Source organism: Amycolatopsis sp. NPDC003676 (genome assembly GCF_053587275.1).
The window spans coordinates 113,757-170,858 of record NZ_JBSFNS010000001.1 but is presented as its reverse complement, the minus strand read 5'-3'; the positions used below and the strand labels follow the sequence as shown (position 1 = coordinate 170,858).

The following is a 57,102-nucleotide window of genomic DNA, read 5'->3' as shown; positions in this document are numbered from 1 at the left end:
CGGCCGACCGGCAGCAGCCGGTCGAGCACGGCGCTGGCGTCGAGTCCCAGCTCGCGGACCTGATCGGCCAGATCGGCGCTCAGCCGGACGCTGTCGAGCCGCGGAAAGCCGGTCGCGTTCATGGGCAGCTCCCTTGCGGAAATTCCGAACATTATATATCCGCGACGGGGCTGGGGCCAGTCGCCGCATCGGCCGTACGGGGTAACGGAATACGACCGGCGGCAGATGCGGCGACCCGGTGACGGCCGACACACTGGCCGCGCTGTCCCACCCATCGAACCGGGAATCCCATGACTACCGCATCAGTGGCAACGAAGCCACGCGTGTCGCTGCGGGCACGCCTCGGCGGCTTCGACCAGACCTATCTGGTACTCGGCATCACCGTGCTGCTCGCCCTCGTGGCGGGAGCGACCACGACGAATTTCCTCACCGCAGGCAATTTCGGCAGCATCCTGAACCTGTCCGCCGCGTTCGGCATCCTCGCGATCGGCGAGGCGATCGTCGTCCTCGGCAAGGGGCTGGACCTTTCGGTGGCCGGGATCGGGCTCGGCTGTGCGCAGGCGACGCTCGCGTTCATCAGCGAGGGCATGCCGGAATGGCAGGCGATCGCGCTGATGGCCGGTCTCGCGCTGGCGATCGGGCTGGTCAACGGCATCCTCGTCGCCGTCTTCGAGGTGCCCGCGCTGTTCGTGACGCTGGCGACCGGCATGCTCGCGATCGGCGGGATCGACATCCTGTTCCTCAGCCAGAACGTCTACGGGGTGCCCGCCGGGTCGTTCCTGTCGCACCTGAGCGGCGGCGGGGTGCTCGGCGTGCCGAGGCCGGTGCTCATCGCCGGCGGAGCGTTCCTGCTCGCCTGGCTGTTCGTCGCCTACACCTCGCCCGGGCGGCTGATCCGCGCGATGGGCGACAACTTCGAGACCGCCCGCTCGACCGGCGCGCCGGTGCGGCCGCTGCAGATCCTCACCTACGTGCTGTCCGCGCTGCTCGCCGCGGTCGCCGGGTTCGTGACGGTGTCGATCCAGGGCAGCGTGCAGACGACGGTGACGTCGTTCGACCCGATCCTGTTCACCGCGCTGACGGTGGTGGTGATCGGCGGGGTCTCGCTGTCCGGCGGGCGGGGCACGATCCTGGGCGTCCTCGCCGGCGCGCTGTTCGTGGGCGTGCTCAACAACCTGCTGGTGCTGCACGGGCTGAGCACCGCCGTGCAGGACCTCATCCGCGGCGCGGTGCTGGCCGCCGCGATCGCGTTCGACGCGTGGCTGCATCCGCGCAACGAGGAAACCGAGAAATCCGGGGAACTGTGACCGGCAACGACGCCGGGGAACGGAAGTAGAAGCACATGAAGATCACCAGGAAGCTGTCCGTGCTCGCCGCGACCGCGGCGCTGGGCACCGCGGGGCTGTCCGCGTGCTCGGTCGGCGGCGGGTCCTCGGACTCGGCCGCGGCCGCGACGAACGCGGTGTTCAGCGGCAACGAGCAGCTGATGCCGATGCGGCAGAAGTCGCACGACGCGTTGAAGGGCAAGAAGATCGCCTTCGTCCCGATTCTCTACAAGGGCTACAAGCTCACCGAGAACTGGGGCACCACGATGCAGCGCACCTTCGACGACGCGGGCGCGGAATTCAAGGTCTACGACTCGAACTTCAGCAGCGACCGCATGATCAACACGATCAACGACCTCATCGCGCGCAAGGCCGCCGACGTGCTCGTGCTGCAGAACCAGGACCTCGGGCTGCTCGACAACGCGGTGGACCGCGCGCAGAAGGCCGGGATCTACACGGTCATGCTGAACATGCCCTCCACCCGGCTCGGCGACGCGTTCGTCGGCGTCGACGTCTACGGCGCGGCCCAGTCGATCGCCAAGCGCGCGGTCTCGGACTGCAACTCCCGCAACGCCCCCAAGACCATCTCCATCATCGACGGACCCGGCAACGACCCGGCTTCGATCCTGTGGGACCAGGGCGTCAAGGACGTCGTGGAGAAAGAGGGCTACAAGACCCTCGTCGCGCACTCGCAGTTCCAGAACGCGCAGGCACAGGCCGCCGCCGAGTCGGTGCTGCAACAGCAGCAGGGCAAGGTGTGCGGCTTCATGGTCACCTTCGACCTGAACTCGGTCACCGTCGGGCAGACCGTCAAGGCCGCCGAAGGGCGCGGCCAGATCGCTCCGGGTTCGGTCGGCGTCTACACGCTCGACGCGGACAAGGACTGGTGCAACGCGCTCAAGCAGGGCGTGGTGACCGCTTCGGCGGCCTACGACGTGCAGGGCATCGGTGCCGCCGGTGCGGTCGCGGTGCAGAACCTGCTCACCAACGGGGTCAAGCCGGGCGCCTCGCATTCGGTCGCGTACGTGTCGAGCACGGTCGTGGACAAGTCGAACATCGACCAGACCACCATCGCCTGCTATCAGAGCAAGTGAGCGAGGACGAGGCCTGATGACAACGTCGTCTCCGATGCGCCGCAGCGGTTTCCGTCCGCTGCGGCGCGGGCTGGACGCCTTCGGCATGACCGGAGGCCGTCCTTCGGAAAGAATCGCCCGCTACCGCACCGTCTCGGATCTGTTCGAGAAGCGGTGGATGGAAGGCGCGGTGCCGCTGGTGCTGGCGCTCGCGCTGTGCGTGTACGTGATCGCCACGACCAACGTCGGGCCCGCCAACGCGCCGCTGGTGCTCGACGAGGTGTCCGAGTACGGGCTGCTCGCGATCGGGCTGACCGTGGTGCTGGTGGGCGGCGGCATCGACCTGTCGGTGGGGTCGATCGTCGGCTTCTGCGGGCTCGGCGCGATGGTCGCCGACCGCGTGTGGCTGTGGCCGACGGCCCTGGTCGTTCCGGCCGCGATCGTCGCGGGCGCGGTGCTCGGGGCGGTGAACGGGTACCTCATCGCGATCCTGCGGATGCGCCCGTTCATCACCACCCTCGTCACATTGATCGCCTTCGGCGGCGCGGCTTCGGTGCTGCAGAACGCGAACAGCACGCAGATCGGCGTCACGAAGCCGTCGCTCGTCTGGGACTTCTTCAACGACGGCCGGATTCTGGGCATCCCGACCGCGTGGTTCCTCTTCGCGGTGGTGCTGATCGTGGTGCATCTGGCGCTCACCCGGTCCCGCTGGGGCTGGTGGGTCACCGCGACCGGCTCGGACCGCCGCTCGGCGCGGCGCAACGGCATTCCGGTCACCGCCGTCACGTTCTGGACCTACGTGCTGTCCGGCGCGCTTTCCGGAACAGCCGCGATTCTCACGTCGGCGCGGCTGGCCCGGACCGACCCGAACGTCGGCAACAGCTGGGAAATCATCGCGCTGACCGCGGTGGTGCTCGGCGGCGTCAGCATCAAGGGCGGCCGCGGTTCCGTGCTCCGCGCGGCGGTCGGTGTGGCGGTGGTGACGATCATCGAGCAGGCGACCGTCTCGGACGGCGCGCAGGGCTCGTACTACACCGTCATCCTCGCCGCGGTGCTGCTCGTGTTCACCGTGCTGGACCTCAAATGGGGCAAGTACCGGCAGCGCGCGGTGGAGAAGCTGAAGATCGACCCGGCGCGGCTGCGGCTCGGCCCGCTGGTCGACGTCACGAAGCCGGGCACGGTCTGGTCGCTCAATCGCCGGCTCACCGACGCGCCTCCGGTCGGGCTCGGCAAGATCCGCGGCGCGGAGGACTGCGCGGTGGACGCCGAGGGGAACGTCTACTGCGGCGATCAGCGCGGCTGGGTGTGGCGGTTCCGCGGCCTGGAGGACACCGAGGGCGAGATCTTCTCGCGCACCGGCGGATTCCCGTGCGGACACGCGTGGGATCCCGACGGACGGCTGGTCGTCGCGGTCGGCGGCATGGGCATCTACCGCATCGGCGCCGACGGCGAACCCGAACTGGTCGCGAACAAGGTCAAGCGCAGTCCGCTGTCGCTGATCGACGATTCGGGGCTGCGCGCGATCGACGACCTGGACATCGCCCCGGACGGCTCGATCTACGCCTCGGACTTCTCCACCCGCACGAACACCGCGGACTTCCTGCTGGAACTGGTGGAATTCCGCCCGAACGGCCGGGTGATCCGGGTGACGCCGGACGGCAAGACCGAGGTCGTGGTGTCGAACTACGTGTTCCCCAACGGCATCTGCACCGCGCACGACGGCGAGTCGATCCTGATCTCCAGCACCGGGCTGTGCCGCGTCGACCGGCTCTGGATCGCCGGGCCGAAGAAGGGACAGCTCGAACCGGTGCTGGAGAACCTGCCCGGCTATCCGGACAACATCAACCGGTCCTCCGACGGCAACTACTGGATGCCGTTGTGCGCCATGCGGACCCAGATGTCCGACCTGCTCGGCCGCTACCCGGCGGTGCGGCGGCGGATGACCCGCGAGGCGGCGGTGGACAACTGGGTGGTGCCGCAGCTGAACACGTCGTGCGCGATCAAGTTCAGCGACCGCGGCGAGATCCTCGCCGTGCTGTGGGACGAGACGATGGAGAACTATCCGATGGTGACCGCGGCGAAGGAACGCGACGGGCACCTGTACCTGTGCGGCGTCAGCAACAACCGGATCGGCAGGCTCGAACTGGACCCGAGCGAGATCGGCGAGATCGACCCGGCCGCCGTTCCGGGGACGGCCAGTGTCCGCGAAGCAGCGGAGGCGGTGCGATGAGCCCGGTACTGGACACCGTGAAGGAATGGATCAACCCGAACTGGGGCCGTGCGCGCACGGTGCCCCCGATGGACACCGGACTGCGGCCGAACCTCCGGCTCGACGGAGCGGCGGAACTGCTGCCCGCGGGCGAGTACGAGCCGGACGACGTGGTCGTGACCGCCACGGGGTTGGTGTTCAGCAGCGGCAATCAGGTCTTCTCGGTGCGCGACGACGAGGTGACGCGGCTGGCTTCGTTCGGCGGCCCGGTGACGGCGCTGACCGTGCGAGACGAGCAGATCGTCGTGGCAATCGAAGGACGTGGCCTGGTCTCGGTGTCGGGCTCCGGCGAAACCGAGGATCTGTGTACGGACGCACCGGTCACCGCCTGCGTGACTGCGCTCGCGACGGACGGGTCCACGTTGCTGGCGACTGTCGGCTCGACAAAGATCGCGGAGTGGCCCCGTGCACTGGTCACCGGCGACCGGTCCGGGCTGCTCGTCCGGGTCGACGGCGCGCAGGCCGAAGTGGTCGCGGAGCGCCTCGCGTGGCCGTCGGGCGTCGGCATCGCCGGGGATGAAGTGCTCCTGTCGCTGAGCCTGGACCATCGCGTGGAAGCCCGGTCCGCACCAGGCAAGCGAGGCCGGGTGCTGAGCGCGAACCTGCCCGTCTATCCGGGGCGGGTGCACGTCGGCGGGGACGGCTGGTGGTTCGCCGCGCCCTACATCCGCAACCGGGTCACCGAATTGCTGCTGGACGAACCCGCGCTGCTGGCGGAGATGACGGAGACGATCAGCCCGGACGAATGGTTCGTCCCGCGCCTGCGCGCGGGCGACCCCTTCACTGACACGATGCAAATGGGGCAGCTGCGCGTGCTCGGCGTGGTCAAGAGCTGGGCCCCGGCGCGGTCGTGCGGCCTGGTGTTCCGGATGGATCCCACCGGACGCGTCGCGGAGAGCGCGCACGCGCGGGTCGACAGCCCGCGGCACGGCGTCACCGGGCTGACCGTCCACAACGGACACATGGTCGCGGCGGTGCGCGGCGGCCAGAACCTGCTGCGGCTGGAGGACGCATGAGCACGGTGCTGCGGCTGACGAACATCAGCAAGCGCTACAGCGGAACGTACGCGTTGGACGGAGTCGACTTCGACGTGCGGCCGGGCGAAATCCACGCGCTGCTCGGCGAAAACGGCGCCGGGAAGTCCACGATGGTCAAGATCGTCTCCGGCGCGGTCGCGCACGATTCGGGCACTCTGGAGGTCGACGGCGCCGCCCGGGCGTTCACGACTCCGCGCGAATCGGTCGAGGCCGGGGTGGCGATGGTCTACCAGGAAGGCTCGCTGGTCGAGTCGATGACCGTCGCCCAGAACCTGTTCATGGGCGACGAGAAGGTGTTCAACAACCTCGGCCACCTGAACGTCGTGGCACGCGAGCTGCTGGAATCGCACAACTTCCACATCCGCCCGGACGTCCCGGCCGGCGCACTCGGCGTCGGGCAGAAGCAGATGGTGGAGATCGCCCGCGCGGTGCACCGCAACGCGAAGCTGGTGATCCTCGACGAGCCGACGTCGTCGGTGACTCCGGAGGAGCGGCTGCAGCTGTTCCTGTCTATGCAGCAGCTCAAGAAGCGCGGAATCGGCGTCATCTTCATCACGCACATGCTCGACGAAGCGTTCGAACAGGCGGACCGGATCACCGTGCTGCGCGACGGCGTGGTCCAGGGGACGCTGGAGCGGCCGGAGTTCAGCCGCGATCGCGTGGTGAAGATGATGGTCGGCCGCACGGTCGAGATGGGGCGGGTGGAGCCGAACCGGGCACCCGAGCCGACGCCGACGCTGCAGGTCGAGGACGTGACGTTGCTGCCGGTGGTGCGGAACATGGCGTTTTCCGCCTACGCCGGGGAGATCGTCGGCATCTACGGCCTGGTCGGCGCGGGGCGCAGCGAGACCGCGATGATCGTCAGCGGGATCCTGAAACGGCGGCGGCTGCGCGGCGGCCGAGTGCGGCTCAACGGCGAGCCGGTGCGGTTCCGCACGCCCCGGCAGGCGCGCAAAGCCGGGATCGTCTACATCACCGAGGACCGGAAAGCCTCCGGGTTCTTCAGCCACCTGACGATCGCCGACAACATCTACCTCGGGCACCTCTGCGGTGCGCGGCGCTTGCCGTTCCTCTTCCGGCCCGGTTCGCGCACATCGGTCGCGAAACGGTTCGTCGAACAGTTCCAGGTCCGCACGCTGCGGCCGACGAAGGCGACCGTCGAGGAGCTGAGCGGCGGAAACCAGCAGAAGATCGTGCTGGCCAAGGGCCTGACGCGGAAACCGCTCGTCGCGATCATCGACGAGCCGACCCGCGGCGTGGACCTCGGCACGATCCCCGAAATCCACGCGATGATCCGGGCGCTGGCCGACGACGGGGTCGCGGTCGTGGTCATCTCCTCGTACCTGCCGGAGATCCAGGCGCTGTCCGACCGCGTGCTCGTGGCGCGCGCGGGCAGCATCGCCGCGGAGTTCTCCCCGGAGGAAGCCGACGAGGAAAGCCTCATGTTCGCCGCAGTGCACTGACAAGGACGGAAATCTCATGCGCGGAGTCATTTTCCAGGGAGATCGGGTCCTCGAGATCCAGACCTTCGCCGATCCCGAACCCGGCCCGGACGAAGTGGTGCTGGAGATGAAAGCGTCCGGGATGTGCGGCAGCGATCTGCACTTCTACCGGGCTCCGGCCGGGCAAGCGCTGGCCGCGTTCGGGATGACCGGCGACGACGCCGGATTCATCGGCGGGCACGAGCCGTGCGGCGTCGTCGCCGCGATCGGCTCGGCGGTCGACCCGCGCGCGGTGAAGGTGGGGGACCGGATGATGGTCCACCACTACGACGGCTGCGGATTCTGCGACCTGTGCCGGACCGGCTGGCCGCAGATGTGCGAACGCGGCAACGTCATCTACGGCGCGACCGCGCACGGCGGGCACGCCGACTACCTCAAGGTGCCCGCACGGACGCTCGTGCCGCTGCCGGACGAGCTGAGTTTCGCCGCCGGCGCCGCGATTTCGTGCGGCACTGGCACCGCCCACGGAGCGCTGACCCGGCTCGACGTCAACGCACGCGACACGCTGGCGGTCTTCGGCCAAGGCCCAGTCGGTCAGGCCGCAGTGCAGCTCGCCGCGGCAATGGGCGCGGAGGTCGTCGCGGTCGACATCGCGGCGGAACGTGTGGCGCGGGCGAAGGACTTCGGCGCGGCGCACGCGATCGACTCCACCGCCGTCGACCCGGTCGAGGCGATCCGGGAGCTGACCGGAGGCAAGGGCGTGACCAAGGCGCTCGACTGCTCCGGAGCACCACCGGCGCGGGCCGCGGCGGTGAAGTCCGCGGCGAAATGGGGCACTGTCGCGTTCGTCGGCGAAGGCTCGACGGTGACGCTCGACGTCAGCCCGGACCTGATCCGCAAACAGCTGACAGTGGTCGGCTCGTACACCTTCTCGCCGGTGGGCCAGGCGGACTGCGCCCGGTTCATCGCCCGGCACGGGGTTCAGGCGGACCTGGTCTTCACCGACCGCTGGCGGCTGGACGACGCGGTGGCGGCCTATGCCGCCTTCGACAAGCAGACCGGCGGCAAGGCGGTCATCGAGTTCTGAGGCCGAGAAGCGCCGGTGGATCTGAGACCCACCGGCGCTGCACCCGGAACGAGACGACCAGTTCGCTAGGCTTGAGCCCGGCGGTCGTCGTCCGCTGTCTCGTGCCCCGCGAAGGGCACCTCCGGTCCGGCTGCCTCGCTCGCCGTCCAACTGGACAGCAACTGCAGCGCCTCGGCTGAAGGGGAGCCGGGTTCGGCGGTGTAGCCGATCAGGGTGAGGCCGGGCGCGGAGGCGACCTGCAGGCCTTCGAACCGCAGCGTCAGCTCGCCGACGACCGGGTGGCGGAACAGTTTCGTCCCCCGCCGGTGCGCCTTCACGTCGTGCGCCGCCCACCGGGTGCGGAACGCTTCGCTACGGGTCGCGAGATCCCCGATGAGCCCGGTGACCGCTTTCGAATACGGTGCGCGGGCCGCTTCGACGTGCAGCAGGGCCACCGCGTCGTCGGCGGCCTTCTTCCAGTCCGGGAAGACTTCTTCGGCGCGGTCGTCGAGGAAAATGAACCGGGCGAGGTTCGGCGGGTGCGGGGTGCGCTCGTAGACGACGCCGTAGAGGGCGCGGCCGAGCGCGTTTGCCGCGACCACGTCGAGGTGTCCGTTCTGGACGATCGCGGGGGCGTTGACCATCGTGTCGATCAGCGCTTGCACCCCCTCCGGCACCGGCTGCCGGACGGTGCGGCCGGGGCCGGACCGTTTCCCGGCGGCGCGGGCGAGGTCGAACAGGTGCGTGGTTTCGGTGTCGTCCAGCTGCAGCGCCGTGGCGATCGCGTGCAGCACCTCGTCGGAAACGCCGGACACGCGGCCGCGTTCGATCTGCACGTAGTACTCAGTGCTGACTCCGGCGAGCCGGGCGACTTCCTCGCGGCGCAGCCCGCTGACCCGCCGCCGCCCGCCCGCGATGATTCCCGCCTGCTCAGGCGTGATTTTCGCGCGGCGGGTCATCAGGAATTCCCTGAGGTCGTTGGCGATCTCCATGCTTCGAGGGTAAACGCGGAACGCCTGCGGAAGGAGGGGCTGCCGGTACCCCCGACAAGCGGCATCTGCCACGCCCGCGCGAACCGCCGCAGAGTGGGTATCAGCAGCCCGGGCCGCCTGGTTCGGGACACCGAAGACGTGCAAGGAGTGAGTGCAGTGACGTCTGTGGAGGCAGTTACCTTCCCGAACGACTCGATCACCATGGCGGGAAACCTGTACCTGCCGGACGGGTTCGACCTCAAGGGCAGCTACCCGGCGGTCGTGGCCGTGCACCCGGGCGGCGGCGTGAAGGAGCAGACCGCGGGCCTGTATGCGGAGAAGCTGGCCGGGCAGGGCTTCGTCACGCTCGCGTTCGACGCCTCGTTCCAGGGCGACAGCGGCGGCGAGCCGCACCACCTGGAGGACCCGGCCGCGCGCGTGGACGACGTCCGGGCGGCGGTGGACTACCTGCAGACCCTCGGCTATGTCGACGCCGAGCAGATCGGCGGCCTCGGCGTCTGCGCCGGTGGCGGCTACCTGGTCAACGCCGCGTTGACGGACTACCGGATCAAGGCCCTCACCACGGTCAGCGCGGTGAACATCGGCACCTCGTTCCGCCGCAACTGGTACGGCACCGACTCCGACGCGGCCGCAGTCCCCACGCTGCAGGCCGTGGCGCAGCAGCGCACGGCCGAAGCGAAGGGTGCGGAGGCGGCTTACTTGCCCTATGTGCCTGCCGAGCCGGACGAGAACACCCCGCGCGACATGGTCGAGGCGAGCGAGTACTACCTGACCCCGCGCGCTCAGCACCCGAACGCGAAGAACAAGTTCCTGTTCACCAAGAGCGTGTCAAGGATCTTCACCTTCGACGCGTTCCACATGGTCGAGGACCTGCTGCAGCAGCCGCTCCTGGTGGTCGCGGGCAGCGACGCCGGTTCGCTGTGGATGTCCGCCGAGCTGTACGGCCGCGCCCGCAGCCCGAAGAAGCTCGTCGTGGTCGAGGGCGGCGCGCACATGGACTTCTACGACGTGCCGAAGTACGTCGACCGCGCGGTCGCCGAAGCGGTCCCGTTCTTCCGGGAAAACCTCGCCGCCACCCGCGGCGAGTAAACCGGTAGAGGCGGTCCTGCCGGACACACCGGCGGGACCGCCGTCCGCGGCGTTCGGAAGTGAAGTCCCGGCGGAGCCGAGCTCCGCCGGGACTTCGGTTTCTCCGCGGGAGAATCACTTTCCCACGGCGGAAAGGTCCTGCTTGTCGATCGTGGCGAACGGGGTGTGGGTGGCGGGGTCGAGGATCTCGTCGATGTGCTGCTGCACCAGTTCCGGCGTCAGGTCCTTGCTCGCGAACCCCTGGTTGAAGCCGAGCACGAGGCGTTGTACCTCGCCGCCCTGCGCCTGCAGCACTTCGCCGTTGATCGCGCAGTCCTCGTGGGCGAGGTAGGCGACGACCGGGCTCACCAGCGAGGCGGGCAGGTTGTCGCGCATGAACTGCTTGAAGTCGTCGGGCAGGTCCGCCTCGTCCGACATGCGGGTCGCGGCGGTCGGCGCGATGGCGTTCACCTTGATCCCTGCTTCCTGGGCCTCGAAGGCCAGCGTCCGGGTGAATCCGAAGATCGCGCCCTTCGCCGAGACGTACGGGGTCTGTTGCGGGAACCCGATGAGGGTGGGGGAGGTGGTGTTGACGACGCGGCCCGATCCGCTCTGGATCAGATGAGGCCACGCCGCGGCGGTCACCCCTGCCATGCCGAAGAAGTGGACCTCCATGTGCCGGCGGAGCGATTCCATGACGTCAGTGCCGAACTGGTGCACCTGATTGATGCCGGCGTTGTTGACCACGATGTCGAGGCGGCCGAACGCCTCGATCGCGGAGGCGACGATCCGCTCGGGATTCTCGGAGACGGAATCGAAGTTCGCCACCGCGCGGCCGCCCGCCGCCGCGATCTCCGCGACGACTTCCTCGGCGGGCGCCGCGCTCGAACCCGGGCCCGCCGCCGATCCTCCGAGGTCGTTGACGACGACGGCGGCGCCTCGCGCCGCGAGCAGTTTGGCGTGCGAAGCCCCGAGACCGCGGCCAGCACCGGTGACGATCGCGACCCGATCGGTGAAATTCAACATGACGATTCCCCTCGTGCAGGCTACTGGCGGCCCGGGTACATGACGGCCACCATGGTGACCGGCTTGTCGGTCTTGTTGCTCCACGCGTGCTTGATTCCCCGGTTGATCACCGTGTCGCCCGCTCGCAGGAGCACCTCGCCGGTTTCGTAGACGGCGTGGATCTCGCCGTCGAGGATCGTCGCGACATCGATCGTCGGGGTTTCGTGCAGGCCGGCCACCACTCGGCGAGCCGTCTTGTCCGGATGGTTGCCGCTCATCACGATCTCCCGGCCTGTCGTTCTGTGCGCGACAGCTATCGCGCCGTGTTGCATTATATATTATATGAGTTGTCAACTGATCGGTGACGGCGGCGATGCGGTCGTTGATCGTGGGCGGGCCGATCACCGTGGCGACGGCGGAGTCGTCGCGGGCCGCGGGCATGGACGGCGTCCGCGGCTTCGTCCGGCGAGACCGTGCGGGCTGCTCGCCGGGCAATCCACGATGCGGGCCGGCCCTCGGCGGAAATCCTCGGCGCGCCGTGGATCGGCACGAGTCTCGCCGCGCCCTGCCTCGGCGAGGAGCGGTCCGTCACTCCCGGCACCGCATCAGCGACACCATCTCCCCGGCCTGGACCACCGTGTCCTCTTGGTTCACCACTTCCACGCGCTGGACCACGACGCCTCGGCTCGGGTTGGAAGTCCGGCGGGCCTCGGTGACTTCGTTGCGGACCCGGATGGTGTCGCCGATGCGGACCGGGGCCAGGAACTGCCACGAGCGGATCTCGAGGAAGGCCAGCAGGGTGTCGTCGAAGTACCCGGTCCGGGCGCGCAGTCCGACGGCCATCGACAGCACCAGCGCGCCATGGGCGATGCGCTCGCCGAACGGTGTCGCGCGGGCGTGTTCGGCGTCGGTGTGCAAGGCGTGCACATCCCAGGACAAGCCGGAGAACGCGACCAGATCAGTCTCGGTGACGGTGCGGGCCGGGGTCTCGAACGCGTGTCCGACAGGGAGGTCTTCGAACCATTTTCCCATGCGGTGCCTGCTCCTTCGGTCGACTGCGGGGACCCGTGCTATGTTCATACTAACCGGTCGGTACTTGAAGGCAAGCGGGAACGGAGGCACGGCATGGTGGACGCAGTCGCACCCGAGCGCGGCGAGATCGCGTTCGACACGGTGGCCGCGGCGGTCGCCGCCGTTCGCGCGGGGCGGCCGGTGGTGGTCCTCGACGACGAGAACCGGGAGAACGAGGGCGATCTCGTCTTCGCCGCCGAACTGGCGACGCCGGAGTTGCTGCACTTCATCGTCCGTTACACGTCGGGGTTCGTCTGCGCCGCGTTGCCGGGTGCCGACTTGGATCGGCTCGACTTGCCGCCGATGACTCCCGTCAACCAGGATCCTCGTGGCACGGCGTACGCCGTGACGGTCGATGCGAAGAACGGCGTGTCCACCGGAATTTCGGCGCGGGACCGGGCGCGCACGATCCGGTTGCTCGCGGATCCGGAGACCGTTCCGGCCGACCTGTCGCGGCCGGGGCACGTCGTCCCGCTGCGCGCCGTCGCCGGGGGAGTGCTGCGGCGCTGCGGGCACACCGAGGCATCGGTGGACCTGGCCAGGCTCGCCGGGCTGGCGCCTGCCGGGGCGTTGTGCGAGCTGGTCAACGACGACGGGACCATGATGCGCGCGCCGGAATGCCGCCGGTTCGCCGACGAACACGGGCTCGCGATGATCTCGATCGCCGACCTGGTGGCGTACCGGCGCCGGACGGAAACGCAGGTCGAGCGAGTCGCGGACACGCGCATGCCGACCGCGTCCGGGATGTTCCGGGCGGTCGGGTACCGATCGGCCCTCGATGGCCGGGAGCACGTCGCGTTGGTGTTCGGGGACCTCGGCGACGGCGAGGACGTGCTGGTCCGGGTGCATTCGGAATGCCTGACCGGGGACGTCTTCACGTCGCTGCGCTGCGATTGCGGGACGCAGTTGCAGGCGGCATTGCAGACCGTCGCGCGGGCGGGCCGGGGAGTGGTGGTGTATGTCCGCGGGCACGAGGGCCGCGGAATCGGCCTCCTCGACAAGCTGCGCGCGTACGAACTGCAGGACGCCGGAGCGGACACAGTGGACGCGAATCTCCAGTTGGGTTTCCCGGCCGACGCCCGCGACTACTCCGCCTGCGCGCACATCCTGGCCGATCTCGGCGTGCGGTCGATGCGGCTGCTCACCAACAACCCGGCCAAGCTCGCCGGGCTCGCGGGCTGCGGGCTGTCCGTGCTCGACCGGGTTCCGCTGGAAATTCCGGCCACCGCCGACAACGTCGCGTACCTCCGGACCAAGCGCGATCGGATGGGACACACGCTGCGGCTTGGCGAAATGTGCGTCTGACCCCGCGGGAGGAGCGGCCGTGCCGGACGAATGGTTCGTGGCCGCGGACGGACGGCGCCGCTGGGGCAGGCACGGCGCGGCGGGCATCCTGGTCGTGACCCGGCCGCCGCGCCGGATGCTGCTCGTGCGCCGGGCCGGCTGGGTGCACGGCGGCCGCGGCCAGTGGTCGATCCCGGGCGGGGCGCTGCTGGCGGGGGAGACGGCGGACGAGGCCGCGGTGCGGGAATTCGCCGAGGAGATGGGCGGACTTCCGGGCGGATGGCGGCCGCTCGCGCGGTACGTGGACGAAGTTGTGCCCGGAGAATGGAGCTACACCACCATTCTCGCCGAGGCGTCCGAAGCGCCGGACTACTCGGCGACGCTGTCCGACGAGCACGACGCGCACGTGTGGGCCGCGGTCGAGGACGCGCGCCGGATGGACCTGTTCGCCCCGTTCGCCCGGGTTCTCCCGCGTCTGCTCGAAGCGCTGGAATAGCAGGTCAGCGGACTCTTCCGCGCTACGTACGCAGGGCAGGATACGTAGCGGTTGGGTAGTCGCACGAAGGCGCGGCGGCCCGGTCTCGTGAGTGAATCCACGGTGACGCCGATCACCGACCGTCGTAAGTACCGACTAGTCGGAATTATCAGGCGCCCGCTGGACACGGAGAACGGGAGCGAGCATGGAACTGGATCTGCTCTACGCGCTGACGAACCGCTCGGGCACGCAGGACTGGCACGACATCATGCGCGAAACGCGCCGGCACGCGCGGATGGCCGACGAACTGGGCTACGACCGGATCTGGCTCGGCGAGCACCACTTCGACACCGACGGCAGCGACGCGAGCCCGAACCCGGTCATGCTGGCGACGGACCTGGCCGCGCGGACCGAGCGGATCCGGCTCGGCATGGCGGCGGTCTCGCTCACGCTCTGGCATCCGCTGCGCCTGGCCGAGGACCTCGCCGTCCTCGACCACTTCAGCGAGGGCCGCCTCGACGTCGCGTTCGGCCGCGGCATCCTGCCGATCGAGGTGATGAACCTCAACCCGCAGGCGAACCGGTGGAACGGCTCGGACAACAGCCGCGAGATCTTCGACGAGAACCTCGCGATCGTCCGCGGCATCTGGACCGAGGACCCGTTCAGCTGGAAGGGCAAGCGCTACACGTTCCCGGAGCCGGGCACGAAGTTCATCCACTCGCCGGGCGCGCCCATGCCGCGGGGCTGGGTCGGCGAGAACGACGAACTCGTCGCGTTCGGCATGACGCCGCAGCCGTTCCAGCGGCCGACGCCGCCGCAGTTCGCCGTCACCGAGTCGATGACCGGTTTCGCGCACGCCGCGCGAAACGGCCTGCGGCCGATCACCTGGTACCCCAGCGGCCAGGTGCTGAAGAACCTCTTCGAGACCTACCGCGCCGAGACCGCGGCAACGACCGGGCGGACGCCCGCGCTCGGCGAGGGCTGCGGCGTGCTGCGGCTGTGCTGCATCGCCGAAACCGACGAGGAGGCGCGGCGCATCGCCGAACCGGGCATCGTCGAGTTCTTCGAGTTCCTGTGCCGGGTCCGCGGCATCGGCGTGTGGCTCGACGCCGACGAAGACCCGGAAGATCCGCGTTACCGCGAAATGGATCCGTGGGAGCTGCTGATGGAGCGCGACCACCTGATGATCGGCTCGCCGGACAGCGTCCTGGAGCGGATGACCCGGCTCACCACGTCGCATGGCATCCAGAACTGGCTGCTGCAGATGGGTTTCCCGGGCATCCCGGCTCCGGACGTGGACCGTTCGCTGCAGCTGTTCGCCCGCGAGGTGATGCCGGAGATCCGCAAGCTCGACACCTCGCTGACCACTGCCAGCTGACCGCGCCGAGGAAAGGAAGAACCCGTGCCGGAATACCTCAACCCGGAAAACCTGCCCTACCCGCGCTACGGCATGAACCCCGGCGTCGCGACGCGCGATCTCGTCTTCGCGGGCGGAATGGCGCTCGACCTCGAAACGCTGCGGCGCAAGGACGAGGCGAAGTCGATCGCCGACGAGACCAGGATCGCGCTCGACGAGATCAAGGGCGTACTGGAAGCCGCCGGGTGCGGCCTGTCCGACATCGTGAAGACCACCTGCTACCTCGCGGACGACTCCTGTCGCAAGGAGTTCTGGGAGGCCTACACCGAAGTGTTCGCCCCGGGCCCGTTCCCGGCGCGCGCGACGTTCGTGGTCGGGATCGCGGGCGGCTGCCGGGTGGAGATCGAGGCGATCGCCGTCCGCCCGGGCGACGAGGCGGCCTGACATGCCGGATCGTCCGTTCACCGACTGGCACACGCACGTCTACCGGCCCGAGCACCTCGGTCCGGTGTGGACGGAGCGGGGCGTGGAACTGGTGGGACGGCCCGGGTTCGGCGAGGCCGACCTCGACGAGCACAGCCGGGTCATGCGGGCCAGCGGCGCCGACCGGTTCCTCGTGCTGGGTCTCCAGGTCGCCCGGATGGGCATGCACGTGCCGAACGACTACGTGGGCGAGTACTTCGCGGCCAACCGCGACCGGGCGATCGGCGTCGGCAGCGTCGACCCGACCCAGCCTGGCGCGGCCGCCGAACTGCGCCGCGCGGTGGAGACGCACGGACTGCAGGGAGTGAAGCTTTCCCCGCCGTACCAAGGCTTCCACCCGCACTGCGCCGAAGCGTTCGAGGTCTACCGGACGGCCGCGGACCTGGGGATCTTCCTGATGTTCCACCAGGCGAGCGTGTTCGCCCCGGACGGCTGCAACGAATTCGCCTATCCGATGCTGCTGGACAAGGTCGCACGGGAGTTCCGCGGGACGAAGATCCTGCTCGCCCACTTCGGCAAGCCGTGGACCCACGAAGCGGTCGAGCTGATGATGAAGAACCCCAACGTGTACGCGGACGTTTCGACGCTGCCGGTCAAGACCTGGCAGCTGTACAACGGCCTGCGGCTGGCGATCGAGGGCCACGTGACCGACCGGCTCCTCTTCGGCTCGGACTTCCCCTCGTTCGACCCCCGCGAGGCGGCCGACCAGTTCCTCGCCGTCGCCGACCTGGACCTGCCGTTGCCGATCCCGCGGGAGGTGGTGGAAGCAGTCCTGTACGACCGGCCGTTCGACCTGTTGCTCTCTTCCTGAGCGGAGAACCAAGCCATGTACGACAACCAAGTGTCGCTGAACGCGCAGGTGCCCACGATCCTCTACGTCGTCGGCCTGATCGCGATCATGCTCGCCGTCGGCGGGGTGTTCCTGTTCGACGCCGGCCTCAGCCGGGCGGGCAACGTCCTGCACACGACCGTCCAGAAACTGGTCGCCGCGTTCGTCGCGGCGGCGGGGATGTCGATCGCCGGGTTCGCGATCTGGGACACCCAATTCGCCCAGGCGTTCGGCGTCCCGAATCCGTTGGGGGAGGCGCTGAAATCCTGGTGGCTCGGCGGACCCGGCATCAACACCTATCCGCAGCACCTCGATCCGGCGACGACGCCGGGCGCGGACTCGTTCCAGGCGTTCTTCGCGGTGTTCATCCTGTTCGCCGCGTTCTTCGCGGCCCTGCTCGCGGGCTCGGTGATCGAGCGGGTCAAGACGGCCGGGCTGTCGGCGGTCACGCTGGTGTTCGGCGCGCTCGTGATCCCGTTCGCCGGTTACCTCGTCTACGGTTCGGTCGGACCGCTGTCGAACGCGGGAACGCACGACTTCGGCGGTGCCTTCTTCTACATCCTGCTCGGGTGCTGGGCGCTCGTGCTGGTGTGGCGGGCGAAGCCGAGGGCCGGCGTGTTCGGCGGCCGGGCCAGCGAGCCGCCGATGCCGCACAACCTGGTCTTCACCGTGGCCGGGCTGTTCCTGTTCCTCGCCGGGCTGTGCGGATACGCGCTGCTCAACGGGTACCTGGTGCCGGGTTCCGGGTATTTCGGCATCACGCTGAACGAGACCGGCATGGGCGTGATCGTCACGAACCTGATGATGGCGTTCGCCTTCGCCGTGCTCGGCGGCCTGCTCGCGTGGAAGGTCGGAAAGAGCCCGTACTTCCTGCTGGTGTCGCCGGTCGCGGGCTGGATCGCGGTGTCCGCGCTGCTCGACGTCGCCAAGCCGTGGCAGGCCGGGCTCACCGCGTTCTTCGCGCCGCTGATCGTGGTCGGCGGGTACCGGCTGATGAACGGCTGGCGCCTCGACGACATCAAGGTGGTCCCGCTGACCCTAGGCCCCGGTGTCTACAGCGCGCTGATGACGGCGGTGTTCGCCTCCGGCGTCAAACAGGGCGGGTACTTCGGCCTCGCCGGGGAGTACGCGCCGCAGCACGCGTCGGTCGGCATCGGGCACCAGGCGCTCGGTGTGCTCGTGTTCCTGGTGCTCGGACTGGCCAGCGCGTTCGTTGTGGTCCTCGCCGTGGAGAAGACGATCGGTTTGCGGGACGAGCGGGTCGACCAGGGGCTGGACAGCGCGCTCGACCACGCCGTCCTCGGCGAAGCCGCCTATCCGGCCTCAGCACCGTCCGAAGTGGAGCAAGCGGCCGGCGCACGGCCGTAACGACCCCGCGATCAACAAGAGAGGAATCCCTGACATGGAATTCGGCATCTTCATCCCCAGCGCCCGCAACGGCTACATCATGTCCGAGACCGCACCCCAGTACTCGCCGACGTACGACCACATGCGGGAGATCATCACCACCGGCGAGGACAACGGTTTCTCCTTCGCGCTGTCGCTTTCGGCGCTGCGCGGGCACGGCGGCACCACCGGATTCTGGGACGACGCACTGGAATCGATGACCCAGATGGCCGCACTCGCCCGGGACACCACCGACATGAAGCTCGTCGGCTCGGTGAACATCCTCGCGATCCACCCGGCGATCGCGGCCCGGATGGCGATGACCATCGACTCGATCTCGGGCGGCCGGTTTTCGCTCAACATCGTCCCCGGCGGCTGGCACCCGCGCGAACTGGAGACGATGAAGGTCTGGCCGGGCTACGAGTACAACTCCTACCGCTGGCAGTACGCGGGCGAGTACTGCCAGGTCGTGCGCGAGCTGTGGGAGAAGGGCGTCTCGAACTTCCAGGGCGAGTACTTCCAGTACGAGGACCTGCGGATGGGCCCGAAACCGGACCACCCCATGAACATCGTGTGCGCGGGGACCTCCGACGACGCGATCAAGTTCACCACCCGCTACGCGGACTACTCTTTCCGGCTGGCCTGGGGCGGGCAGGACGCGCTGCGCGAGGTCGTGGACCGGTTCAACGGCCAGATGGACGAGGCGGGGCGCACCATCCGCCCGTACGTGGCGCTCGGCGTCGTCATGGCCGACACCGACGAGGAGGCCGAGGCGAAACTGCAGAACTACGTCGACAACGCCGACATGAAGGCGATCGAGTACATGATCGGCGGCGCGCTCACCGACTCCGCGGAGGGCGGCACCTCGGAGATCCTGGCCAGCATGGACCGCAAGGGTTCGGTGCAGATGTCGACGGACTTCATCACCGGTTCGCCGGAGAGCATTGCCCGCCAGCTGGACGAATGGGCCGAGATCGACGTCGCGGGCTACATGCTGATCTTCCCGGACTACGTCGAGGACATCAAGCGCATGGGCCGCGAGGTGTTCCCGCGGATGAAGAACTTCACCGCGCCGCGCAAGAGCACGCAGCCCGCCTGATCCGCCGGGGGCGCGGCAGTTGCCGCGCCCCCGGTTCCCACTGCCGAGAAGGACGGAAACCATGGCGACAACGACTGAAACCCTGCCCGCGTCCCTTCGCGCGAATGTCGAAAAGGCTCGCCGGATGCTCATCGGCGGCGACTGGGCCGAGGCGAGTTCCGGGCAAAGCCTCGCGGTGCGCGATCCCTCGACCGGCCAGGTGCTGGTCGACGCCCCGGCGGCGGACGCGTCCGATGTGGACCGCGCGGTCTCGGCGGCCCGCGCCGCGCTGACCGGGCCGTGGCGGCTGATGACGCCGCAGGAGCGAGGAAAGCTGTTGTGGCGCTTGGCGGATCTCGTCGAAGCGCGCGCGGACGAGCTGGCCGCGCTCGAAGCGCTGGACGTCGGGATGCCGATCACCGAGGCGAGCTTCGTGGACGTTCCGTTCTCGGTGGAGATCCTCCGCTACTACGCGGGCTGGCCGACGAAGATCACCGGCGACACCATCCCGGTGTCGTTCCCGACGAATTTCGGCGGCCCGTACCACGCGTACACCCGCCGCGAGCCGGTCGGCGTGGTGGGCGCGATCGTGCCGTGGAACCTGCCGTTGATGATGGCGGTCAAGAAGCTCGCTCCAGCGCTCGCGACCGGCAACACCATCGTGGTCAAGCCCGCGGAACAGACCCCGTTGTCGATCGCGCTTTTGGCCGAGCTGGTGCTCGAGGCGGGGATTCCCGAGGGCGTCTTCAACTACGTCAGCGGGTACGGCGAGGCGGCCGGGGCGGCGCTGGTCGAGCACCGCGGGGTCGACAAGATCACCTTCACCGGATCCGTGGCCACCGGCAAAGCCATCGCGCGGGCGGCGACGGACACGTTGAAGCGGGTTTCTCTTGAACTGGGCGGGAAATCCCCGAACATCATCTTCGGCGACGCCGACCTGCCCGCCGCGATCGCGACCGCGGGGCTGGCCATTTTCTCCTGCCAGGGCGAGAGCTGCATCGCCGGTTCGCGGCTGTACGCGCACCGCAGCGTGTACGACGACGTCGTGGCGGGCCTGGCCGACCGGGCGCGCAGCATCAAACTCGGCCCGGGACTCGATCCCGCCACCGAGATGGGGCCGATGATCTCGCCCGAGCACCGCGAGAAAGTGCTGGGCTACCTCGGCATCGGGCGGTCCGAAGGCGTCGAGGTCGCGGCAGGCGGGGAAGCCTGGGGCGACCAGGGCTGGTTCGTGCGGCCGACCGTGCTCACGAACGTCGCGCGGGACTCCCGGATCGCGCGCGAGGAGATCTTCGGGCCGGTGCTGACGGTCGTGCCCTTCGACACCGACGAGGAGGTGCTGGACCTGGCCAACGACACCGATTTCGGGCTGGGCGCCGGGGTCTGGACGAAGGACGTCGGACGGGCGCACCAGGTCGCCGCGGCGCTGGAATCGGGGCAGGTCTGGGTGAACTGCTACCAGGCGGTCGACGCCGCGTTGCCGTTCGGCGGGTACAAGCAGTCCGGATGGGGCCGGGAGACCTGCAAGGAGAACCTCGACGAATACCTGGAGCTGAAGACGGTCGTGGTCGGGCTCTGATGGTTTCCTTCGACTACGTGGTGGTCGGCGGCGGCACGGCCGGATGCGTGCTCGCCGCCCGGCTTTCGGAGAACCCGGACGTTTCGGTGCTGCTGCTCGAAGCGGGCGGCGACGAGCGGCGCCCGGACGTCGAGGACCCGGGCGCGTGGCCGGGCCTGCTCGGCGGCGACGCGGACTGGGGCTGGGAAACCACCGTGCAGGCCGACACCGGACGAGCTGTCCCGGCCCCGCGCGGCCGCGTGCTCGGCGGATGCGGCTCGATCAACGTCATGGCGCACCTCCGCGGCTGCCGCGGCGACTTCGACCGCTGGGCCGCTGCGGGCGCGGAAGGCTGGGACTACGCCGGGGTGCTGCCGTATTTCCGGCGCTCCGAGGACGTTCCCCTGGGCGATCCCGCATACCGCGGCCGGGGCGGACCGCTCCGGCCGCGGCCGATCGCCGAGCCGCATCCGCTCAGCCTGGCGCACGTGGAGGCCGCGCGCCGGGCGGGGCACCGCGTCGCCGCCGACCTCAACGACGGCGAGCTGCTCGGGGCGGGCCTGCACGACCTGCTGATCCAGGACGGACGAAGGCAAAGCGCGGCGACCGCGTACCTGCGGCCCGCGATGGACCGGCCCAACCTGACTGTGCGCACCGGCGCCGAGGTACGGCTGCTGGCCGTCCGGGACGGTCGATGTCTTGGTGTCGAGTACGACTGGGACGGCGCGCCGGAGTGGGCGGGTGCGGGCGGCGAAGTGCTGCTGTGCGCCGGCGCGGTCGGCTCGCCCCGGCTCCTGATGTTGTCCGGCATCGGCCCGGCGGGCGAGCTGGCCGCGCTCGGCGTCGCCGCGTCGGCGGATCTCCCCGGCGTCGGCGGGAACCTTCAAGACCACGTGATGCTGGCCGGGATCAGGATGGCGGCGGCGCGGCCGCTGCCGTCGCCGAGCGGCAACTACGCGGAGGCGACCCTGTTCGCCAAGACCGATTCTGCGCAGGACGGCCCGGAGCTGCAGATCGTGCAGATCCAAGTGGACTACCGCCTGCCGTGGCAGGCGCCGGCGGGCAACAGCTTCGCGTTCGGCATCGGCCACATGCGCCCGCGCAGCCGCGGTTCGGTCCGGCTGGCATCCGCCGATCCCGGCGCGCCGCCGCTGATCGATCCCGGGTACCTGCGCGAGGAGTACGACCTCGACCAGCTGATCGCCGGGATCGAGGAAGCGGACCGGCTGGTCAGCACCGGAGCGTTCGACGAATGGGGCGGCGAGGCCCGGACCGGCCGGCTGCTGCGGATGGACCGCGCCGAGCTGGAGCGGACGGTGCGCGACGCGGTCGGCAGTTTCTTCCATCTGTCCGGCACCTGCCGGATGGGGACGGACGGCCGCTCCGTGGTCGACCCGGCACTGCGCGTGCACGGCATCGATCGGCTGCGGGTCGCGGACGCTTCGGTGATGCCGGAAATCGTCTCCTGCAATACCAACGCGGCCGTGGCGATGATCGCGGAGAAGGCCGCGGATCTGGTGCTGGGACGGGTAGAACGCTGAGCACAGCGGCGATTCCGCGGCGGACCGTCGCCAACGGCGCGGTTGTGGGGGACACTACCGGGATGGTCCGCCCGACTGGTGATGGAGACGCCGCCGAGCCGGGGGCGCTGCCGCTGGAGCTGACCCGGTTCATCGGGCGGCGGCGGGACCTCGCGCTCGCCCGGCACGCGCTGGAGCGTTCCCGGCTCGTCACGCTCACCGGCACCGGGGGCGTCGGCAAGACCCGGCTGGCGTTCCGGCTCGCCCGCGAAGTGTCCCGGGCGTTCGCGGACGGTGTGCACGTGGTGGCCCTCGCGGACGTGCAGGAGCCCGCGCTGATCGGGCACACCGTGAACACGGCGGTCGGGATCCGCGAGACGTCGGCGCAGTGGCAGCTGGACACGTTGGTCGAGCACCTGCACGACCGGCAGGCGCTGCTGGTGCTCGACAACTGCGAACATCTGGTCTCCGCCACCGCCGCGCTGGCCGACGCGTTGCTGCGGGCGTGCGGCCGCCTCACCGTGCTGGCCACGAGCCGGGAGGCGCTGAACGTCGCCGGCGAAGCCGTGGTGCCGGTGCCGCCGCTGTCCACTCCGGACCCGGATCAGGCGCTCACCGCGACGGCCGTCGCGCAGAGCGAAGCGGTGACGCTGTTCGCCGACCGCGCTGCCGCCGCGTTGCCCGGATTCGAGGTGACCGCGGAGAACCAGCGGTCGGTCGCCGACCTCTGCCGGCTGCTCGACGGCATCCCGCTGGCGATCGAACTGGCCGCGGTGCGGCTGCGCGTGCTGCCGTTGCCGGAGCTGCTCGCGCGGATGGGGGACCGGTACCGCCTGCTCACCCAGGGCAGCCGGACGGCCCCGGCCCGGCACCAGACGCTGCGCGCGTCGATCGACTGGACCTACGATCTGTGCTCGCCCGCCGAACGCATGCTCTGGAGCCGGCTCTCGGTGTTCTCCGGAGGATTCGGCCTGGACGCCGCCGAAGCGGTCGCGGCGGGCGGGGAGATCGACCGCACGGCGGTGCTTGACCTGGTGGCGGCGCTGCTCGACAAGTCTGTGCTGACCCGGGTCGCGGACTCCCGCGAACCGCGCTATCAGATGCTCGAGACGATCCGCCAGTACGGCACGGAACGGCTCGCCGGGGCCGAGTCGGCGGAGCTGGACCGGCGGCACCGCGAGTGGTTCGCGGCGCTCGCGGTGCACGCCGACGCGGACTGGCCCGGCCCGCGGCAGGCGGACTGGCTGGAGCGGCTGCGGCGGGAGCACGCGAACCTGCGCGCCGCGCTGAACTCCTGTCTCGCGCACGACGGGCAGAGCGGGCTGCGGCTGGCCTGGGCGGTCGAAAACTATTGGCTCGCCAGGGGATTCCTCAGCGAGGGCAGGCATTGGCTCGGCCAGCTGCTCGACGCGGCTCCCGAGCCGACCGTCGACCGGGGCCGGGCGCTCCGGCTCGCCGCGTGGCTGGCGATCCTGCAAGGCGACCACGACGTCGTGCCCTCGCTGCTGGAGGAGGGCGAACGGATCGCCGCCGGAACAGGGGACGCGCACCTCGCGGTGTTCGTCGCGCAGACCTGGGGCCTGCTCGCGTTGTTCAGCGGGGACCTGGAATTCGCGATCGACCGGCTCGAGGAGTCGGTCGAGGCGTTCGCCGCGCTGGGGCACCGCACCGGGGAGATCCACTCGATGTTCGAGGCTGGCCTGGCCCTGAGCCTGGCGGGGGAGAGCGAGCGGGCCTCGGCGTGGCACGTGCGGTGCCAGGAAACGACCGCGCCGATCGGGGAAGCGTGGTGGCGCTCGTTCTCGTTGTGGGCATTCGGGGTGGAGAAGTGGCGACAGAGCGACTACGAGGCTGCGGCCGAACTGGAGCGCGAGAGCTTGCGGCTCAAGCGCCCGCTTGAGGACCAGCTCGGCCACTCGGTGTGCCTGGAGGCGATGTCGTGGATCGCGGCGTCGGAGGGCGACGCCGAACGCGCGGCCCGCCTGCTCGGCGCCGCGGACGCGTTGCTGCGCAAGGTCGGTTTGGCGCTGGAAGGCATCCCGCGGATGTGGGTGTACCACCTTAAAGGCGAGGGAGACGCCCGCCGCCGCGCGTCCGAGGGCGCGTTCCGTTCGGCCTACGCGTCCGGTGCGGCGATGTCGGTGGACGCCGCGGTCGCGTACGCGCTAGGCGAGGCGGAACCGGCACCCGCTCCGGCACCGGAACGCGCACCGCTGTCCCAGCGGGAACAGGAGGTGAGCGAACTGGTCGCGAAGGGCATGACGAACCGCGAGATCGCCTCGATGCTGGTGATTTCGGTGCGTACGGCGGAGAAGCATGTGGACAACATCTTGTCGAAGCTGGGGCTGGCGAATCGAGCCCAGCTCGCCGCACACGTCGCTGGGCGGGGTTAGCGGCCTTCCCACACCGGTTTGCGTTTCTCCGCGAAGGCGCGGGAGCCCTCCTGCGCGTCACGGGATTCCCGTACCGGCACAGCGATCTCGCGGGAGCGCGGGAACGCTTCCGCCGCCGGCCAGTCCCGTGCTCGGGTCATGATCTGTTTCGTCGCGCGGACGGCCAACGGAGCGTTGGCGGCGATCGTCTGAGCCAGCTCCAGCGCGGTGGCCATGGCGTGCCCGGGCTCGGTGAGCCGGTTCACCAGACCGGCCTCGGCGGCGCGTTCGGCCGGGATGTGCGCGCCGGTGAGCGCCCATTCCAGCGCCAGGGCGTGCGGGACGCGGTGCGGCAACCGGAGGAGCCCGCCGCCCGCGGCTACGAGGCCGCGCTTGACCTCCGGCAGCCCGAAAACGGCGGTGCGGGACGCGACGAGGAGATCGCAGGCCAAGGCGATCTCGAACCCGCCTGCGAGCGCGTAACCTTCGACAGCGGCGATGATCGGCTTTTCCGGCGGCGCTTCGACGATCCCGGCGAATCCGCGCTGCGGCACGATCGGACGCTCTCCGGCCAGGAACGCCTTGAGGTCCATGCCCGCGCTGAACGTGCCGCCCGCTCCGGTGAGGACCGCAGCGCTCAGGTCGGCGCGACTGTCCAATTCGGTCATCGCCGCGGCGATCGCTTCCGCAGCGGGCAGGTCGATCGCGTTGCGGGCGTGCGGCCGGTCGATGGTGACGACGAGGACGGAACCGGCGGTTTCGGTGCGCACGCCGGTCATCGCGGGGCCATCCGGATCGCGCCGTCGAGCCTGATCGTCTCGCCGTTCAGCATCGGGTTGTCGACGATCGCCAGCGCGAGCCGGGCGAATTCCTCCGGGCGGCCGAGCCGGGCCGGATGGGGCACAGCCGCGGCGAGCTTGTCCCGCACCTCCGGGCCGTGCCGGTCGAAGATCGGCGTGTCGAAGATGCCCGGCGCGATCGAGCAGACCCGCACCAGCTTCCGGGCGAGGTCCCGCGCGGCGACGAGCGTCATGCCGACCACCCCGGCTTTCGCCGAGGCGTAGGGGATCTGGCCGATCTGCCCTTCCCACGCGGCGACGGACGCGGTCAGCACGCAGACGCCGCGTTCGCCCTCGACCGGTTCGTTCCGGGCCATCCGGGCGGCGGCCAGGCGGAGCACGTTGAACGTCCCGATCAGGTTCACTTGGACGATTTCCTCGTAGTCCGCCAGCGACCCGGGGCTGCCGTCCTTCTCGACGACTCGCACCGTCGCGCCTTTGCCCGCGCAGTGGACGACCGCTCGCAGCGGCGCGCGCTGTTCGGCGAGATCGAGAGCGGCGTCGACCGCTTCGGGATCGCGCACGTCGGCGGGAGCGAACCGTACGTTCGGCCCGATTTCAGCGGCGATTTCGGCACCGTGCGACGTCGGCCGGTCGAGGATCACGACTTCCGCGCCGCGTTCGGCCAGTTGCCGGGCGGTGGCCCGGCCGAGTCCCGAAGCGCCTCCGGTGACGAGAGTTGAGGCCGTCTTGAGTTCCATGTCCGGGTTCCCTTCAACCGAGCCGTTCGAGGACGGTCGCGTTCGCCATGCCGCCCGCCTCGCACATCGTCTGCAGGCCGTACCGGCCGCCGGTCGCTTCGAGGTGGGCCAGCATCGTGGTCATGAGCCGTGCGCCGGACGCGCCGAGCGGGTGCCCGAGCGCGATCGCTCCGCCGCGTGGGTTGAGTTTTTCCGCCGGCACCGGGAATTCGCGGTGCCAAGCCAGCGGGACCGCGGCGAACGCCTCGTTGACCTCGAAGACATCGATGGCTTCCAGGGCGAGCCCGGCCCGGTCGAGCACCCGGTGCGTCGCGGGGATCGGGCCGGTGAGCATCAGTTCCGGATCCGAGCCGCACACCGCCGACGCCACGATGCGGGCTCGCGGCCGCAGCCCGAGCGCGGCGGCTTTCTCCTCGCTCATCACCAGCAGTGCGGCCGCGCCGTCGGTGATCTGCGAGGAGTTTCCGGCGGTGACTGACCATGCGACGTGCGGAAAGCGCTGGGCCAGTTCGTCGGTGCGGAACGCGGGGGAGAGGTCAGCCAGCCGCGCCGCCGTCGTTCCGGCACGGATCGATTCGTCTCGGCGCACCAGCGAACCGGATGCATCGATCGGCACGATCTCTCCGTCGAACGCGCCGCTGCCAGCGGCTTCCGCAGCGCGGGCGTGCGACCTGACCGCGTACTCGTCCTGCTCGGCGCGCGACAGCCCCCATTTCGCCGCGACCAGTTCCGCGGCGACGCCTTGCGGTACGAGATCCGGGAACCGCTCGCGCACCGCCGGACCGTGCGGGTCCGCTCCCCGGCGGTTGGAGCCGATCGGCACCCGGCTCATCGATTCGACCCCGGCCGCGACCGCGACGTCGTAGAGCCCCGCCGTGACCCCGGCCGCGGCGAACTCCACTGCCTGCTGCCCGGAGCCGCATTTGCGTTCGATCGACACGGCGGGCACGTCGACCGGCCAGCCGGCGGCCAGCACGGCCTGCCTGCCAGGGGTTCCGGCCTGTTCTCCGGACAGGGTCACGCAGCCGACGAGCACGTCGTCGACATCGAGAGGGTCGAGCCGATTGCGCTGGGCCAGGGCAGCGAGCACCTGGCCCAGCAGATCGGCCGGGTGCAGGGCGGCGAGAGCGCCGGAGGTCTTCCCCCGGCCCATCGGCGAGCGGACAGCGTCGACGATCACGGCTTGCGGCAACGGTTTTCGCCTCTCTTCCGGAGCGGCCTTCGCCTAAGCAACATACCGATCGGTCCGAAGAAGGGGAAGTGATCTGGCTCGCTGGTCGACCCAAGCAGGGCGTGCGATGTCAAAGAAAGCGTTGATGGCCAACGTGATACGGAAGATCTCAAGAGAAGCCACCCTGTCATTGACGCCCGTTCGCGACAGGCTCTATGGTTCACATACCAACTAGTCGGAATCTACGGGAGCCGAGATGCATACGGGACTGACCCTGGTCTTCCAGAATCTGGGGCGCCGGCGCGCGGACGGCGACGTCTACGCGCACGAACTGCGCTACGCGGCGAGGGCCGAGGAGCTGGGCTTCGACTCGGTGTGGACGCCGGAACACCACTTCACCGACTACCAGCTGACGCCGAACGTGCCGCAGTTCCTGTCCTGGGTCGCCGGGCAGACCAGCAGGCTGCGGCTCGGCACGATGGTGTCGGTGCTGCCGTGGCACGACCCGATCCGCGTCGTGGAGAGCTTCACGATGCTGGACCACCTTTCCGGCGGCCGGTCGCTGCTGGGCATCGGGCGCGGCCTCGGCCGGGCGGAGTTCGACGGCTTCCAGGTCGAAATGGGCAAGTCGCGGAAGCTGTTCACCGAGTACGCCGAGGCGATCACGAGTGCGCTGGAGACCGGTGTCCTGGAGTACGGGGGAGAGGTCTACGCCCAGCCGCGGGTGGACATCCGGCCGGAGCCGCGCGGGTCGTTCCGCGGCCGGACGTTCGCCTCGGCGGTGTCGCCCGAGTCGATCGACCTGATGGCGCGGCTGGGCATCGGCTTGATGGTCATCGCGCAGAAGCCGTGGGAGACCGTGCGGGCCGAGCTGGCTGCCTACCGCAAGCGGTTCTACGAGATCAACGGCCGCGAGGCGCCGAAACCGGTGATCTGCGTGTTCGCCGGGGCGGCGGCGACCGAGCGGGAAGCCCAGGAGCTGCGCGACGTGTATTTGCAGCGGTACGCCCTTTCCACGGTCGAGCACTACGAATTCGACAATGTGGGCTTCGCCGAGATCGAGGGCTACGAGTACTACGCGGGTCTCAGCCGCAACATCGCCCGGCACGGCATCGACAAGTTCAGCGGGTTCCTCGCCGACCTCCAGGTCTGGGGGACGCCGGAGCAAGTGGTCGAAAAGCTGCTCGGCTACGTCGAATTCCTCGACGCGGGGGCGGTTCTTCTCGTCCCGGCTTACGGCGGGATGCCGGTCGAGGTCGCGGACGCCAACTTCGACCTGATCGCCCGGGAGGTGCTGCCCGCGCTCAAGGCGCACGAAGTCGGCGGCGACATCGGGGTCGGCTACGCCGACGAGCCGGTCCGGGACGAGGCGCAGGCGGCGTTCGGCTGAGCGGGACGCCCGGCGCGCGGGCTCCCGGGATCCCCTGGTCAGCGGTTACCGTCTGCTACAGTCTGAACGGTCGGTATCCACAACCCGCCCGGGTTGGCCAGATGAGGAGCACGGGATGGCTGCCGCTCAGGCGCGCACCGGAAAGCGCGCGGCCGCACAGAGCCGGGCCAGGGCGCCCCGCGATCCGGAGGCCACCCGGAAAGCGCTCGTCGACGCCTCGCTGAAGCTGTTCGAACGGGACGGATTCCACGCCACTTCGGTGCAGAAGATCGTCGACGAAGCACGGCTCACCAAGGGCGCGTTCTACTACCATTACGAGACCAAAGAAGACGTCCTGCACGAAATCCACGACCAGTTCATCGATTTCCAGCTCAAGCGGCTGCATTCGGTGCTGGACGAGGGCGGCGAGCCGGACGAGGTGCTGCGCCGGATCATGACCGACGTGCTGATCGAGCCGATCAGCATCTACCGCTCCGAGATCTCCATTTTCATGCAGGAGCACCGGTTTCTTTCCAGCAAGACCTTCGCCTCGATCGGGCGCAAGCGCGACGAGTTCGAGCGGCTCGTCACGCAGGTGATCGAGCAGGGGATCGAGGCGGGCGCGTTCAAGCCGGTCGCCACCCCCCGGGTGCTGGCGTTCGCGGTCATCGGCGTGGCGGCGTGGGCGCACACCTGGCTCGACCCGCGCGGCGCGATGACGCCTCGGCAGATCGGCGAGGCTTTCGGCGAAATCGTGGTCGACGGCTTGCGTCAGGGATCGTTGCCGAAGGGCAAGAAGCGGGCCTGAAGGCCTGGTCGCTGCGCGGGCAGTTTCCCTTGTGGTTGACGGGAAGCGGCCGCGCGGATACCTTCAATACCAACTAGTCGGATTGTTGAATCCGCTGCCTCGAACAGGACGGTGCTCATGACCCCGCCCAGGCTGGTGCCCCCGCCGTCCGGATACGGCCGCTCGCAGCGGGACCTGCGCGCCGAAGTCAGGGAGTTCCTCGCCGCGCGGCCGGACCGGCCGCGGGTCGATTCGTGGCTGACCGGCTGGGACGAGGAGTTCACCCGGGCGTTGGCGGCCAAGGGCTGGCTCGGGATGACTGTCCCGCCCGAGTACGGCGGACACGGGCGCAGCCATCTGGAGCGGTTCGTGGTGACCGAGGAGCTGCTCGCGGCGGGCGCGCCGGTCGCGGCGCACTGGATCGCGGACCGGCAGATCGTCCCGTCGCTGCTGAAGTACGGCACTGAGGAACAGAAACGCCGCTATCTGCCCGCGATCGCGCGCGGCGAGTGCTTCTTCGGGATCGGGATGAGCGAGCCGGATTCCGGCTCGGATCTCGCGAGCGTGCGAACGAAGGCGGAGCGCGCCGACGGCGGCTGGCGGATCAGCGGGACGAAGGTGTGGACGTCCGGCGCGCACCGTGCCGACGCGTTCATCTGCCTCGCCCGCAGCAGCCCCCGGGATCCGGAGCGCCGGCACGCCGGGCTCAGCCAGTTCATCGTGGACCTACGGTCGCCGGGCGTCGAGATCCGGCCGATCCTCTCCATGAACGGCGAGCACCACTTCAACGAGGTTCACCTCGACGAGGTGTTCGTCCCGGACGCGCTGGTGTTCGGCACGATCGGCGACGGCTGGCAGCAGGTGACCTCGGAGCTGGCCTACGAGCGCAGCGGTCCGGAGCGGTTCCTGTCGACGTTCCCGCTGCTGGCCGAGACCGCCGAGCAGATGGGATCCGGTGCCGTGCCGCGGCGGCCGGACCTCGGCCGGTATGTCGCCCGGCTGACTGGGCTGCACCAGATGTCGCTGGCCGTCGCGGGTGCGCTTGAACGAGGCGAATCCGCCGACACCGCGGCAGCGGTGGTGAAAGTGCTCGGCACCACGACCGAGGGCGACATCGCCGACTTCGCCGATCTGCTCGTCGAGCCGGATTCGCCGCCGGAGTTCCGCGAACTGGTCGAAGAGGCTGTGGTCCAACGTCCCGGGTTCACCTTGCGCGGTGGGACGAACGAGGTATTGCGCGGCGTGATCGCGCGTGGATTGGGGATGCGCTGATGGCGGCCGTGGACCAGTCCGTGACTGAGCTGATGGCGACGGTGTTCGCGGACTACCGGGCCGAGCACGCCGAACCGGTGCCGGGCGATCCGGAGCTGTGGCGCACGCTGGAGGAGCTTGGTCTCGTCCGGTTGACCGGCAGCGCATCGCGCGGCGGCAGCGGAGCCGGGTGGCCGGAGGCAGCCGAACTGCTGCGGGCCGCGGCCTCGCACGGGGTGCGGGCGCCGCTGGCCGAACACGATCTGCTGGCGTGCTGGCTGCTGGACGAGGTCGGCATCGAGCCGGACGGAGCGCGGCGCACGGTCTGCCTGCTTGACGACGATGCTACGGCGGCCGCCGTCCCGTGGCTCTCGCAGTGCGACCGCGCGGTGCTGGTGTGGCGGCGCGGCGGGAAATGGCGCGTCACCGATGCCGCCGTGGCCAACCTGACCGTCGAACCGGGCGAGAACCTCGCCGGCGAGCCGCGCGACCGGGTGACGGCTGACCTGGGGATCTTCCCCGGAGTGTCGGCACCGGACGAACTGATCGACCGCCTCCTGCTCCGCGGTGCGCTCGCGCGTGCGGTCCAGGTCTGCGCGGTGCTGGACCGGATTGTCGAGCTGACCGTGCAGCACGCGGGCGAGCGCGCCCAATTCGGCCGTCCGCTGACGAAGTTCCAAGCGGTGCAGCACCTTGTCGTCGATGCCGCGGCGGAAGCCGGACTGGCGCGGGCCGCGACCGACGCCGCGTTGACGGAGGCTGTGCGTACCGGATGGGCTGACCCACGGCTGGAATTCCGTGTCGCCGCTGCTCGTTCGTGCGCTGGACACGCAGTGTCCACTGTGGTGCGAAACGCGCATCAAGTGCACGGCGCGATCGGGACTACCCGCGAGCACCGATTGCACGAATTCACCGCCGCGGCGCTGGCGTGGCGCTCGGAATTCGGGTCCGTCCGGCATTGGGACGAACTGCTCACCGACCTCGCGACGGGTGCCGGGCGGCGCGAGCTGTGGCCGCTCGTGTGCTCGTGACCGGCGAAAGGACCTCCGCATGGCTGACCTCGAGTACACAGTGGACGACGGGATCGCCACGATCCTGCTGAACCGCCCGCACCGCAAGAACGCCTTCACGCTCGCGATGCTCGACGCCTGGGCCGAAGCGCTCCGGTCCGCTCACGCTGACCCCGCCGTGCGCATTGTCCTGGTCACCGGCGCGGGAGACGCGTTCTGCGCGGGCGTCGATCTGGACGACTTCGCCGAGATCACCTCGACTCTGGCACGGCAGGAAGTGCTCACCCAGCGCGTGCACCGGGTCGCCGCCGCAGCGCTGGAACTCGACAAGCCGTTGATCGCGGCCGTCGACGGGGTCGCGGTGGGGGCGGGCATGGACATGGCGCTCGCGTGCGACATCCGGCTGGCTTCCGACCGGGCGAGGTTCTCCGAGGCGTATGTGCGCGTCGGGCTGATACCCGGTGACGGCGGTGCGCATCTGCTGCCCCGGATCGTGGGCCGGGCACGGGCTCTGGAGCTGTTGTGGACGGGCCGGTTCGTCGAGGCGGACGAGGCGCTGGAGCTGGGTTTGGTGCTGTCCGTGCACAGTCCGGAGGCACTGGCCGAGGAGGCGGCGCGGCTGTGCCGGCGGCTGGCGGACGGGCCGCCCGTGGCGATCCGGGCGATCAAGCGCCTGGTGCGCGACGGCGAGCACCTCGACTTCCGGACCTCGCTGTCGATGGTCGCGGCCGAGCAGGCGGTAGTGCAGTCCACTCAGGACTCCGCGGAGGCGATGGCCGCGTTCCGCGAGAAGCGGAAGCCGCGTTTCGTCGGCGCGTAGGGAAGGGCACGATGACGTCGGACAACCATGCGCTGGGGCCGGAAGACTACGAGCGGGCTGCGCAGCTGTGGCCGAGCGAGCTGCTGAAACGAGCCACGAACCTGCTGATCGTTCCGACCTGGCTGCCAGGGGAAGACCGGTTCTGGTTCCGGCACGAGCACCACGCCGGCGACGAGTTCCTGCTGGTCGACGCTGCGAACGGCGCGCGCTGTCCGGCATTCGACCACGAGCTGGTCGCGCGGGCGCTCGGCGCGGATCCGGCCCGGTTGCCCATCGATGCGGTCGAGTACGACGGGGATTCCGTCATTGTGTCCGTCGACGGCGCCCGGCTGCGGATCGACCTCCGCGACGGCAGCAGCACCGAACTGCCGGTCCCGGACCCGAACGGTTTCCTCGGCCCGCGTGGCGAAGAACTGTTCGTTCGGGACCACAACCTCTGGGTTCGCACCCCGTCCGGCACCGAACGGCAGTTGACCACCGACGGCGAGGAGCACCGCGGCTGGGCCGAAGCCCCGGACGCCTCCGACGACCGGATTGACCGCGACCGCACCGGCCGTCCGCCCGGCACGATCGGCTGTTTCTGGAATCCCGACGGGACCCGTGCGCTCGTGCCGCGGGTCGATGAACGCGCGGTGACGGCGTACCCGTTCGTCGAGAACATCCCGCACGACGGCGACGTGCTGCCCAAGGTGCGTTATGTGTGCGGGAAAATGAGCGGCGACGCCGAGGACTCCCGGTGGGAGTGGTATCTGCTCGACGTGGCGGACTGTTCGCGCGTGCGCGTCGGTTCGCTTCCTGGGGAACTGCGGATTCTTCCTTGGCACGCGTGGTGGACCGCGCGCGGCACGATCGTCGCGCTGGCGTCCACGACCGCCCAGGACCAGGCCGCCGTCGTCGAGATCGACGCCACGACCGGCGCGGCGCGCGTGGTCTACCTCGAGTACGACCACATGTTCCGGTTCAACAACGTGTGGTTCCACGACGACAACGTCCGGTATCTGCCCGAGCGGCACGAACTGCTCTGGTTCACCTTCGCTTCCGGCTGGCCGCATCTGTGGCTGATCGACCTCGCGACGGGCGCGGCGCGGCAGGTGACCGACGGCGACTGGGTCGTCCAAGACGTCGTCCGCACGGTCGGCCGCCAGGTCTTCTTCACCGCGGGCGGGGTCGAATCCGGGCGAAACCCTTATCTGCGCGCGCTGTACCGCGTCGACCTGGACGGTACGGAACCCAACGCCGGATTGAAGTGCCTGACGCCGGAGGACGCCGACCACGCGTTCCCGGCCGTTCCGTTCGGCACTGTGATCCGGGACAGCGGACAGCGAGCGGATCTCCGTTCTTGCGTCGCCCCGTCGGGAAAGTACTTCGTGGACAACATCTCCCGCGTAGATCTGCCGCCGGTGATCCTGCTCCGCGACGCCGACGGCAAGGACGTCTGCGAACTCGCGCGCGCCGACACCAGCGGGCTGGACGAGATCGGCTGGACGCCTCCCGAGGTGTTCCGTGCCAAGGCCGCCGACGGCGAGACCGACGTCTGGGGCGTCCTCGTCAAGCCACGCTGGTTCGCCGAACGGGACAGCTGGCCGGTGCTGGAGCGCATCTACGGCGGTCACCAGGTGCTGGCGCAGCCGCGCAGCTTCCTCGAAGGACTCAACGGCATGTTCATGTTCGGCCTGCACTCGCTGGCCGAGATGGGCTTCGCCGTCGTTCTGCTCGACGGCCCCGGCACGCCGATCCGCTCGCGGGCGTTCCGCGATCTGACCTGGGGCGAGCGCGACCGGTTCGGGATCAAGCACCACCGCGCAGCGATCGAAGACGCCGCCCGCACCCGGCCCTGGATGGATCTGACACGCGTCGGCGTGAGCGGGCATTCCTCCGGCGGCTACGGCACGGTGATGGCGATGCTGCTCGAACCGGACTTCTACGCGGTCGGTTTCGCCAGCTCGCCCGCTCTCGACCCGAGCTTCTCCTCGGCTTACGTCCCCGAACCGCACTTCGGCAAACCCGACTACGGCGACGGCCGCTCCGCGAGACGGACCCCGGACGAGATTGCGCCGAATTACGCGCGCCTGTCGCCGAGCACCTACGCGGCACGGTTGTCCGGGCGACTGGCGATCGTCTACGGCGATCTCGACGAACAGGTCGAACCCTCCGGGGTGCTGCGGTTCACGGCGGCGCTGATCGACGCGGGCAAGGACTTCGACGTGCTGCCGCTGCCCGGCCGCGACCACCACTACACGACCGAGCCGTACTACCAGAAGCGGCTCTGGGACTACTTCGTCGAGCACGTGCAAGGCCGTGCACCGCTTCGGCACCACCAGCTGGACGTCGCACCCGGCGAACGCCTGCACGTCACCTGAGCCGGGAATCATCCGAAACTCCGAGCAGGAGGAGAAATGCCCGAGTCGATCCGACAGCTCAAGTCCGGTACCGAGAAGGCCGAGGTGCTGCGGGGGCCGTTCGATCCCGGCGGCCAGCCCGACCTCTCCGGCGACCATCCGCTGCATCTGTCCCTGTTCGCCTGGAACGTGCGGTCGGGCCTGTCGGCCACCAAAGCGGTGCTGAGCGACCCGGCGCGGCTGCGCGATTTCTGGGAATGGCCATCGGCCTCGAAGCTGCTGAAAGGGGCCGAGGCCGCGGGCTTCGACAGCCAGTTGCAATACGGGATGTGGAGCGGGTTCGGCGGCGAGATCGGCTGGAACGACTCGGCGCTGGACTTCGCCACCGCGCCCGCCGCCGCGGCGGCGATCACCGAACGTCTCGGCCTGCTCACGACGTTCCACGTCGGCTACGGCGTCCATCCGCTCTGGCTCGCGAAGATCACCTCGGCCACTGACCACGTTGCCGGCGGGCGGCTGGGCGTCAACATCATCGCGTCCACGAACGCCAACGACTACGCGCAGTTCGGCATCGGCGACAAGCCGTCCCGCGAGCAGAAGTACGAAATCGCCGACGAGTTCACCACGCTGCTGAAGTACCTGTGGACCTCCGACCACCCGATCGACTTCGAAGGCAAGTACTTCCAGGCTTACGGAGCCCAAGTGAGCCCGCGGCCGAAGTCCTCGCCGCGTCCGCTGCTGATGAGCGCGGCACAGTCGGACATCGGGTTCGACTACGCCGCCCGGCAATGCGATCTGATGTTCATCGCGAGCAACGTCACCGGCGGCAGCCTGGACGAGTACCGCACCAAGGCGGAGAAGATCCACGCCGCGGCCGCCCAGTACGGGCGCAAGATCCGGATCTGCGCGAGGTGTTACGTGGTGATGGAGGAGACGGACGCCGAGGCAGAGAAGAAGGTCCGCTGGATGGCCGACGAGATCGACCGGGAAGCGTTGCGGAATCACATCATCCGCACCGGGCTCGGTCCCGAGGCCGATCTCGAAGACCGGTACCTGGGCCTGGGGGAGGACCGCTACACGCAGTTCGGCCTCGGCATGCACGGCTATCAGCTGTTCGGTTCCTACGACACGGTCGCGGACAAGCTGGCGGGCCTGCACGAGGCGGGGGTCGGGCAGGTCGCGCTGTGCTTCTTCGATCCGCACCGGGGCGTCGAGCAGATGCGGGACCACCTGATGCCGCGGCTGCGCGAACGCGGGCTGCGCAACGACTGACCGGAGGGTCGTGAAGGGCCCCTTGAAAGAATCCCGGCAATGCCACGGGGTTGAGTGGTGCGGCCTCCCCGGCTGCTGGGCGTCCACAAAGGACGCCAAGCCTGACGCGCCACCATTTGACTGGTTCTTGTTGTCCGTGAGGGGACCCCTGAGGGAATCTGATTCCCAATGCCAGGAACTTAAGGCTGCGTCATGTGTGCGGTGTGAGGCGCGTCCGCCCGGGCCAAAGGGGTCGACGGGCTCTTGCCAGGCCCAGCGCGAGCGGCGAGAGCAGGATCATCGTCCGTGAGGGCCTCCCTGAGGGAATCAGATTCCCTCAGGGAGGCCCTCACGGCCCCGCGCACCCGGTCACATGGGTATCAATCGGGCATTTCTCCAGTATTGGTGTCCTTTGTGGACGATCAACAGGCGCGGTGCCACGCGGCTTACCAGTAAGTTCCTGGCATTGAATCTGCTCAGGGGTCCCCTCACGGACAACGACCCCGCGCACGGCCTGGAACTAGGGCGCAAGCAGGAACTTTTCCACCGCGTCCGCGGTTTCGTCGAACGCCGTGGTCAGGATCTGGTGCAGCCCGGGCACCTCGACGACCTGCTCCAGGTACGGCCGGTAAGCCTCAAGCTGTTCCGGGGTGACCAGACCGAACGCGGGTGCGTACAGGAGCATGGCCGGGACGCGGAGCGTTTCCGGCGGCGGCGCCGGCGCAGCGAACTCGCTGAAGATGGACACGACGGCCGCCTGGCTGGTGCGCCGCTTGAGCCGCCCGTCCGGGAGGGTGTCGAACTCGTCGGCCAGCTCCGCCTTGAACTTCTCGACATCGACGTCCGGGCCGAGGTTTTCGCGGCTGGCGACGAACTGTTCGAACGAATCCCATTCCCCGCCGGTCAATTCCTGTTCGGCGCGATGCCTTGCCAGCTCGGCCGGGATCCGCACGACCGGTTCCAGCAGTGCGAGCCGGCGGATCCGCTCGGGGGCGCGGGCCGCGAGGTCGAGCATCAGCCTGCCACCGAAGGACCGCCCGACCCAGTCCGGCCGGTCGAGCCCGAGTGCGTCGACCGATTCGAGCAGGTCGTCCACGTAGGTGGCGTGCGTCCACGGCGGTTCCCATCCGGAGCGGCCGTGCCCGCGCAGGTCGAACGCGATGATCCGGAACCGTTTTCCCCAGCGTTCGTCGACGACCTTGCGCCAGCTTCCGGCGTGCGAGCCCACACCGTGCACCAGGACGACCGGCGGGCCGTCGGGATTTCCCCATTCGCAGGTTTCCAGCAGCATGCAGAGCCCTTCCTCGTCGCTAGTGCCGGGCGGTCACGCCGCGGCGGTGACCTCGACCTGGATCCGGCAGTCGCCGGCCAGTCCCAGCAGGACCGTGCAGCGAGCGGGCAAATCCTGGGAAGCGAAGATTTCCCGGTACGCTTGTTCGAATTCCTCGAGGTAGGACTCGTCGCGCACGTACGTCGTCGTCTTGACGATGTCCTTCACGGACAGTCCGGCGGCATCGAGTTGCTTCCCGATGCGCTGGAAGACCACCGCTGTCTCACCGGCGATCGTGGCGGCCTCCGGTACCCGGCGCATGGTCGCGACGTCGATCGCGAGGCTGGACGCGTAGACGAAAGGCGCGACCGGAGCGGCATCCGGTTGTGCGGCAACGACATCGATCGCCACGCGGCCACCGCCGGCGACTCCGGCGGCCAGGATCGTCAGCACCGCACGGCAATCGGGTCCCAGCGCCGCGCGATACGCGGCTGCGACATCGTCGTGGAAGGCCTCGTCGGCGATCCAGATGTTCGCCTTGACGACGTTCGCCAGCCCGCGTCCGGCCGAGGCGAGCGTCGCGGCGATCTGCTCGACACAGGCGCGGGCTTCGTCCGCGGTCGTGCCTGGGTGCGGGCCGCTCGCGGAAGCGAAGACGAAACCGCTGCTCGCCGCGCCTGAGGCCGGGGGAGTGAGGAATTGCGTCACGATCGGGCTCCTTGCCGGGTCGTCGGGAGGACGGCCGGCGAAAACCGCGCGGGCCGGTCCTTGCCGAGCACCCTATGCAACCGACCGGACGGTATGCAAGCCTTGCGGGGCGGCCTTGACTTCGAGCGTGTCGCCTCTCTAACGTCATACCGACTAGTCGGAACTAGCTTCGTCAGCCAGACAGGGCGGTCTCCATGCACACGGGTCTTTCACTGATCTTCCAGAATCTCGGGCGAAGCCGGACCGACGCCGAGGTCTACCGGCACGAGACGCGCTACGCCCTGGAGGCGGAGGCGGCGGGCTTCGACTCGGTGTGGACTCCGGAACACCACTTCACCGACTACGACATGACTCCGAACGTCCCCCAGTTCCTCTCGTGGCTGGCCGGGCAGACGTCGCGGCTGCGGCTGGGCACGATGGTGTCGGTGCTGCCGTGGAACGACCCGGTCCGGGTCGCGGAAAGCTTCACCCTGCTCGACCATCTCTCCGGCGGCCGGTCGCTGCTCGGCATCGGGCGCGGGCTCGGCCGGACGGAGTTCGAGGGTCTCCGGGTCGAGATGGGGCATTCGCGCCGGCTGTTCACCGAGTACGCCGAAGCGATCACCGCCGGACTCGAAACCGGGGTGATGGAGTACGACGGGGAGCTGTACCGGCAGCCGCGCGTCGAGATCCGGCCCGAGCCGTACGCGAGCTTCCGCGGTCGGACCTTCGCCTCGGCGATCTCCCCGGAATCGATCGACCTGGTCGCCCGGCTCGGCGTCGGCATCATGGTGATCGCGCAGAAGCCGTGGCACACCGTCGAGCGGGAACTGGAGAACTACCGGCGCCGGTTCGCCGAGATCAACGGGACGCAGCCGCCCAAGCCGATTATCGCGTTGTTCGTCGGCGCGGCGCCCACGGAGGAGAAGGCGCAGCATATTCGCGAGCATTATCTGCAGAATTACGCGCTTTCGACGGTGAAGCACTACGAGTTCGACAATGTGGGTTTCGCCGACATCGAGGGCTACGAGTACTACGCGGGGCTGAGCCGCAACATCGCCAAACACGGCATCGAGGGCTTCAGCAGCTTCCTCGCCGATCTGCAGGTGTGGGGAACGCCGGACCAGGTCACGGCGCAAGTGCTCGAATATGTGGACCGGCTGAACGCGGGCGGGGTCCTGATGGTCCCGGCCTACGGCGGCATGCCGGAAGACATCGCCGACGCCAATTTCTCGCTCCTTTCCAAAGAGGTGCTGCCCGCGCTGAAGGAGTACGACGTCGGCGGCGACCTGGGGGTCACCTACGACATGGGGCCGCCGCGGGAACCCGCCGCGGCGGCCGACGAAGAAGACGAGGGCGCGCCCGGCATCGGATTGCTGCCGTGAGCGCGGGGAATGAACCCAACACCGTGGCAGTGAGGGATGGTCGGTATGCGGTTTGACGTGTTCTACGTGCTCGCGAATCAGGGGCGGGGACGGGCGTGGTCGGATTTGCTGGACGAGGTCCGCCGCCGGGTCGTGCTCGCCGACGAACTGGGCTTCGACGGGATGTGGCTCGGCGAGCACCATTTCGACGCCGAGGGCACCGACCAGCTGCCCAACCCGGTGCTGCTGTGCGCGGACCTGGCCGCCCGGACGTCGCAGATCCGGCTCGGGATGGCGGCGGTGTCGCTGCCGCTGTGGCACCCGATCCGGCTGGCCGAGGACCTCGCGATGCTCGACCACTTCAGCGGCGGCCGGGTCGATGTCGCGTTCTCGCGCGGCATTCTCGCCGGGGAGATCGTGAACCTGAATCCGGATGCCGACCGGGCCGACGAAGCGCGGTCCCGGGCGATCTTCGACGAGCACCTGGCCATGGTCCGGGCGGCGTGGACGGAGGATCCGTTCAGCTGGCAGTCCGAGCGTTACCAGATCCCGCGGCCGAAGACGAAATGGCCGGCCAAGGCGTATGAGTCCTATCACGACAGTGACGGCTATCTGGCCGGGCTGGCCGTGCTCCCGCAGCCGGTGCAGTCGCCGACGCCGCCGCTTTACGCGGTGTCGCAAGGACTCGAAGGCTTCCGGTCCGCGGCACGGCAGGGGCTGGGAATCATCACCTCGCATTCGACTCCCCGGCGCGCGCAGAAACTGGGCGCGGCCTACGCCGAGGTCGCCGCACAGCACGGCGGCCCGCCCTCCTACATGCCTGGTCCCTGCGTGCTGGTGCGCGACACCTGCGTAGCAGCCACCGACGCAGCGGCCCGCGAAATGATGGAGGAGCAGGTCGCGGTCCGGTTCAACCTGATCAAACGGGTGCGCGGACTGGGGGAGTGGCTGGAGGAGGACGAGGATCCGAGCGATCCGGCGTTCGAGTCGATGAAGCCGTTCGACCTGATGATGGACCGCGACTACCTCCTCGTGGGCTCGCCGGACACGGTGGCCGAACGGATGATCCGGATGCACCGCGACTACGGCATCGAGCACTGGTCGCTCGCGCTCGGCCGGGTCTCCGACGACCAACTGGAGACGACTCTGCGGCTGCTGGCCGACGAGGTCCTCCCCGCGGTGCGCAAGGCGGCCGCCGAACTCAAGGACGCGTCATGACTGCTTTCCTCGACAGCGAAGGCTCGGCGGCAGTGCTCGCCGGCGGGTTCGTCTTCGCGACCGCTTCCGCGGCAAGTGCCGGGACCGTCGCCGACGAGACCGCGAAGTGTCTCGACGAACTGGAGAAGACGTTGGGACAGCTGGGGTGCGGCCTCGGCGATCTCGTGAAGGTCAACTGCTACCTCTCCGACGACGGCTACCGGGGCGAGTTCTGGCAGACCTGGGACGCACGGTTCGCCTCGCTGGACGTTCGGCTGGTGCGCATCACCCAGGTCGCCGGCATCTCCGGCGAACACCGCGTCCACCTCGACGCCACCGCGGTCCGACCGGAGGGCCGCGCATGACCGCGACAGCGATTTCCGTCCACGCCGGACCGATCATCGGCGGCAGGCCGGTCGAGTCGGCCGGGGCCGAACGGCAGGACGCCGTCAGCCCGGCTACCGGCGAACTCCTCGGCAGCTTCGCGCTTGGCGCCCCGGCGGATGTCGAGACCGCGGTCGCGGCCGCAGGGGACGCGTTCGAGGCATGGGCGGCGACGTCGGTCTTCGAACGGATCCGGTTCCTAGAGCGCGCGATCGAGGTGATCTCGGAGCGGCGCGAGGATCTCGCCCGGTTGCTGGCGTCCGAACAGGGCAAGCCCTATCGCGTCGAAGCACTCGGCGAGGTCGACGAGACGATCGAGTATTTCCAGAGCGCCGTCGAATGCGCCAAGCGCCTCGACGGAATTCTCCCGCCGCTCGCCGACACCGCGAAACGAGTGCTCATCTCTCGCGTGCCGAGGGGAGTCGTGGCCGCGATCGGGCCGTGGAACTTCCCGCTCGGCACCATGGCGGGCCAGGTCGCCCCGGCGCTCGCGTCCGGGAACACCGTCGTGGCACTGCCCGCGCCGACCACGACGCTGACGTGCCACGAGTTCGCCCGCTGCCTGATCGACGCCGGGCTGCCCGAGGGCGTGCTCAACCTGGTGACCGGGCAGGGCGCGGTCGTCGGCGACGCGCTGAGCGGGCATCCGGACGTGCAGGTGGTGGCGTTCACCGGCTCCGTGCCGACCGGCCTCCGGGTCGCGCAGCGCGCGGCGGGCAAGGCACAGCTGATCGAACTTGGCGGCAACGGCCCGACCGTCCTGCTCGACGACGCCGACCTCGCCCTCGCGATCCCCGGCTCGGTGTCCTCGACCTATTACTGCGCCGGCCAGAACTGCATCGCGGCCGGACGGTTCCTGGTCCACGAGGCGATCTACGACGAATTCGCCGAAACCTTCACCGCGGCCGTGCGCCGGGAGATCAAGCTGGGCGATCCGTTCGCCGAGGACACGACGATGGGTCCGGTGAACAACGCCGTCGTCGCCGGAAAGATCGACCAGCACGTGCGTTCCGCGGTCGCCGACGGAGCGAAGGTGCTGCTCGGCGGCGAGCGGGCGGCGGGATTCCCGACCGACCTGTACTGGCAGCCGACGGTTCTCGCCGACGTGACCGAGTCGATGGCAGTAGCGGTTGAGGAGACATTCGGACCGGTGGCCCCGCTGCAGCGGATCAGCTCGGAAACCGAAGCGCTGCAGATCATGCAGGCCTCGCCGTACGGGCTGTCCGCGGCTGTGTACACCAAGGACTTGGCCAGGGGCCTCCGGTTCGCCGAGAAGGCCCCGGCCGGGACGGTCAACGTCAACACGAGCACGTCCAGCGCCGAGGTGCACCTGCCGTACGGCGGTCGCGCGGGGAAGCTCAGCGGCCTCGGCCGCACCCAGGGCCGGTACCCGATGGAAGACGTTTACACCGAACTCAAGACCGTCATCGCGCACGTGGGCTGAACGGGCCCGCCGGATCGGCGAGGAGCGAAATGATCGACCTGACGACGTTCAAAACGATTATGGCGGCCGCACCAGGGCCAGCGGCTGTGGTCACCGCGATGGGCGCGGACGGACAGCCCTACGGCCTGACCGTTTCGGCGGTCTGTTCGGTCTCGCTGGAACCGTCGCTCGCACTGGCGTGCATCGACCGCGGCTCGAACACCCTGGCGGCGATCAAGGAAACCAACGCCTTCACCATCAACTACCTCGGCACCGGATGCGAACCGGTGGCGATGCGCTTCGCGACCAAATCCGACCGCAAGTTCGAGGACCAACGATGGACGCTCCCGGCGGCCGGCGGCGGGCCGATCCTGCTCGACGCGGCCGCCGCGCACGTGGTGTGCCGGGTCGAACAGGCCGTTCCGGCGGGCGATCACATCATTTTCGTCGGCGCGGTCGTCGAGGGCTCCGCTGACGACGGTTCGCACGCTCTGGCCTATGCCCGCCGGAAATTCTTCACCGGCGAGCACCTTGAGTCCGGCGCCGCGGCGCGCTGAACGGAGCTGCCCGATGCCCGCCCGAGCCCGCAAGAAGACGCCTCCGGTGCGCGATCCGGACGGCACGCGCCAGCTCCTGCTCGACAGCGCGGTGCGGCTGTTCGAGGAACACGGCTACCACGCGACGTCCGTCCAGGAGATCGTGGCCGGGGCCGGGCTGACGAAAGGCGCGTTCTACCACCACTTCGACACCAAAGAGGACGTCCTGCACGAGATCCACGACCATTTCGTGGACCACCAGCTCGACCTCCTGCGCGGCGTCGTCGCCAGCGGCGGCCCGCCGGACGAGCTGCTGCGCCGCGTCATGGTCGAGGTGCTGATCGAGCCGATCAGCGTCTACCGGGCGGAAATCGCCATCTTCATGCAGGAGTACCGGTTCCTGTCCGGCCGGACGTTCGCGGAGATCCGGCGCAAGCGGACGGAGTTCGAACGGCTGGTCACCGAGGTGCTCGAAAAGGGCATCGCGAACGGCGAGTTCACCGCGCCGGTGCCGCCGAAACTGCTGGCGTTCGCGGTGATCGGCATCGGGGCCTGGGCGTACCACTGGCTCGATCCGCAGGGGGCGGTGACACCGCGGGAAGTCGGCGAGGCTTTCGGCAGCCTCGTCGTCGACGGCCTAGGCACCGGCACTGTCCCCGAAAGCCGTCGGGAGATCTGACTACCAACCGGTTGGTTCATTGACCGGCCAAGGCAACGAGAACGAGGTCACTATGGGTTCTGCAACAGCACAGCGTCCGGAGCCGCGCCAGTTCGTCGGCGGGCAGTGGCGCACCGGAAACGGCGCCGAAGCCATCGCCGTCTTCGATCCGGCGACCGGCGCGCGGCTCGGCGAGGTCGCAGCGGCCGGCGAGTCCGATGTGGACGACGCGGTCCGGGCCGCGGCGGACGCGTTCGGCCCGTGGTCGGCGCTGTCGCTGAGCCGCCGGGTCGCCTACGTCAACCGGTTCAAGGCGTTGGTGCAGCGCGATGCCGAGGCGCTCGCCGAGACCGTCTCGCTCGACCAGGGCAAGACGCTGGACGAGGCGCGCGGCGAGGTCACCCGGCTCGTGGACGCGATCGAATGCGCCGCGGCGGCACCGATGATCTACCAATCGGCCAGCGGGAATGTCGCGGCCGGCCTCGACGCCCGCCGCGTGCGAGTCCCGCTCGGCGTGTGCGCCGCGGTCACCCCGTCCAACTTCCCGGTGATGAACCCCGGGCAGTTCGCCGCCTGGGCGCTCGTGTGCGGCAACACGCTTGTGCTCAAAGTGTCCGAACAGGACCCGTACGCGTCGACGCACCTGATCAAGATCCTCGAAGAGGCCGAGCTGCCGCCGGGGGTGCTGAACCTGGTGCACGGGCGCGCCGACGCGGTCAAGCGGCTCATCGCCAGCCCCGAGGTCGCCGCGGTCTCCTGCATCACCTCGACGCCGACGGCGCGGTCCATCTACGCGGCCGCCGCGGCCGAGGGCAAACGGGTCCAGGCGAACGGCGGCGCCAAAAACCCGATCGTGGTGGCCGAGGACGCCGATCTGGAACGGGCGGCAGCAGGCATCGTCTCGTCGGTCTTCGGGATGGCTGGGCAGCGCTGTCTCGCCGATACTCGCGTCATCGCCGCCGAGAGCGTTTACGACTCGCTGGTGGAGATGGTCGTCGCGCGGGCGTCGGAACTTGTTGTCGGCAGCGGTCTCGATCCGCGCACGACGATGGGGCCGGTGGTGAGCGCGCAGAGTAAGCAACGTCTCGAAGCGACAGTGGACGCGGCGATCAGCGGGGGAGCGAAGGCGGTTTTGGACGGCCGGGGCGTGCGGCCGGTCAGCGGCACGCCGGACGGGTACTTCCTCGGCCCGACTGTGCTCGTGGACGTCGAGCCGGGTTCTCCCGTCGACCGCGACGAGACCTTCGGCCCGATCGTCAACATCCACCGGTCCGCCTCGTTCGACGACGCGGTGGAGCTGGCGAACGACACCGAGTTCGGCAATGCCGCGACTGTATACACCCGGTCGGGCTCCATCGCCCGGGAGTTCGAGCAGCGCTCGACGGCGGGCAACGTCGGCATCAACACGTTCCCGGCCCCGCCGATGAACTTCACCATGGGCGGCGCCGGTTCGTCGTTCTACGGCGACCTGCACATCTGCGGCGACGGGCCGCTGGACTTCTACACCGACCACAAGCTCGTCCTGTCGCGGTGGTGAACCAGATGAAGGTGATGGCGGTCAGCTGCTCGCCGAGCGTCGGCGGGCGAACCGCGGCAGCGCTGCAGGCAGTACTGGACGGCGCGGCGAGCGCCGGAGCCGGCACCGAGCTGGTCCAGTTGGCAGAACACAAAGACCCGGCTGAAGTCGTGGCGCGGATGGCGGACGCGGACGCCTTCGTCTTCGGCGCACCGATGTATCGCGCGTCGTACGCGTCGCCGTTCAAAGCACTCCTGGACGTCATGCCACGGGGCGAATACGGCACCGAGGACGCACCGCTCACCGCTCGTGCGGTCGCGATCGTCGCGACGGCAGGCAGCGACCACCACTTCCTTGGCTTGCAGGCGATGCGCGGGGTGCTGGTGGATTTCTTCGCCGCGCACGTAGTTTCGCCCGGCTTGTACCTGAACGCCGACAGCTACACCCCGGACCAGACCCTCGCCGCGGATCCGGCCGGATCGGCCCGCACCCAGGGAATCGCGCTCGTGGAGCTGGCCAGGGCGATCGCATCGTCCGAAGGGCTCCGCAACGTGACCCCGAATGCCTGACCACCGACTGAGAGGCGAGCAATGCGACAGCTGCTCAGCACCAACGCCGCCGGAATAGCGGCGGGAACCGTTGCCGGGAACATGGTTTTCACCGCGGCGTCGGCCATCGACGTCGCCACGATGAAGCGAGTGTCCGAAGCGGACACCATCAAGGACGAGACCCGCGTGATTCTCCAACGGATCGAACGGACGCTCGCCGAAGCCGGCTGCACGCTGCGGGACCTGGCAAAGGTGACGTGCTTCGTCAGCGAGGAGAAACACCGGCTCGACTTCGCGGCGGCGTGGCGCGATCTCCTCGCGCCAGGGCCGTATCCGTCCCGCGCGATGGTGCGCATGGACCTGGTGAGCGACTGCCGAGTGCAGGTGGACGCGATCGCTGTACGCCCTGTGGGAGAAGGAAAGGACTGACGGTGACTGCTTTTCTCACCTACCCCGGCAGCGACCCGGAGTTGCGGCGCAAATTCGGTCTCGGCGGCGCGGCGGTGATCGGGGATCTGGTCTTCCTCGGCGGGATGGCGCTGGACCTGACCACGCTTACCCGGCAGCCCGAGGCGGTCACCATCGCCGACGAACTGCGGATCTGCCTTGCCGGGATCCTCAAGACGCTGGAGCAGGCCGACGGCACCCTCGCGGACATCGTGAAGGTGAACTGTTACCTCTCCGACGACCGGTACCGCGCGGAATTCCGCGAGGCGTTCAAGGAGGTCTTCGCGCCGGGCCCCTACCCGAAGTGCCTGACGATTGTCGCCGGGCTGGCCGGGGACTGCCGGGTCGAGATCGAAGTGGTGGCGGTCAAACCACCGGGCGGACGGGCCGCGGTGAACCCCGGCTTCTTCGACAGCGACCGGTTGGGTCGTTCGATGGGCGTGGCGGCGGGCGGTCTCGTGTTCGCCGAAGCCGCCGCTCTGGACTGGGCGACGGGCGACCGGCTGCCCGAGGCGACGACGCTGGCCGAGGAGACCGGGATCTGCCTCGACCGGCTGTCCGCCGCGCTGGCGGAGGCCGGATGCACGCTCGCGGATCTCGTGAAGCTCAACTGCTACCTGGTCTCCGACGACGACCGGGCCGGGTTCTGGACCGCGTTGAACGAGCGGCTCGCGCCGGGCCCGTATCCGCCGCGCGTCACCCAAGTGACCTGTTTGGACGGTGCGGCCCGGGTCGTCGTCGACGCGGTCGCAGCGATCCCGGAAGCCAGGAACACGAGCGCGTAACGGGTCGGCGGCCGGGCTCCCCGAAGCGTTGACACCTGCGGAAACGCCCAGTAGCTTCGTTCAAACCAACTGGTACGTATGTAGTGCCTCGCCGCGATTCCCGGCCGCCGGTTTCCCGTCCCGCCGCAGCTGCGCCGGACGTCCCCACCATGGGAAGGACCCGCCGATGAAGCGAATGCTGGCGGCGCGAGTGCTTTTCGCGCTGCTCACCCTCGTGATCATCTCGATAGTCGTCTTCGCCGCCACCCAGGCGCTTCCCGGCGACGCCGCGCTCGTCCAGCTCGGCAAGCAGGCCACCCCCGCGGCGCTCGAAAGCCTCCGCGCCCGGATGCACCTCGACCAGCCGCTCGTCGCGCAATACTGGCTGTGGCTCACTGATCTGGTGCACGGGCACCTCGGCAACTCCCTGGCCACCAACATGAGCGTCGGCGCGCTGATCGGCGACCGGGTGGCCAACACGCTCGTCCTGCTGGTCGTCACCGGGGTCATCGCGCTCCCGCTGGCGACCGCGATCGGCATCCTGACCGCGATCCGCCGGGACCGCGCGGCGGACCACACCGCGAGTGTCGTGATGCTGGTGATCGTGGCGATCCCGGAGTTCGTGTTCTGTCTGCTCTTCGTCGCCCTGTTCGCGACGAACGTGCTGCACGTGCTGCCGGCGGTGTCGCTGATCGATCCGGACCAGCCGCTCTTGTCCCAAGCCAGCGCGTTCGTGCTGCCGGTGCTGACGCTGGTCATCGTCAGCCTGCCGTACATCGCCCGCACAGTGCGCGCCTGCATGCTCGAGGCGCTCGAAAGCGACTACGTGGCGATGGCGCGGTTGAAGGGCGTGCCCGAACGGCAGGTCATCGTCAAGCACGCGCTGCCCGCGATCGCCGGTCCGGTGTTCCAGGTCAGCGCGCAGACCCTGGCGTATCTCGCGGGCGGGATCGTGGTGGTGGAGACCGTGTTCCAGTTCCCGGGCATCGGATTCGCGTTCGTGCAAGGGATCCAGAGCCGCGACCTGCCGGTGGTCCAAGCACTGGCGCTGATGCTCGCCGCGGTCTACGTGATTTTGAACAGCGTCGCGGACCTCGGAACTGTCGCGATGACACCGACCCTTCGCAAGGGGGCACGATGACGGACGTCGAAACGGCCGAAGCCGCGGTCGGCGAGCGCACCAGGCACAAACAACGCGGCGGATTCAGCCTGCTCGTGCGAGCCGCGTTGCGCCGGACCGAAGGACGGATCGGCCTCGCCCTGGTGGTTCTCGTCGCGGCGGTCGCGTTCCTGGGGCCGTTCTTCAGCCCGCACTCCGCTTCGGAACTCATCAGCGCGCCGTATGCGCTGCCCGGCGACGGGACGGTCCTGGGCGCGGACGGGCTGGGCCGGGACGTGCTGAGCCGATTTCTCAACGGCGGCAACGTGATCCTCGCGCTGGCACTGCTCGCGACCGCGGTCGGCGTCGGGGCCGGAGTGGTGCTCGGCCTCATCGCGGGCTACCGCCGCGGTGTCCTCGGGCAGGTCATCATGCGGATCCTCGACATCGTGCTGTCGTTCCCGTCGCTGCTGCTGGCGCTGCTGTTCCTGTCCATCATCGGCGTCAACTGGTGGATCATCGTCGTGACCATCGCGATCTCGCACATCCCGTATGTGGCGCGCGTGGTCGAAAGCGGTTCGCTGGCGGTGATCGGGCGCGGATTCGTCCAGTACGCCGAAATGATCGGCGTGCCGCGGCGGCGGATCCTCGTCCGGGAGATCCTGCCGAGCATCGTCGCGCCGCTCACCGTGCAGTTCGGCATCCGGGTCACGTGGTCGATCGGCATCGTCTCGTCGCTCGCCTACCTCGGCTTCGGCCGCCAGCCGCCCTCGGTCGATTGGGGAATGATGATCAGCGAAAACCAGTCCATGCTTCTGTCCAACCCGTTGCCGGTGCTGCTGCCAGTCGCCGCCATCGCGGTCATCACCGTCGGGGCGAACCTGCTGACCGACGCGTTCGGGCAGGCCGCCGGCCTCAGCGGACGGCGAGGGCAGTCGGCATGACGGCGGTCGCGGAGACGGTGAAGCAGGCGATCGAGGTCGCGGACCTGCGGGTGGATCTCGCGGACCGGGACGTGAACGTGGTGCGGGACATCGGGTTCAGCCTCCGGCCCGGCCAGATCCTCGGCGTCATCGGCGAATCCGGGTCCGGGAAGACGACGGTCGGCTCGGCGCTGCTCGGCTACGCGCGGCCCGGCACCCGCATCACCGGAGGTTCCGTCGTGGTCGACGGGGTCGACGTCCTGTCGCTGCGCGGCCCGGCGCTGCGCAAACGGCGCGGCGAGCTGATCTCCTACGTGCCGCAGGACCCGTTCTCCTCGCTCAACCCGTGCCGTCGGCTCGGTGCTCAGCTCGCGGAAACACTGGCCGTGCACGGGGTCGATTCCAAGGCGGAGCAACGGGAACGGATCGAGCGCATCCTCGAAGACGTGCGCCTTCCGTCCACGAAGGAATTCCTGCGGCGCTACCCGCACGAGATCTCCGGCGGGCAGCAGCAGCGGATCGTGATCGCGATGGGCTTCATCTGCAATCCTAAGGTCGTAGTGCTGGACGAGCCGACCACCGGCCTCGACGTCACGACCCAGGCGCACGTGCTGCGGATGGTGCGAGAGCTGTGCGCACGGCACCGCACCGCCGGGATCTACGTCAGCCACGACCTGGCGGTCGTCGGCGGACTGGCCGACCGGATCGGGGTGATGTACTACGGACGGCTCGTCGAGGCGGGACCGGCCGATGCGATCGTCCGCGCCGCCGGGCATCCCTACAGCCGCGGGCTGATCCAGGTCATCCCCAATCCGCACCGGCGGCGCGTGCTGAGTTCAGTGCGCGGCCGGGTGGCCCCGCTGGACGAACGGCCCGACGGGTGCGTTTTCGCGGCCCGCTGCGACCTGGCGGAACCGGAGTGCCGGACCGGCGAGATCCAGCCGGTGGCACTCGAATCCGGCCACGTCGCGATGTGCCGCCGGACCGAGGTCGTGCGCAGTTCGCCGCCCGCCAACGCAGCCCTCGCCGGGCGCGTAAGCGCTCCGGCGGAAGCCGGTCATGGGTTCCTGTCGGTGCGCGAGCTGACCGCTTCGTACTCCGGCTACCAGGTGCTGAAGGACATCGACCTGGACGTGCCGCGCGGCCTGGTGACCGCGCTGGTCGGCGAATCGGGTTCCGGCAAGACGACGCTGGGCCGGTGCATCGCGGGACTGCACGAAGAGGCGACCGGGGCGATGACCGTCGGCGGGAGCCCGTTGCGGTTCGGCGCCCGGAACCGGTCGCGCGAGGAACGCCGGGCGGTGCAGTACATCTTCCAGAACGCGTCCGAGGCGCTGAACCCGCGCCGGTCCGTCCGGGACTCGATCGCCGAACCGCTGATCACGCTCGGCTCGGTCGCCGGTTCCGCCGAATTGGACGAGCGGGTGGACGCCCTGCTCGACGACGTCGCGCTCAACCCGCGGCTGGCGACGAGGCGTCCGTCCGAGCTCTCCGGCGGCGAACGGCAGCGGGTGACCATCGCGCGCGCCCTCGCGACGGATCCGAGCCTGCTGGTCTGCGACGAGATCACGTCCGCGCTCGACGTTTCGGTCCAGGCGTCGATCTTGCTGCTGATCGAACGGCTGTGCGCGGAGAAAAACCTGACGTTGCTGTTCGTGACGCACAACCTGGCGGTCGTCCGGGCGATCGCGGACCGGGTCGCGGTTCTCGATACCGGGGTCATCGTGGAGGAGGGCGCGGTCGACCAGGTGCTGGACTCGCCGCAGCACGCGTACACGCAAGCTCTGTTGCAGGACACTCCGGCGCTGGATCTGGACTGATCGCGACTATCGGCGTGCGCGCCGCGGAAAGCGGGATTTCATGCAAAGAGGTGTTTCGGCGAGACTCAGCCGTCGCGGCTTTCTCGGCGGGATGGCGGCGTCGGCGATCGTGCTGGCCGGGTGCTCGGGCGGCGCGCCGGAGGCGGATTCCGCCGCGGCGGGGGTGCCGAGCGGGCCCCGCAAACGGGGCGGCACTTTCCGGTTCGCCAGCGCGTCGTTCAACGAAGCGACCGGAGCGGACCCGGAACTGCTGGGCGGCGGATCGAGTTTCCCGTGCTACGACCAGCTGGTGAAGTGGGACGCGAACCAGCGTCTCCAGCTGGAGCTGGCCGAGGAATTCGCGCCCGACCCCAAGGACGCCTCGACGTGGACGATCCGCGTCCGCGACGGCGTCGAATTCCACAACGGCAAGACGCTGGGCGCGGACGACGTCATGTTCACCATCAACCGGATCCTCGACCCGAAGCTCGGCGCCGCGGCGGCCGCGCTGCTGGGCGCGATCGACCCGGCCGGCCTGAAGAAACTCGACAAGCGCACGGTCCGGCTGAAGCTCAAGTACCCGAATTCCCAGCTGGCGGACGGATTCACCAGCTTCTGCGGAGTCGTCCCGGTCGGCTTCGACCCGCGCAACCCCGTCGGGACCGGCGCGTTCCGGCAGGAGAGCTTCATCCCGCACCAGCAATGGGCGGGCACCCGAAATCCGCACTACTGGCGGCCGGATTCCGCGCCGTACCTGGACCGGGTCGAGCTGATCGGGCTTTCGAGCCCGGTGGCCGCGGTCAACGCGATGCTGAGCGGTCAGGTGGACGCGATCGACACCGTGCTGATCTCGCAGCTGCCGCGGCTGAAACAGCGCAAGGACCTGGTGGTGGTCGAGTCGCAGACCGGGTCGGTCCAGTTCGTGTCGATGAACTGCCGCAAGGGACAGCTGTTCGAGGACCCGCGGGTGCGGAAGGCGTTCAAGCTGATGCTGGACCGGCAGCAGCTGGTGAACACCATCTACTCCGGACACGGAGCGATCGGCAACGACGTGGGGGTGTTCCCGCAGTGGGATTCGGCCTGCGATCCGAGCCTGCCGCCGCCGGCGCAGAACCTCGACCAGGCGCGTGCCCTGCTGCGGGAAGCGGGAAAGGAGGGGATGACCGTCCCGCTGCGGGTGGCGGAGCTGCTGCCGGGCATGACCGAAACGGCGCAGGTGCTGATCGAGCAGGCGAAGAAAATCGGCGTGACGATCACCCTCGACCAGGTCCGCGACAACGCCCAGTTCTACACCGGCGAATACTACAAAGCGCAGCTCCAGATCGATTACGCGTCGACCATGTCGATGTACGGCGGCGCCGAGTACTACTGGCTTTCCGACGCGGGATACAACGCCGCGGGATATGCCGATCCCGAGGTGGATTCCCTGTTCAAACAAGGGCTGGCGGCCACCGGCGCGGGATACGACGCCCCGCTGCGGAAGGTGTCGCGGATCATCCAGGACGAAGGCCCTTGGCTGGTGTGGGGACGGCAGAACGTCTTCAGCGCCTTCACCAGGAAATTCACCGGGATCACGGCAGGCGCGGGCGGCGGTTCGCTCAACGAATACGGGCTCTGGAACGTCTCGCTGGCTTGACCGGCGCGGCAGCGGACAAGGAAGGGACACGCTTCGCATGGCTGGTCGGCTGACCTTTCACGCATTCACCGAACTCGGCTGGACCGACGGCGAGGGAGGCGCGTGGCGCAACCCGGCATTGACCCCGCCGCGGACGGTGCCGGAGCTGGAGTTCTGGACAGGACTGGCCAGGGTCGCCGAGCGCGGCCGCCTGGACTCGTTCTTCTTCGCCGACGCGATGGGGATGGGCGGATTCACCCCGAGCGACCAGGAAAGAGAGGTGCGCGACGGCCGGCTGATCCTGTGGGACCCGGCGGTCGCGATCCCGGCGCTGGCCGCGGCGACCGAGCACATCGGATTCCTCTTCACGAGTTCGATTCTTCAGGAGCACCCGTTCACCTTCGCGCGCAAGGCGAGCACGCTCGACCATCTCACGAACGGACGGGTCGGCTGGAACATCGTGACGTCCTACAGCCCGAACGTCGCGCGGAACTTCGGGATGGACGACCTTCCGCCGCGCGAGGAGCGGTACCGGTGGGCGGACGAGTACGTGGACGTCGCCTACCGGCTGTGGGAAGGCTCCTGGGAAGAAGACGCGGTGGTGGCCGATGCCGCGACGGGCGTCTACGTGGATCCGGCCAAGGTGCACCCGATCGACTACGCGGGGGAGCGGTACCGGGTCCAGGGGCCGCACCTGACCTACGCCACGCCGCAACGGACGCCGCTGCTGGTACAGGCCGGCGGCTCGCCCGCCGGACGGGCATTCGCGGCCCGGCACGCGGAAATGCAGTTCATCACCGCGCCTGATCCCGAGTCGGCGGCGAAGGACATCGCGGCCGTGCGCCGGCTGGCCGCGCGAGCGGGCCGCAGACCTGACGACATCTGCTTCACCATTTCGACCGGCTTCGTCGTGGGCAGCACGGAGGAAGAGGCCCGGCGAAAAGCCGACGATCTCGACAGCTACGCCGACTTCGCCGGGAAGGTCGCGGCCATCAGCACATCGATCGGGGTGGACCTGACCGGGCTGGAACCCGATGCCCCGGTATCCGAGCTGCTGGCCGGTGCGACGTCGAGCGGCGGCATGTCCGGGGTGCTCAAGTCGCTCATCGGCTCGCTCCCGGCGGACCGTCCGCCGACGTTGCGCGATCTGATCCGCCCCCGCGGCGACCGGCACGGGGGAGTGGGCACGCCCGAGCAGATCGCCGACCAGCTCGAACGCTGGCAGCGGGCCGGGGTCGGCGGCGTCGCGGTGGGCATGGACGTCCGCCCCGGTTCGCTGACCGACTTCGTCGACCACGTCATCCCCGTGCTGCAGGACCGCGGCCTCGCCCAGCGCGAGTACGCATCGGGGACGCTCCGGCAGCGGGTGCTGGGCTACGGCGACCGGCTTCCGGACCGGCATCCGGCCGCGCGGCACCGCCGTGGTTCGCGGACGGCAGGTGAGCGACATTCGTGAGACCCGACGCACCGGTGAACCGCCCGGACGACGCGCGCAGGTCTCCGCCGCTGGCCTGGCTGATCTGTGCGGTGGTCTTCACCGAAACCACGCTGCTCACTCTCGTCACCCCGCTGATTCCGCGCTATGCGGCCGATTTCGGCATGTCGCACGCGGAGGCCGGGCTTTTCGTCGCGCTCTACGCGGCCGGCTCCATCGCCGGTTCGGTGCCCGCCGGGATGCTGGTCGCCCGGCTCGGCGCGCGGACCACCGTGCTGATCTCGCTGGCGCTCGTCGCGGCCGGAAGCATCGGCATGGGCTACGGCAGGCAGCTCGCGCTCCTGGACATCACCCGGTTCGTCCAGGGCGTCGCCGGTACGCTCGCCTGGTCGGGCGCGTTCTCGTGGCTGGTGGAGGTCGCACCAGCCGGGCGACGGGCGCGGACCCTGAGCATGGGACTGGCGGCCGGTTCCCTCGGCGGCATGCTCGGCCCGGTGGTCGGCGGAGCAGCCGAACTGGTCTCGCTGCAGCTGGTTTTTACCGTTCTGGCCGGGCTTTTCGGCGTTCTCGCGATCGGTGTCGGCAGGCAGCCCGGGTCCGGGAGAACCGACCGGCAGCGGCTGCGGGAGCTGGTGTCGGCGGTCGGCAGACCGGAGGTCGCGGTGCCGGGGTGGCTCGTCGCCGCGGCCGGGGTCGCGTTCGGGACCATCGCCGTGACCGGACCGCTCAAGCTGGCCGGTCTCGGCGCGGGCGGAGCGGTGGTCAGCGCGACGTTCCTGTGCGCGGCGTTCGCCGAGGTGGTGGTTACCCGGCTCGCCGGCAGCGCGTCGGACCGCCACGGTCACTTGGCCCCGATCCGCGTCGGTCTGGTGCTGGCCGCGGCGCTCGCTGTGCTGCTGGCGGTTCCGGCTGCCGTTTTCCCGGCGGCGCTGGTGATCGTGGCGCTCGCCGCGGCGATCTCGCTGTTCCTCGTTCCGGGGTTCGCGCTGCTTTCCGCCGGGGCGCAGCGGATCGGACTGCAGCAAGGACTCGCCTTCGGTTTGACGAACATCTCGTGGGCTGCCGGAAACCTCCTCGGCGCGCTCGCTGGAGGAAGCCTCGCGGGGATCGGCGCAGTGGTGCCCGGGGTGGCGGTGGCTGTGCTGCTGGCGGTCTCCCTCGGCATCGTCCGGCGGCGCGGGCAGACCTGAGACAGCAGGAGGGGACGCGCTTGCGGAGCGGTCTGCCTACCAGCGGAAAAGCCCGGAATCGCGGGTGCTGTCCCGGCTTGACTCCCCAGGTGCGCGCGGCTACCTTCTCAGTACCGACCGGTCGGTGTGAAGAGGGGACCGGGTGCCGCGAGCGGTTCGCCGGGCACGCCGAAACACCGCGAGCCTGGTCGCGGGGGGTGCACAAAGCTCATCGCCGCGCGATGAGCGTCGCCGATCGAGAGGTGAAACCCATGCCTGAACCGTTTTCCGCCGGACTGACCCGTCGGCAGGCGTTGCGTCTCGGGGCGCTGGGGGCGGGCGGGTTGCTGCTCGCCGGCTGCGCCGGAACCCCGGCGGTGCGGACCGCCACCGCGCCGACCGGGCCCCGCAAGCGCGGCGGAACCTTCCGCTTCGCCCCGATTTCGACGGCAGGCACCACTTCGGCCGATCCGCTGTCGATCAACAGCGGCTACGAACTGCGCTTCGCGATGTTCGATTCCCTGGTCGCGCCGGACCATCAGAACCGGGTGCAGCCCGCGCTGGCGGAGCTGCTCGAACCCGAGGGAACCGACCAGTCGGTGTGGACGATCCGGCTGCGCGAGGGCGTCGAGTTCCACAACGGGAAAACTCTCGACGCCGACGACGTGCTCTTCAGCCTGCAGCGGATCCTGGACCCCAAGACCCCGAGCTCGGCGTCGAACCTCCTGAAGGCGATCGACCTGAACGCGATCAAGAAACTCGACAAACGCACGCTGCGGCTGAAACTGACGAGCCCGAACTCGCAGCTGCGCCGGGCGTTCGCGCCGTCGGAGGCGGCGATCATGCCGGTGGGGTTCGATCCGAACCGCCCGGTCGGCACCGGCCCGTTCAAGCAAGTGAACTTCACCCCCGGCCAGCGCTGGACCGGCACCCGCAACGGCAGCTACTGGCGCGAGGGACGGCCCTATCTGGACGGTCTCGAGTTCATCGGGTTCGCCGACACGACCACCGCGCGGACGAACGCGGTGCTGTCCGGGCAGATCGACGGCATCGACGGGCTGCATCCGGCGCAGCTGCCGCAGATCTCCGCGCGCCCCAACCTGAACGTCCTCATCTCGCAGTCGGGTGCCTACCAGGTCTTCGAGATGCGGTGCGACAAGGGCGCGGTGTTCGAGGACCCGCGGGTGCGCAAGGCGTTCAAGCTGCTGGTCGACCGGCCGCAAATGGTCAAGGTCGCCTGGAACGGCCAGGGCGCGGTCGGCAACGACACCGGTGTGTGGGCCGAGTTCGACCCGGCGATGGACGGCTCGCTGCCGCAGCACGCACAGGATCTCGACCAGGCCCGGTCCCTGCTGAAGGCCGCGGGCAAGGACGGGATGACCGTCACGCTGCGCACCTGCCAGCTCGCGACCGGCCAGGTGGAATCCGCGAATGTCCTCGTCCAGAACGCGAAGGCGGCCGGGGTCACGGTGAACCTGGACGTGGTCGCGAACCGGGCCCAGTACTACGGGGGCCAGGACTACTACACCTCGCAGTTGAAAGTGGACTCCGACTCGACCGAGACGATGTTCGCCAACACCGCGTACTGCTTCACCGGCAAAGGGATCTACAACAACACCGGCTACGACAACCCGAAAGTCAACTCGCTGTACGCGCAGGCGCTGGCGGCGACTCCGGAGAAGTACCAGGAGCTGATGCACGAGGTGTCGCGGCTCGTCTGGGACGACGGCCCGTGGATCTCGTGGGGCCGGCAGAACACGGTCCACGTCTGCAGCAACAAGTTCACCGGAGCCGTGCAGGACGCGTCGGGCCGGTTCAACGGCTACCAGTGGAGCGACATCTCGCTCGCCTGACAGCCGGGTCGACCATCCAGCCGGTGCCGGGACGACGCGGTCCCGGCACCGGGAGAAAGGCGGGCACATGCACGAGAACCTGGTCCCTGGCATGACGAGGCGGCGGCTGCTCGGCGCGGCCGCCGCCGGTGCGGCGGGTCTGGCGCTGGCCGCGTGCTCCGGCGGGCCGCCGGGCGAATCGGCGGTC

The 57,102-nt window shown here is 69.4% G+C and carries 52 protein-coding genes (2 of these 52 running past the window's edge); 42 read left to right on the top strand and 10 right to left on the bottom strand.

Annotated features, from left to right (window positions below; genetic code table 11):
• Positions 1-122, bottom strand: the 5' portion of a protein-coding gene (locus ACWDNU_RS00785) for a LuxR C-terminal-related transcriptional regulator (protein ID WP_449667151.1). The gene continues 949 nt to the left of window position 1, outside the view; only the first 122 of its 1,071 coding nucleotides appear in the window; it begins with the start codon at positions 120-122; its stop codon lies beyond the left edge, outside the window.
• Between the two features lie 168 nt (positions 123-290).
• Between ACWDNU_RS00785 and ACWDNU_RS00780 the strand changes: the two genes are divergently transcribed.
• Genes ACWDNU_RS00780 through ACWDNU_RS00755 form a run of 6 tightly spaced genes read left to right on the top strand, consistent with a single transcriptional unit; the run spans position 291 to position 8,233 of the window.
• A complete protein-coding gene (locus tag ACWDNU_RS00780; RefSeq protein WP_449667150.1) occupies positions 291-1,307 on the top strand; it encodes an ABC transporter permease in 1,017 nt (338 codons plus the stop codon).
• Positions 1,308-1,342: 35 nt separating this feature from the next.
• Positions 1,343-2,419, top strand: coding sequence for a sugar ABC transporter substrate-binding protein (locus ACWDNU_RS00775; RefSeq protein WP_449667149.1), 1,077 nt, complete (start codon positions 1,343-1,345; stop codon positions 2,417-2,419).
• A 16-nt stretch (positions 2,420-2,435) separates the two neighbouring features.
• Positions 2,436-4,628, top strand: a complete 2,193-nt coding sequence (locus tag ACWDNU_RS00770) for an ABC transporter permease (protein WP_449667148.1) — start codon at positions 2,436-2,438, stop codon at positions 4,626-4,628.
• On the top strand, positions 4,625-5,683 hold the full coding sequence (locus ACWDNU_RS00765; protein ID WP_449667147.1) for a hypothetical protein: 1,059 nt from the start codon (positions 4,625-4,627) through the stop codon (positions 5,681-5,683). Before ACWDNU_RS00770 ends, ACWDNU_RS00765 begins: the two co-directional genes overlap by 4 nt.
• Positions 5,680-7,167 (top strand): sugar ABC transporter ATP-binding protein, encoded by a 1,488-nt coding sequence (locus ACWDNU_RS00760; protein WP_449667146.1) that lies wholly within the window; start codon positions 5,680-5,682, stop codon positions 7,165-7,167. The genes ACWDNU_RS00765 and ACWDNU_RS00760 overlap by 4 nt, the downstream gene beginning before the upstream one ends.
• Before the next feature lie 16 nt (positions 7,168-7,183).
• Positions 7,184-8,233 (top strand): zinc-dependent alcohol dehydrogenase family protein, encoded by a 1,050-nt coding sequence (locus ACWDNU_RS00755; RefSeq protein WP_449667145.1) that lies wholly within the window; start codon positions 7,184-7,186, stop codon positions 8,231-8,233.
• 65 nt (positions 8,234-8,298) lie between these two features.
• Here ACWDNU_RS00755 and ACWDNU_RS00750 read toward each other — a convergent pair whose 3' ends face one another.
• Positions 8,299-9,204, bottom strand: coding sequence for a helix-turn-helix domain-containing protein (locus ACWDNU_RS00750; RefSeq protein WP_449667144.1), 906 nt, complete (start codon positions 9,202-9,204; stop codon positions 8,299-8,301).
• Positions 9,205-9,360: 156 nt separating this feature from the next.
• Here ACWDNU_RS00750 and ACWDNU_RS00745 point away from each other — a divergent pair, with 156 nt between their 5' ends.
• A complete protein-coding gene (locus ACWDNU_RS00745; protein WP_449667143.1) occupies positions 9,361-10,293 on the top strand; it encodes an alpha/beta hydrolase in 933 nt (310 codons plus the stop codon).
• A 114-nt stretch (positions 10,294-10,407) separates the two neighbouring features.
• On the opposite strand, the gene ACWDNU_RS00740 is transcribed toward ACWDNU_RS00745, so the two are convergent.
• From ACWDNU_RS00740 to ACWDNU_RS00730, 3 genes are all read right to left on the bottom strand, one after another.
• A complete protein-coding gene (locus ACWDNU_RS00740) occupies positions 10,408-11,298 on the bottom strand; it encodes an SDR family NAD(P)-dependent oxidoreductase (protein WP_449667142.1) in 891 nt (296 codons plus the stop codon).
• A gap of 20 nt (positions 11,299-11,318) precedes the next feature.
• A complete protein-coding gene (locus tag ACWDNU_RS00735) occupies positions 11,319-11,555 on the bottom strand; it encodes a cupin domain-containing protein (protein WP_449667141.1) in 237 nt (78 codons plus the stop codon).
• A gap of 310 nt (positions 11,556-11,865) precedes the next feature.
• Positions 11,866-12,309 carry a MaoC/PaaZ C-terminal domain-containing protein gene (locus ACWDNU_RS00730; RefSeq protein ID WP_449667140.1) on the bottom strand — a complete coding sequence of 148 codons (444 nt, stop codon included), beginning with the start codon at positions 12,307-12,309 and terminating at the stop codon, positions 11,866-11,868.
• Between the two features lie 93 nt (positions 12,310-12,402).
• On the opposite strand from ACWDNU_RS00730, the gene ACWDNU_RS00725 reads away from it, so the two are divergent.
• The 10 genes from ACWDNU_RS00725 to ACWDNU_RS00680 all read left to right on the top strand — a co-directional run bounded on the left by ACWDNU_RS00725 (position 12,403) and on the right by ACWDNU_RS00680 (position 24,711).
• A complete protein-coding gene (locus ACWDNU_RS00725) occupies positions 12,403-13,653 on the top strand; it encodes a bifunctional 3,4-dihydroxy-2-butanone-4-phosphate synthase/GTP cyclohydrolase II (protein WP_449667139.1) in 1,251 nt (416 codons plus the stop codon).
• A 19-nt stretch (positions 13,654-13,672) separates the two neighbouring features.
• Entirely contained in the window at positions 13,673-14,128 is a 456-nt protein-coding gene (locus tag ACWDNU_RS00720) for an NUDIX domain-containing protein (protein WP_449667138.1), read from the top strand.
• Between the two features lie 184 nt (positions 14,129-14,312).
• On the top strand, positions 14,313-15,485 hold the full coding sequence (locus ACWDNU_RS00715; protein WP_449667137.1) for an LLM class flavin-dependent oxidoreductase: 1,173 nt from the start codon (positions 14,313-14,315) through the stop codon (positions 15,483-15,485).
• 24 nt (positions 15,486-15,509) lie between these two features.
• The gene (locus ACWDNU_RS00710) at positions 15,510-15,908 is read left to right on the top strand and encodes a RidA family protein (RefSeq protein ID WP_449667136.1); all 399 of its coding nucleotides are present in this window, start codon (positions 15,510-15,512) and stop codon (positions 15,906-15,908) included.
• Between the two features lies 1 nt (position 15,909).
• The gene (locus ACWDNU_RS00705; RefSeq protein WP_354741970.1) at positions 15,910-16,758 is read left to right on the top strand and encodes an amidohydrolase family protein; all 849 of its coding nucleotides are present in this window, start codon (positions 15,910-15,912) and stop codon (positions 16,756-16,758) included.
• 15 nt (positions 16,759-16,773) lie between these two features.
• A complete protein-coding gene (locus tag ACWDNU_RS00700) occupies positions 16,774-18,144 on the top strand; it encodes a hypothetical protein (protein ID WP_449667135.1) in 1,371 nt (456 codons plus the stop codon).
• Positions 18,145-18,178: 34 nt separating this feature from the next.
• A complete protein-coding gene (locus ACWDNU_RS00695) occupies positions 18,179-19,261 on the top strand; it encodes an LLM class flavin-dependent oxidoreductase (RefSeq protein ID WP_449667134.1) in 1,083 nt (360 codons plus the stop codon).
• A 61-nt stretch (positions 19,262-19,322) separates the two neighbouring features.
• On the top strand, positions 19,323-20,819 hold the full coding sequence (locus tag ACWDNU_RS00690; RefSeq protein WP_449667133.1) for an aldehyde dehydrogenase family protein: 1,497 nt from the start codon (positions 19,323-19,325) through the stop codon (positions 20,817-20,819).
• Positions 20,819-22,339 carry a GMC family oxidoreductase gene (locus tag ACWDNU_RS00685; RefSeq protein WP_449667132.1) on the top strand — a complete coding sequence of 507 codons (1,521 nt, stop codon included), beginning with the start codon at positions 20,819-20,821 and terminating at the stop codon, positions 22,337-22,339. The genes ACWDNU_RS00690 and ACWDNU_RS00685 overlap by 1 nt, the downstream gene beginning before the upstream one ends.
• A 62-nt stretch (positions 22,340-22,401) precedes the next feature.
• Positions 22,402-24,711, top strand: a complete 2,310-nt coding sequence (locus tag ACWDNU_RS00680; RefSeq protein ID WP_449667131.1) for an ATP-binding protein — start codon at positions 22,402-22,404, stop codon at positions 24,709-24,711.
• Here ACWDNU_RS00680 and ACWDNU_RS00675 read toward each other — a convergent pair.
• The 3 genes from ACWDNU_RS00675 to ACWDNU_RS00665 are packed head-to-tail and all read right to left on the bottom strand — an operon-like array spanning position 24,708 to position 27,422.
• Entirely contained in the window at positions 24,708-25,469 is a 762-nt protein-coding gene (locus tag ACWDNU_RS00675; RefSeq protein WP_449667130.1) for a crotonase/enoyl-CoA hydratase family protein, read from the bottom strand. The genes ACWDNU_RS00680 and ACWDNU_RS00675 overlap by 4 nt on opposite strands.
• Complete coding sequence (locus tag ACWDNU_RS00670; protein WP_449667129.1) at positions 25,466-26,230, bottom strand: SDR family NAD(P)-dependent oxidoreductase; 765 nt, start codon at positions 26,228-26,230, stop codon at positions 25,466-25,468. Before ACWDNU_RS00670 ends, ACWDNU_RS00675 begins: the two co-directional genes overlap by 4 nt.
• 13 nt (positions 26,231-26,243) lie before the next feature.
• Positions 26,244-27,422, bottom strand: a complete 1,179-nt coding sequence (locus ACWDNU_RS00665; RefSeq protein WP_449667128.1) for a thiolase family protein — start codon at positions 27,420-27,422, stop codon at positions 26,244-26,246.
• A gap of 235 nt (positions 27,423-27,657) precedes the next feature.
• Here ACWDNU_RS00665 and ACWDNU_RS00660 point away from each other — a divergent pair, with 235 nt between their 5' ends.
• The 7 genes from ACWDNU_RS00660 to ACWDNU_RS00630 all read left to right on the top strand — a co-directional run bounded on the left by ACWDNU_RS00660 (position 27,658) and on the right by ACWDNU_RS00630 (position 36,249).
• Positions 27,658-28,791 (top strand): LLM class flavin-dependent oxidoreductase, encoded by a 1,134-nt coding sequence (locus ACWDNU_RS00660; protein WP_449667127.1) that lies wholly within the window; start codon positions 27,658-27,660, stop codon positions 28,789-28,791.
• Between the two features lie 115 nt (positions 28,792-28,906).
• Positions 28,907-29,578, top strand: coding sequence for a TetR family transcriptional regulator (locus ACWDNU_RS00655; protein ID WP_449667126.1), 672 nt, complete (start codon positions 28,907-28,909; stop codon positions 29,576-29,578).
• A 117-nt stretch (positions 29,579-29,695) separates the two neighbouring features.
• Entirely contained in the window at positions 29,696-30,829 is a 1,134-nt protein-coding gene (locus tag ACWDNU_RS00650) for an acyl-CoA dehydrogenase family protein (protein WP_449667125.1), read from the top strand.
• The gene (locus ACWDNU_RS00645) at positions 30,829-31,839 is read left to right on the top strand and encodes an acyl-CoA dehydrogenase family protein (protein ID WP_449667124.1); all 1,011 of its coding nucleotides are present in this window, start codon (positions 30,829-30,831) and stop codon (positions 31,837-31,839) included. Before ACWDNU_RS00650 ends, ACWDNU_RS00645 begins: the two co-directional genes overlap by 1 nt.
• 19 nt (positions 31,840-31,858) lie before the next feature.
• The gene (locus tag ACWDNU_RS00640; protein WP_449667123.1) at positions 31,859-32,638 is read left to right on the top strand and encodes an enoyl-CoA hydratase/isomerase family protein; all 780 of its coding nucleotides are present in this window, start codon (positions 31,859-31,861) and stop codon (positions 32,636-32,638) included.
• 11 nt (positions 32,639-32,649) lie between these two features.
• On the top strand, positions 32,650-34,998 hold the full coding sequence (locus tag ACWDNU_RS00635) for a DPP IV N-terminal domain-containing protein (protein WP_449667122.1): 2,349 nt from the start codon (positions 32,650-32,652) through the stop codon (positions 34,996-34,998).
• A 36-nt stretch (positions 34,999-35,034) separates the two neighbouring features.
• Positions 35,035-36,249, top strand: coding sequence for an LLM class flavin-dependent oxidoreductase (locus ACWDNU_RS00630; protein WP_449667121.1), 1,215 nt, complete (start codon positions 35,035-35,037; stop codon positions 36,247-36,249).
• A 499-nt stretch (positions 36,250-36,748) separates the two neighbouring features.
• Here ACWDNU_RS00630 and ACWDNU_RS00625 read toward each other — a convergent pair whose 3' ends face one another.
• Both ACWDNU_RS00625 and ACWDNU_RS00620 read right to left on the bottom strand, forming a co-directional pair.
• Positions 36,749-37,519 carry an alpha/beta fold hydrolase gene (locus ACWDNU_RS00625; protein ID WP_449667120.1) on the bottom strand — a complete coding sequence of 257 codons (771 nt, stop codon included), beginning with the start codon at positions 37,517-37,519 and terminating at the stop codon, positions 36,749-36,751.
• 33 nt (positions 37,520-37,552) lie between these two features.
• A complete protein-coding gene (locus tag ACWDNU_RS00620; protein WP_449667119.1) occupies positions 37,553-38,206 on the bottom strand; it encodes a RidA family protein in 654 nt (217 codons plus the stop codon).
• 194 nt (positions 38,207-38,400) lie between these two features.
• Here ACWDNU_RS00620 and ACWDNU_RS00615 point away from each other — a divergent pair, with 194 nt between their 5' ends.
• The 18 genes from ACWDNU_RS00615 to ACWDNU_RS00530 form a co-directional block, all read left to right on the top strand.
• Positions 38,401-39,570, top strand: coding sequence for an LLM class flavin-dependent oxidoreductase (locus ACWDNU_RS00615; protein ID WP_449667118.1), 1,170 nt, complete (start codon positions 38,401-38,403; stop codon positions 39,568-39,570).
• A 45-nt stretch (positions 39,571-39,615) separates the two neighbouring features.
• The gene (locus ACWDNU_RS00610) at positions 39,616-40,767 is read left to right on the top strand and encodes an LLM class flavin-dependent oxidoreductase (RefSeq protein WP_449667117.1); all 1,152 of its coding nucleotides are present in this window, start codon (positions 39,616-39,618) and stop codon (positions 40,765-40,767) included.
• Positions 40,764-41,111, top strand: coding sequence for a RidA family protein (locus tag ACWDNU_RS00605; protein WP_449667116.1), 348 nt, complete (start codon positions 40,764-40,766; stop codon positions 41,109-41,111). The genes ACWDNU_RS00610 and ACWDNU_RS00605 overlap by 4 nt, the downstream gene beginning before the upstream one ends.
• Complete coding sequence (locus tag ACWDNU_RS00600) at positions 41,108-42,574, top strand: aldehyde dehydrogenase family protein (RefSeq protein ID WP_449667115.1); 1,467 nt, start codon at positions 41,108-41,110, stop codon at positions 42,572-42,574. The genes ACWDNU_RS00605 and ACWDNU_RS00600 overlap by 4 nt, the downstream gene beginning before the upstream one ends.
• Positions 42,575-42,603: 29 nt before the next feature.
• The gene (locus ACWDNU_RS00595) at positions 42,604-43,110 is read left to right on the top strand and encodes a flavin reductase family protein (protein WP_378309413.1); all 507 of its coding nucleotides are present in this window, start codon (positions 42,604-42,606) and stop codon (positions 43,108-43,110) included.
• Between the two features lie 13 nt (positions 43,111-43,123).
• Entirely contained in the window at positions 43,124-43,768 is a 645-nt protein-coding gene (locus ACWDNU_RS00590) for a TetR/AcrR family transcriptional regulator (RefSeq protein WP_449667114.1), read from the top strand.
• Between the two features lie 52 nt (positions 43,769-43,820).
• On the top strand, positions 43,821-45,284 hold the full coding sequence (locus ACWDNU_RS00585; RefSeq protein ID WP_449667113.1) for an aldehyde dehydrogenase family protein: 1,464 nt from the start codon (positions 43,821-43,823) through the stop codon (positions 45,282-45,284).
• Positions 45,285-45,289: 5 nt separating this feature from the next.
• Complete coding sequence (locus ACWDNU_RS00580; RefSeq protein WP_449667209.1) at positions 45,290-45,832, top strand: flavodoxin family protein; 543 nt, start codon at positions 45,290-45,292, stop codon at positions 45,830-45,832.
• Positions 45,833-45,853: 21 nt separating this feature from the next.
• Positions 45,854-46,240, top strand: a complete 387-nt coding sequence (locus ACWDNU_RS00575) for a RidA family protein (RefSeq protein WP_449667112.1) — start codon at positions 45,854-45,856, stop codon at positions 46,238-46,240.
• Positions 46,241-46,242: 2 nt separating this feature from the next.
• Positions 46,243-47,043, top strand: coding sequence for a RidA family protein (locus ACWDNU_RS00570; protein WP_449667111.1), 801 nt, complete (start codon positions 46,243-46,245; stop codon positions 47,041-47,043).
• Positions 47,044-47,209: 166 nt separating this feature from the next.
• Positions 47,210-48,163 carry an ABC transporter permease gene (locus ACWDNU_RS00565; RefSeq protein ID WP_449667110.1) on the top strand — a complete coding sequence of 318 codons (954 nt, stop codon included), beginning with the start codon at positions 47,210-47,212 and terminating at the stop codon, positions 48,161-48,163.
• Positions 48,160-49,065, top strand: a complete 906-nt coding sequence (locus tag ACWDNU_RS00560; RefSeq protein WP_449667109.1) for an ABC transporter permease — start codon at positions 48,160-48,162, stop codon at positions 49,063-49,065. Before ACWDNU_RS00565 ends, ACWDNU_RS00560 begins: the two co-directional genes overlap by 4 nt.
• Positions 49,062-50,864, top strand: coding sequence for an ABC transporter ATP-binding protein (locus ACWDNU_RS00555; protein ID WP_449667108.1), 1,803 nt, complete (start codon positions 49,062-49,064; stop codon positions 50,862-50,864). Before ACWDNU_RS00560 ends, ACWDNU_RS00555 begins: the two co-directional genes overlap by 4 nt.
• 40 nt (positions 50,865-50,904) lie before the next feature.
• Positions 50,905-52,479, top strand: a complete 1,575-nt coding sequence (locus ACWDNU_RS00550) for an ABC transporter substrate-binding protein (protein WP_449667107.1) — start codon at positions 50,905-50,907, stop codon at positions 52,477-52,479.
• Between the two features lie 37 nt (positions 52,480-52,516).
• On the top strand, positions 52,517-53,914 hold the full coding sequence (locus tag ACWDNU_RS00545) for an NtaA/DmoA family FMN-dependent monooxygenase (protein ID WP_449667106.1): 1,398 nt from the start codon (positions 52,517-52,519) through the stop codon (positions 53,912-53,914).
• Positions 53,911-55,083, top strand: coding sequence for an MFS transporter (locus ACWDNU_RS00540; RefSeq protein ID WP_449667105.1), 1,173 nt, complete (start codon positions 53,911-53,913; stop codon positions 55,081-55,083). Before ACWDNU_RS00545 ends, ACWDNU_RS00540 begins: the two co-directional genes overlap by 4 nt.
• A gap of 251 nt (positions 55,084-55,334) precedes the next feature.
• Entirely contained in the window at positions 55,335-56,915 is a 1,581-nt protein-coding gene (locus tag ACWDNU_RS00535) for an ABC transporter substrate-binding protein (protein ID WP_449667104.1), read from the top strand.
• 67 nt (positions 56,916-56,982) lie between these two features.
• Positions 56,983-57,102 carry the 5' end (the start) of an ABC transporter substrate-binding protein gene (locus ACWDNU_RS00530; protein ID WP_449667103.1) on the top strand. Its footprint extends 1,476 nt past the window's final position, so the window shows 120 of its 1,596 coding nt (coding positions 1-120); its start codon is at positions 56,983-56,985; the stop codon falls past the right edge of the window.

Bases quoted from the DNA above. Each gene is read 5' to 3' on its own strand.
- ACWDNU_RS00730 (WP_449667140.1), bottom strand. From the start codon at position 12,309: ATGGGAAAATGGTTCGAAGACCTCCCTGTCGGACACGCGTTCGAGACC.
- ACWDNU_RS00585 (WP_449667113.1), top strand. From the start codon at position 43,821: ATGGGTTCTGCAACAGCACAGCGTCCGGAGCCGCGCCAGTTCGTCGGC.
- ACWDNU_RS00595 (WP_378309413.1), top strand. From the start codon at position 42,604: ATGATCGACCTGACGACGTTCAAAACGATTATGGCGGCCGCACCAGGG.
- ACWDNU_RS00760 (WP_449667146.1), top strand. From the start codon at position 5,680: ATGAGCACGGTGCTGCGGCTGACGAACATCAGCAAGCGCTACAGCGGA.
- ACWDNU_RS00610 (WP_449667117.1), top strand. From the start codon at position 39,616: ATGCGGTTTGACGTGTTCTACGTGCTCGCGAATCAGGGGCGGGGACGG.
- ACWDNU_RS00600 (WP_449667115.1), top strand. From the start codon at position 41,108: ATGACCGCGACAGCGATTTCCGTCCACGCCGGACCGATCATCGGCGGC.
- ACWDNU_RS00770 (WP_449667148.1), top strand. From the start codon at position 2,436: ATGACAACGTCGTCTCCGATGCGCCGCAGCGGTTTCCGTCCGCTGCGG.
- ACWDNU_RS00645 (WP_449667124.1), top strand. From the start codon at position 30,829: ATGGCGGCCGTGGACCAGTCCGTGACTGAGCTGATGGCGACGGTGTTC.
- ACWDNU_RS00550 (WP_449667107.1), top strand. From the start codon at position 50,905: ATGCAAAGAGGTGTTTCGGCGAGACTCAGCCGTCGCGGCTTTCTCGGC.
- ACWDNU_RS00605 (WP_449667116.1), top strand. From the start codon at position 40,764: ATGACTGCTTTCCTCGACAGCGAAGGCTCGGCGGCAGTGCTCGCCGGC.
- ACWDNU_RS00690 (WP_449667133.1), top strand. From the start codon at position 19,323: ATGGCGACAACGACTGAAACCCTGCCCGCGTCCCTTCGCGCGAATGTC.
- ACWDNU_RS00590 (WP_449667114.1), top strand. From the start codon at position 43,124: ATGCCCGCCCGAGCCCGCAAGAAGACGCCTCCGGTGCGCGATCCGGAC.
- ACWDNU_RS00670 (WP_449667129.1), bottom strand. From the start codon at position 26,230: ATGGAACTCAAGACGGCCTCAACTCTCGTCACCGGAGGCGCTTCGGGA.
- ACWDNU_RS00555 (WP_449667108.1), top strand. From the start codon at position 49,062: ATGACGGCGGTCGCGGAGACGGTGAAGCAGGCGATCGAGGTCGCGGAC.
- ACWDNU_RS00640 (WP_449667123.1), top strand. From the start codon at position 31,859: ATGGCTGACCTCGAGTACACAGTGGACGACGGGATCGCCACGATCCTG.
- ACWDNU_RS00750 (WP_449667144.1), bottom strand. From the start codon at position 9,204: ATGGAGATCGCCAACGACCTCAGGGAATTCCTGATGACCCGCCGCGCG.
- ACWDNU_RS00705 (WP_354741970.1), top strand. From the start codon at position 15,910: ATGCCGGATCGTCCGTTCACCGACTGGCACACGCACGTCTACCGGCCC.
- ACWDNU_RS00545 (WP_449667106.1), top strand. From the start codon at position 52,517: ATGGCTGGTCGGCTGACCTTTCACGCATTCACCGAACTCGGCTGGACC.
- ACWDNU_RS00735 (WP_449667141.1), bottom strand. From the start codon at position 11,555: ATGAGCGGCAACCATCCGGACAAGACGGCTCGCCGAGTGGTGGCCGGC.
- ACWDNU_RS00680 (WP_449667131.1), top strand. From the start codon at position 22,402: ATGGTCCGCCCGACTGGTGATGGAGACGCCGCCGAGCCGGGGGCGCTG.
- ACWDNU_RS00725 (WP_449667139.1), top strand. From the start codon at position 12,403: ATGGTGGACGCAGTCGCACCCGAGCGCGGCGAGATCGCGTTCGACACG.
- ACWDNU_RS00755 (WP_449667145.1), top strand. From the start codon at position 7,184: ATGCGCGGAGTCATTTTCCAGGGAGATCGGGTCCTCGAGATCCAGACC.
- ACWDNU_RS00625 (WP_449667120.1), bottom strand. From the start codon at position 37,519: ATGCTGCTGGAAACCTGCGAATGGGGAAATCCCGACGGCCCGCCGGTC.
- ACWDNU_RS00575 (WP_449667112.1), top strand. From the start codon at position 45,854: ATGCGACAGCTGCTCAGCACCAACGCCGCCGGAATAGCGGCGGGAACC.
- ACWDNU_RS00765 (WP_449667147.1), top strand. From the start codon at position 4,625: ATGAGCCCGGTACTGGACACCGTGAAGGAATGGATCAACCCGAACTGG.
- ACWDNU_RS00580 (WP_449667209.1), top strand. From the start codon at position 45,290: ATGAAGGTGATGGCGGTCAGCTGCTCGCCGAGCGTCGGCGGGCGAACC.
- ACWDNU_RS00615 (WP_449667118.1), top strand. From the start codon at position 38,401: ATGCACACGGGTCTTTCACTGATCTTCCAGAATCTCGGGCGAAGCCGG.
- ACWDNU_RS00740 (WP_449667142.1), bottom strand. From the start codon at position 11,298: ATGTTGAATTTCACCGATCGGGTCGCGATCGTCACCGGTGCTGGCCGC.
- ACWDNU_RS00675 (WP_449667130.1), bottom strand. From the start codon at position 25,469: ATGACCGGCGTGCGCACCGAAACCGCCGGTTCCGTCCTCGTCGTCACC.
- ACWDNU_RS00775 (WP_449667149.1), top strand. From the start codon at position 1,343: ATGAAGATCACCAGGAAGCTGTCCGTGCTCGCCGCGACCGCGGCGCTG.
- ACWDNU_RS00660 (WP_449667127.1), top strand. From the start codon at position 27,658: ATGCATACGGGACTGACCCTGGTCTTCCAGAATCTGGGGCGCCGGCGC.
- ACWDNU_RS00780 (WP_449667150.1), top strand. From the start codon at position 291: ATGACTACCGCATCAGTGGCAACGAAGCCACGCGTGTCGCTGCGGGCA.
- ACWDNU_RS00535 (WP_449667104.1), top strand. From the start codon at position 55,335: ATGCCTGAACCGTTTTCCGCCGGACTGACCCGTCGGCAGGCGTTGCGT.
- ACWDNU_RS00650 (WP_449667125.1), top strand. From the start codon at position 29,696: ATGACCCCGCCCAGGCTGGTGCCCCCGCCGTCCGGATACGGCCGCTCG.
- ACWDNU_RS00630 (WP_449667121.1), top strand. From the start codon at position 35,035: ATGCCCGAGTCGATCCGACAGCTCAAGTCCGGTACCGAGAAGGCCGAG.
- ACWDNU_RS00565 (WP_449667110.1), top strand. From the start codon at position 47,210: ATGAAGCGAATGCTGGCGGCGCGAGTGCTTTTCGCGCTGCTCACCCTC.
- ACWDNU_RS00700 (WP_449667135.1), top strand. From the start codon at position 16,774: ATGTACGACAACCAAGTGTCGCTGAACGCGCAGGTGCCCACGATCCTC.
- ACWDNU_RS00560 (WP_449667109.1), top strand. From the start codon at position 48,160: ATGACGGACGTCGAAACGGCCGAAGCCGCGGTCGGCGAGCGCACCAGG.
- ACWDNU_RS00685 (WP_449667132.1), top strand. From the start codon at position 20,819: ATGGTTTCCTTCGACTACGTGGTGGTCGGCGGCGGCACGGCCGGATGC.
- ACWDNU_RS00635 (WP_449667122.1), top strand. From the start codon at position 32,650: ATGACGTCGGACAACCATGCGCTGGGGCCGGAAGACTACGAGCGGGCT.
- ACWDNU_RS00695 (WP_449667134.1), top strand. From the start codon at position 18,179: ATGGAATTCGGCATCTTCATCCCCAGCGCCCGCAACGGCTACATCATG.
- ACWDNU_RS00715 (WP_449667137.1), top strand. From the start codon at position 14,313: ATGGAACTGGATCTGCTCTACGCGCTGACGAACCGCTCGGGCACGCAG.
- ACWDNU_RS00655 (WP_449667126.1), top strand. From the start codon at position 28,907: ATGGCTGCCGCTCAGGCGCGCACCGGAAAGCGCGCGGCCGCACAGAGC.